The 55,481-nt window shown below is 71.4% G+C and carries 52 protein-coding genes and 2 tRNA genes (2 of these 54 running past the window's edge); 21 read left to right on the forward strand and 33 right to left on the reverse strand.

The window, feature by feature from the left end:
* Together PSEJ35_RS0107990 and PSEJ35_RS0107995 are read right to left on the reverse strand one after the other, a co-directional pair.
* A protein-coding gene (locus PSEJ35_RS0107990) for a PAS domain-containing hybrid sensor histidine kinase/response regulator (protein WP_028917329.1) crosses the window boundary here: on the reverse strand, positions 1-507 show its beginning. The gene continues 2,838 nt to the left of window position 1, outside the view; the window shows 507 of its 3,345 coding nt (coding positions 1-507); the start codon lies at positions 505-507; its stop codon lies beyond the left edge, outside the window.
* Positions 508-621: 114 nt separating this feature from the next.
* Positions 622-2,865: a TonB-dependent receptor gene (locus PSEJ35_RS0107995; protein WP_028917330.1), complete on the reverse strand. Its 2,244-nt coding sequence runs from the start codon at positions 2,863-2,865 to the stop codon at positions 622-624.
* Between the two features lie 167 nt (positions 2,866-3,032).
* Here PSEJ35_RS0107995 and PSEJ35_RS0108000 point away from each other — a divergent pair, with 167 nt between their 5' ends.
* Positions 3,033-4,436 carry a GntP family permease gene (locus PSEJ35_RS0108000; protein WP_028917331.1) on the forward strand — a complete coding sequence of 468 codons (1,404 nt, stop codon included), beginning with the start codon at positions 3,033-3,035 and terminating at the stop codon, positions 4,434-4,436.
* Between the two features lie 75 nt (positions 4,437-4,511).
* Here the strand turns inward: PSEJ35_RS0108000 and PSEJ35_RS0108005 are convergent, their stop codons facing one another.
* From PSEJ35_RS0108005 to PSEJ35_RS0108040, 7 genes are all read right to left on the reverse strand, one after another.
* Positions 4,512-5,261: a murein L,D-transpeptidase catalytic domain family protein gene (locus PSEJ35_RS0108005; RefSeq protein ID WP_028917332.1), complete on the reverse strand. Its 750-nt coding sequence runs from the start codon at positions 5,259-5,261 to the stop codon at positions 4,512-4,514.
* A 77-nt stretch (positions 5,262-5,338) separates the two neighbouring features.
* Complete coding sequence (locus PSEJ35_RS15765; RefSeq protein WP_232207614.1) at positions 5,339-6,358, reverse strand: L,D-transpeptidase; 1,020 nt, start codon at positions 6,356-6,358, stop codon at positions 5,339-5,341.
* Positions 6,359-6,567: 209 nt separating this feature from the next.
* On the reverse strand, positions 6,568-7,857 hold the full coding sequence (gene thrC, locus PSEJ35_RS0108015) for a threonine synthase (RefSeq protein ID WP_028917333.1): 1,290 nt from the start codon (positions 7,855-7,857) through the stop codon (positions 6,568-6,570).
* A 35-nt stretch (positions 7,858-7,892) separates the two neighbouring features.
* The gene (locus PSEJ35_RS0108020; protein WP_028917334.1) at positions 7,893-8,819 is read right to left on the reverse strand and encodes a homoserine kinase; all 927 of its coding nucleotides are present in this window, start codon (positions 8,817-8,819) and stop codon (positions 7,893-7,895) included.
* Positions 8,820-8,854: 35 nt separating this feature from the next.
* Positions 8,855-11,380: a bifunctional aspartate kinase/homoserine dehydrogenase I gene (gene thrA, locus PSEJ35_RS0108025; RefSeq protein ID WP_028917335.1), complete on the reverse strand. Its 2,526-nt coding sequence runs from the start codon at positions 11,378-11,380 to the stop codon at positions 8,855-8,857.
* A gap of 345 nt (positions 11,381-11,725) precedes the next feature.
* On the reverse strand, positions 11,726-12,073 hold the full coding sequence (locus PSEJ35_RS15770; RefSeq protein ID WP_156924769.1) for an MmcQ/YjbR family DNA-binding protein: 348 nt from the start codon (positions 12,071-12,073) through the stop codon (positions 11,726-11,728).
* Between the two features lie 87 nt (positions 12,074-12,160).
* A tRNA-Arg gene (locus tag PSEJ35_RS0108040) sits at positions 12,161-12,237 on the reverse strand.
* A gap of 246 nt (positions 12,238-12,483) precedes the next feature.
* On the opposite strand from PSEJ35_RS0108040, the gene PSEJ35_RS0108045 reads away from it, so the two are divergent.
* The 9 genes from PSEJ35_RS0108045 (at position 12,484) to PSEJ35_RS0108085 (ending at position 20,655) form a co-directional block, all read left to right on the forward strand.
* Positions 12,484-14,016, forward strand: coding sequence for an aldehyde dehydrogenase family protein (locus PSEJ35_RS0108045; protein ID WP_028917336.1), 1,533 nt, complete (start codon positions 12,484-12,486; stop codon positions 14,014-14,016).
* A gap of 126 nt (positions 14,017-14,142) precedes the next feature.
* Positions 14,143-14,910 (forward strand): class I SAM-dependent methyltransferase, encoded by a 768-nt coding sequence (locus tag PSEJ35_RS0108050; RefSeq protein WP_028917337.1) that lies wholly within the window; start codon positions 14,143-14,145, stop codon positions 14,908-14,910.
* Between the two features lie 5 nt (positions 14,911-14,915).
* Positions 14,916-15,656, forward strand: coding sequence for a metallophosphoesterase family protein (locus PSEJ35_RS0108055; RefSeq protein WP_028917338.1), 741 nt, complete (start codon positions 14,916-14,918; stop codon positions 15,654-15,656).
* Positions 15,657-15,788: 132 nt separating this feature from the next.
* Positions 15,789-16,070: a DUF4190 domain-containing protein gene (locus PSEJ35_RS0108060; RefSeq protein ID WP_028917339.1), complete on the forward strand. Its 282-nt coding sequence runs from the start codon at positions 15,789-15,791 to the stop codon at positions 16,068-16,070.
* A gap of 6 nt (positions 16,071-16,076) precedes the next feature.
* On the forward strand, positions 16,077-17,123 hold the full coding sequence (locus PSEJ35_RS0108065) for a quinone-dependent dihydroorotate dehydrogenase (RefSeq protein ID WP_028917340.1): 1,047 nt from the start codon (positions 16,077-16,079) through the stop codon (positions 17,121-17,123).
* Positions 17,120-18,175 (forward strand): UDP-N-acetylmuramate dehydrogenase, encoded by a 1,056-nt coding sequence (murB, locus tag PSEJ35_RS0108070; protein ID WP_028917341.1) that lies wholly within the window; start codon positions 17,120-17,122, stop codon positions 18,173-18,175. Before PSEJ35_RS0108065 ends, murB begins: the two co-directional genes overlap by 4 nt.
* Before the next feature lie 4 nt (positions 18,176-18,179).
* Positions 18,180-19,100, forward strand: a complete 921-nt coding sequence (locus PSEJ35_RS0108075) for a DMT family transporter (RefSeq protein ID WP_028917342.1) — start codon at positions 18,180-18,182, stop codon at positions 19,098-19,100.
* A gap of 127 nt (positions 19,101-19,227) precedes the next feature.
* A tRNA-Pro gene (locus tag PSEJ35_RS0108080) sits at positions 19,228-19,304 on the forward strand.
* Between the two features lie 94 nt (positions 19,305-19,398).
* Positions 19,399-20,655 carry an MFS transporter gene (locus PSEJ35_RS0108085; protein WP_028917343.1) on the forward strand — a complete coding sequence of 419 codons (1,257 nt, stop codon included), beginning with the start codon at positions 19,399-19,401 and terminating at the stop codon, positions 20,653-20,655.
* 857 nt (positions 20,656-21,512) lie between these two features.
* On the opposite strand, the gene PSEJ35_RS0108090 is transcribed toward PSEJ35_RS0108085, so the two are convergent.
* From PSEJ35_RS0108090 to PSEJ35_RS15775, 12 genes are all read right to left on the reverse strand, one after another.
* Complete coding sequence (locus PSEJ35_RS0108090; protein WP_028917344.1) at positions 21,513-22,781, reverse strand: glutamate-5-semialdehyde dehydrogenase; 1,269 nt, start codon at positions 22,779-22,781, stop codon at positions 21,513-21,515.
* A 37-nt stretch (positions 22,782-22,818) separates the two neighbouring features.
* Entirely contained in the window at positions 22,819-23,964 is a 1,146-nt protein-coding gene (gene proB, locus PSEJ35_RS0108095; RefSeq protein ID WP_028917345.1) for a glutamate 5-kinase, read from the reverse strand.
* 4 nt (positions 23,965-23,968) lie between these two features.
* Positions 23,969-24,241, reverse strand: a complete 273-nt coding sequence (locus tag PSEJ35_RS0108100; RefSeq protein WP_028917346.1) for a YciI family protein — start codon at positions 24,239-24,241, stop codon at positions 23,969-23,971.
* A gap of 102 nt (positions 24,242-24,343) precedes the next feature.
* Positions 24,344-25,639 carry an argininosuccinate lyase gene (gene argH / locus PSEJ35_RS0108105; protein ID WP_028917347.1) on the reverse strand — a complete coding sequence of 432 codons (1,296 nt, stop codon included), beginning with the start codon at positions 25,637-25,639 and terminating at the stop codon, positions 24,344-24,346.
* The gene (gene argC / locus PSEJ35_RS0108110) at positions 25,632-26,603 is read right to left on the reverse strand and encodes an N-acetyl-gamma-glutamyl-phosphate reductase (protein WP_028917348.1); all 972 of its coding nucleotides are present in this window, start codon (positions 26,601-26,603) and stop codon (positions 25,632-25,634) included. Before argC ends, argH begins: the two co-directional genes overlap by 8 nt.
* Positions 26,600-27,208, reverse strand: coding sequence for a GNAT family N-acetyltransferase (locus PSEJ35_RS0108115; protein WP_028917349.1), 609 nt, complete (start codon positions 27,206-27,208; stop codon positions 26,600-26,602). Before PSEJ35_RS0108115 ends, argC begins: the two co-directional genes overlap by 4 nt.
* 1 nt (position 27,209) lies before the next feature.
* Positions 27,210-28,541 carry an acetylglutamate kinase gene (locus tag PSEJ35_RS0108120; RefSeq protein ID WP_028917350.1) on the reverse strand — a complete coding sequence of 444 codons (1,332 nt, stop codon included), beginning with the start codon at positions 28,539-28,541 and terminating at the stop codon, positions 27,210-27,212.
* Positions 28,542-28,597: 56 nt separating this feature from the next.
* A complete protein-coding gene (locus tag PSEJ35_RS0108125) occupies positions 28,598-29,698 on the reverse strand; it encodes an acetylornithine deacetylase (protein WP_028917351.1) in 1,101 nt (366 codons plus the stop codon).
* A gap of 11 nt (positions 29,699-29,709) precedes the next feature.
* Entirely contained in the window at positions 29,710-30,153 is a 444-nt protein-coding gene (locus tag PSEJ35_RS0108130) for a GNAT family N-acetyltransferase (RefSeq protein ID WP_028917352.1), read from the reverse strand.
* A gap of 80 nt (positions 30,154-30,233) precedes the next feature.
* A complete protein-coding gene (locus tag PSEJ35_RS0108135) occupies positions 30,234-31,481 on the reverse strand; it encodes an argininosuccinate synthase (protein WP_028917353.1) in 1,248 nt (415 codons plus the stop codon).
* Between the two features lie 96 nt (positions 31,482-31,577).
* Positions 31,578-32,591, reverse strand: a complete 1,014-nt coding sequence (locus PSEJ35_RS0108140) for an N-acetylornithine carbamoyltransferase (protein ID WP_028917354.1) — start codon at positions 32,589-32,591, stop codon at positions 31,578-31,580.
* A gap of 279 nt (positions 32,592-32,870) precedes the next feature.
* Positions 32,871-33,407: a hypothetical protein gene (locus PSEJ35_RS15775; RefSeq protein ID WP_037082794.1), complete on the reverse strand. Its 537-nt coding sequence runs from the start codon at positions 33,405-33,407 to the stop codon at positions 32,871-32,873.
* Between the two features lie 183 nt (positions 33,408-33,590).
* Here PSEJ35_RS15775 and cysS point away from each other — a divergent pair, with 183 nt between their 5' ends.
* The 3 genes from cysS to PSEJ35_RS0108160 all read left to right on the forward strand — a co-directional run bounded on the left by cysS (position 33,591) and on the right by PSEJ35_RS0108160 (position 36,748).
* Positions 33,591-34,967 carry a cysteine--tRNA ligase gene (cysS, locus tag PSEJ35_RS0108150; protein ID WP_028917355.1) on the forward strand — a complete coding sequence of 459 codons (1,377 nt, stop codon included), beginning with the start codon at positions 33,591-33,593 and terminating at the stop codon, positions 34,965-34,967.
* A gap of 100 nt (positions 34,968-35,067) precedes the next feature.
* Positions 35,068-35,505, forward strand: a complete 438-nt coding sequence (locus PSEJ35_RS0108155; protein ID WP_028917356.1) for a SufE family protein — start codon at positions 35,068-35,070, stop codon at positions 35,503-35,505.
* 1 nt (position 35,506) lies between these two features.
* On the forward strand, positions 35,507-36,748 hold the full coding sequence (locus PSEJ35_RS0108160) for an MFS transporter (RefSeq protein ID WP_028917357.1): 1,242 nt from the start codon (positions 35,507-35,509) through the stop codon (positions 36,746-36,748).
* A 52-nt stretch (positions 36,749-36,800) separates the two neighbouring features.
* Here PSEJ35_RS0108160 and PSEJ35_RS0108165 read toward each other — a convergent pair whose 3' ends face one another.
* Positions 36,801-37,580: an IS1595 family transposase gene (locus PSEJ35_RS0108165; RefSeq protein ID WP_198014170.1), complete on the reverse strand. Its 780-nt coding sequence runs from the start codon at positions 37,578-37,580 to the stop codon at positions 36,801-36,803.
* Positions 37,581-37,676: 96 nt separating this feature from the next.
* Entirely contained in the window at positions 37,677-38,723 is a 1,047-nt protein-coding gene (dksA, locus tag PSEJ35_RS16950; protein WP_037082797.1) for an RNA polymerase-binding protein DksA, read from the reverse strand.
* Between the two features lie 105 nt (positions 38,724-38,828).
* Between dksA and yidD the strand changes: the two genes are divergently transcribed.
* Genes yidD through PSEJ35_RS0108190 form a run of 3 tightly spaced genes read left to right on the forward strand, consistent with a single transcriptional unit; the run spans position 38,829 to position 41,316 of the window.
* A complete protein-coding gene (gene yidD / locus PSEJ35_RS0108180) occupies positions 38,829-39,086 on the forward strand; it encodes a membrane protein insertion efficiency factor YidD (RefSeq protein WP_028917360.1) in 258 nt (85 codons plus the stop codon).
* Positions 39,083-40,432 carry a dihydroorotase gene (locus PSEJ35_RS0108185; RefSeq protein ID WP_028917361.1) on the forward strand — a complete coding sequence of 450 codons (1,350 nt, stop codon included), beginning with the start codon at positions 39,083-39,085 and terminating at the stop codon, positions 40,430-40,432. Before yidD ends, PSEJ35_RS0108185 begins: the two co-directional genes overlap by 4 nt.
* Before the next feature lie 26 nt (positions 40,433-40,458).
* Positions 40,459-41,316, forward strand: coding sequence for a M23 family metallopeptidase (locus PSEJ35_RS0108190; protein ID WP_051412589.1), 858 nt, complete (start codon positions 40,459-40,461; stop codon positions 41,314-41,316).
* A gap of 751 nt (positions 41,317-42,067) precedes the next feature.
* Here the strand turns inward: PSEJ35_RS0108190 and folE2 are convergent.
* The 6 genes from folE2 to efp all read right to left on the reverse strand — a co-directional run bounded on the left by folE2 (position 42,068) and on the right by efp (position 47,315).
* Positions 42,068-43,000: a GTP cyclohydrolase FolE2 gene (folE2, locus tag PSEJ35_RS0108195; RefSeq protein ID WP_028917363.1), complete on the reverse strand. Its 933-nt coding sequence runs from the start codon at positions 42,998-43,000 to the stop codon at positions 42,068-42,070.
* 208 nt (positions 43,001-43,208) lie between these two features.
* Entirely contained in the window at positions 43,209-43,928 is a 720-nt protein-coding gene (locus tag PSEJ35_RS0108200) for a phytoene synthase (protein WP_037082800.1), read from the reverse strand.
* Between the two features lie 8 nt (positions 43,929-43,936).
* Positions 43,937-44,635: a phosphoglycolate phosphatase gene (locus PSEJ35_RS0108205; RefSeq protein WP_028917365.1), complete on the reverse strand. Its 699-nt coding sequence runs from the start codon at positions 44,633-44,635 to the stop codon at positions 43,937-43,939.
* Between the two features lie 2 nt (positions 44,636-44,637).
* On the reverse strand, positions 44,638-45,372 hold the full coding sequence (gene ubiG, locus PSEJ35_RS0108210) for a bifunctional 2-polyprenyl-6-hydroxyphenol methylase/3-demethylubiquinol 3-O-methyltransferase UbiG (protein ID WP_051412590.1): 735 nt from the start codon (positions 45,370-45,372) through the stop codon (positions 44,638-44,640).
* Positions 45,373-45,388: 16 nt separating this feature from the next.
* The gene (locus tag PSEJ35_RS0108215) at positions 45,389-46,744 is read right to left on the reverse strand and encodes a TRZ/ATZ family hydrolase (RefSeq protein WP_037082803.1); all 1,356 of its coding nucleotides are present in this window, start codon (positions 46,742-46,744) and stop codon (positions 45,389-45,391) included.
* A gap of 4 nt (positions 46,745-46,748) precedes the next feature.
* Positions 46,749-47,315, reverse strand: coding sequence for an elongation factor P (efp, locus tag PSEJ35_RS0108220; RefSeq protein WP_028917368.1), 567 nt, complete (start codon positions 47,313-47,315; stop codon positions 46,749-46,751).
* Positions 47,316-47,422: 107 nt separating this feature from the next.
* Here efp and epmB point away from each other — a divergent pair, with 107 nt between their 5' ends.
* On the forward strand, positions 47,423-48,469 hold the full coding sequence (epmB, locus tag PSEJ35_RS0108225) for an EF-P beta-lysylation protein EpmB (RefSeq protein WP_028917369.1): 1,047 nt from the start codon (positions 47,423-47,425) through the stop codon (positions 48,467-48,469).
* A 320-nt stretch (positions 48,470-48,789) separates the two neighbouring features.
* Here the strand turns inward: epmB and rlmD are convergent, their stop codons facing one another.
* On the reverse strand, positions 48,790-50,112 hold the full coding sequence (rlmD, locus tag PSEJ35_RS0108230) for a 23S rRNA (uracil(1939)-C(5))-methyltransferase RlmD (protein WP_028917370.1): 1,323 nt from the start codon (positions 50,110-50,112) through the stop codon (positions 48,790-48,792).
* A gap of 131 nt (positions 50,113-50,243) precedes the next feature.
* Here rlmD and PSEJ35_RS0108235 point away from each other — a divergent pair, with 131 nt between their 5' ends.
* Positions 50,244-50,927, forward strand: coding sequence for a response regulator (locus PSEJ35_RS0108235; protein WP_028917371.1), 684 nt, complete (start codon positions 50,244-50,246; stop codon positions 50,925-50,927).
* Positions 50,928-50,957: 30 nt separating this feature from the next.
* The gene (gene rlmJ / locus PSEJ35_RS0108240; RefSeq protein ID WP_028917372.1) at positions 50,958-51,821 is read left to right on the forward strand and encodes a 23S rRNA (adenine(2030)-N(6))-methyltransferase RlmJ; all 864 of its coding nucleotides are present in this window, start codon (positions 50,958-50,960) and stop codon (positions 51,819-51,821) included.
* Between the two features lie 9 nt (positions 51,822-51,830).
* Here the strand turns inward: rlmJ and PSEJ35_RS0108245 are convergent, their stop codons facing one another.
* Genes PSEJ35_RS0108245 through PSEJ35_RS0108255 form a run of 3 tightly spaced genes read right to left on the reverse strand, consistent with a single transcriptional unit; the run spans position 51,831 to position 54,229 of the window.
* Positions 51,831-52,298 carry a carboxymuconolactone decarboxylase family protein gene (locus PSEJ35_RS0108245; protein ID WP_028917373.1) on the reverse strand — a complete coding sequence of 156 codons (468 nt, stop codon included), beginning with the start codon at positions 52,296-52,298 and terminating at the stop codon, positions 51,831-51,833.
* Between the two features lie 40 nt (positions 52,299-52,338).
* Entirely contained in the window at positions 52,339-53,259 is a 921-nt protein-coding gene (locus tag PSEJ35_RS0108250) for a TIR domain-containing protein (RefSeq protein WP_028917374.1), read from the reverse strand.
* A gap of 49 nt (positions 53,260-53,308) precedes the next feature.
* Positions 53,309-54,229 carry a cation diffusion facilitator family transporter gene (locus PSEJ35_RS0108255; protein ID WP_028917375.1) on the reverse strand — a complete coding sequence of 307 codons (921 nt, stop codon included), beginning with the start codon at positions 54,227-54,229 and terminating at the stop codon, positions 53,309-53,311.
* Between the two features lie 78 nt (positions 54,230-54,307).
* Here PSEJ35_RS0108255 and PSEJ35_RS0108260 point away from each other — a divergent pair, with 78 nt between their 5' ends.
* Complete coding sequence (locus PSEJ35_RS0108260) at positions 54,308-54,844, forward strand: GNAT family N-acetyltransferase (protein ID WP_028917376.1); 537 nt, start codon at positions 54,308-54,310, stop codon at positions 54,842-54,844.
* Positions 54,845-54,926: 82 nt separating this feature from the next.
* Positions 54,927-55,481: the start of a transcription-repair coupling factor gene (gene mfd, locus PSEJ35_RS0108265; RefSeq protein ID WP_037082808.1), read on the forward strand. It continues 2,928 nt past the right edge of the window; the window shows 555 of its 3,483 coding nt (coding positions 1-555); the start codon lies at positions 54,927-54,929; its stop codon lies beyond the right edge, outside the window.

Genomic DNA, 55,481 nt, shown 5'->3' on the forward strand with positions numbered 1-55,481 from the left:
GAACAGGGCCATGGCCAGGGCCACGTACAGCGCGCCATCGCGCCATATCGGACCACCCTCGGCCGCGCTGCGGGTCAGGGTGGCGAAGCTCATCGTCACCGCCTTCAGCTGCAGGGCGATGTACGGAATCAGCCCCAGCGCGGCTACCGCGGTGACCGTGGCCGCCAGCCACGCGTCCTTGCCCAGCCGGGTGGCGATCAGGTCGGCCAGCGAGGTGGCGTTGGTCTCGCGCGCCAGCCGCACCAGCCTGACCATGAAGCCCACGGCCAGCGCATAGAACAGGATCGCGCCGATGAAGGTCGGCGGCAGCGGCCAGCCGTAGCGGGCGGCCTGGGTGACGGTGCCGTAGAAGGTCCAGCTGGTGCAGTGCACCGCCAGCGACAGCGCGTAGACATGGCGCCAGCGGTCGGCCAGCAGCGCCGGCCGGCGTTCGCCGAACAGCGCGGTGCCGAACATCAGCGCCAGCCACAGCAGGGCGGCGGGCACCACCACCCAGATGCTCAGCATCGCCCCTGCCCCGTCACGCCTTCCGCCCCGTGCTGCTCCACAAGGCGGACAGCATAACGCGGCGGCGGGCACCGGCCCGCCGCCGCGTCGTTACCTGCCGATGGGCCGGCCCGGTCAGAAGTTGTAGCGGACCGAGACGTACCAGTTGCGCGGCAGGCCGTAGTACGCGGTCTGGATGTTGCCGACCGAGGCGAACTCCTGGCCTTCGATCATGTAGACCTCGTCGGTCAGGTTGCGCACGCCGGCGCGCACCTGCCAGTCCATCGACGGCGAGTCCCAGCTGCCGAACGCACCGACCACCGTGTACGCGCCCTGGCTGAGCACGTCGCGGTTGTCGACCGACAACCAGGTGCGGCTGCGGTAGGAAGCGTCGGCACCGAGGGTCAGCGCGCCGGCGGTGTCCAGGTTGAAGGTGTGCTGCAGCGACAGGCGGGCGGTGTACTCCGGCGAGAACGGCACGTGGTCGTGGTTCACGTTCGGGTCGAAGCCCGGGTACGACGGATCCAGGCGGAAGTCGTCGAAGCGGTCGTAGTCGGCGTCCAGCCAGCCGAACTGCGCGGCCAGGACGGTGGCTTCGCCGAGGATTGCGCTGCCCTCGAACTCGATGCCCTGGATGTTGAGCTCGGCGGCGTTGAGCACCGGGAAAGTGCCGACGTCCTGCGAGACGCGGGCCTGGAAGTCCTTGTAGTCGCTCTTGAACGCCGCGACGCTGCCGCGCAGGCGCTTGTCGTCCGAGGTCGCCTTCAGGCCCAGCTCGTAGGTCCAGACGTACTCGGGGTCGAACTTGGCGTGCTGGGTGTCGTACACGGTGTTGGCGCGGCCGTTGAAGCCGCCGGACTTGAAGCCGCGGTTGGCCGACACGTAGCCCATCACGTTGTCGCTGAAGGCCTTCTGCAGGCTCACCGACGGGGTGGTCGCGGTCCAGTCGGCCTTGGCCGAGAACGCGACGGTCGCGTTGAGGCTGGTGAACGGCGCGCCCCAGAAGGTGCTGGTGCTGCGGTCGTATTCCTTGGTGTCCTTGGTCCAGCGCACGCCGGCGGCCAGGGTCCAGGTCGGCGCGAACTCCCAGTTGAGGTGGGCGAAGGCGGCCTTGCTGGTGGTGGTCAGGTCGTCATCGATGGTGCGCAGGAACGGGATGCCGGCGCCGAGCATCGAGAACAGGTCGTCGGCATAGGCTTCCTGGTGCGACGGCACGTTCTCCTTCATGTAGTACGCGCCGAAGGTGGCGTGCAGGTTGCTGCCGTTGTCGTAGTGCAGCTGGAATTCCTGGCTCTTCTGGTCCTGGTCCAGGGCCACCAGCACGTCGCCGAGCTCGTACTCGGAGGCGTCGATGTCGATGAACGAGTGGGTCTTCAGCTTGCGGAAGGCGGTGATGCTCTTCAGCTGCCACTGCGCGTTGAGGTCCCAGTCCAGCGCCAGCGAGGCACCGGAGTGCTCCAGCTCCTGGCCCTGGTGGTCGGCGAAGGAGGTCCTGGCGGTGCGGTCCCACTTGCCGGTCTGGCCCGGCTGCAGGACGACCACGCCGGCCGGGGCCAGGCTGGTCTGCAGCAGCGGCGCCATCGGCCGGCCCATGGTCAGGGCGGCGTCCTGCTCGGTGTGGTCGACGGTCAGGGTGGCGCGGAAGCCGTCGGTCGGGGCCAGCGCCAGCTTGAAGCGCAGCGACCCGGTGTCGTCGTCGTTGAAGCGGCGGCCGGTGTCCGGATCCTTGACGTAGCCGTCGTTGGTGATCTTCGCGCCGGCCAGGCTCACCGCCACGGTGTCGCTGAGGCGGCCGCTGGCATAGAAGCGGCCTTCGAGGCGGCCGTAGTCGCCGGCGGTCACTTCGACTGCGCCGCCTTCGTTGTCGAAGGGGTTCTTGGTGGTCAGCTTGATCGCGCCGCCGGTGGAGTTCTTGCCGTACAGTGTGCCCTGCGGGCCGCGCAGGACTTCGACCTGCTGCACGTCGAACAGCGAGAACAGCGCGCCGTTGATGCGCGAGTAGTAGACGTCGTCGACGTACATGCCCACGCCCGGATCGAAGGTCTGCAGCGCGTCCGGCTGGCCGATGCCGCGGATGAAGACGTTGACGCTGTTGGCCGAACCGCGGCCCTGGACGATGTTCATGTTGGGCACGGCGCCCTGCAGGCCATCGATGTTGCTCGCCTGCAGGTCCTTCAGCTGTTCCTCGCCGAAGGCGCTGACCGCGACCGGCACGTCCAGGATGGACTCGCTGCGGCGGCGGGCGGTGACGGTGACTTCGTCCAGCGTGGTGGCGGTCGCCTGGGTGCCCTCGGCCTGCGCGGCCTCCTGCGACCAGGCCACCGGCGCGTTGGCGGCCAGCAGGCTGCCGATGACCAGGCTCAGATACGTTTGCTTCATTTCCCCTCCTCCCGGGTGCATAGCTAGGGCGGCGGGCACATGCCGCCGATGCTGCGCACCTTAGGCGGCCGGCAGGAAGGCGGGCATCGTCCGTTGGTACAGTGGGCCGCCTGCGGGGTGGTACCGATACTGCCGCGACCGCCATGGGAGGCGGGCGGAGTGTATTGATGTCGTTGCTGATCGTGCTGGCTGCGCTGGCGTTCCTGATGGTGGTCGCCTACCGCGGCTACAGCGTGATCCTGTTCGCGCCGGTCGCGGCCATGGGCGCGGTGCTGCTGACCGATCCTTCGCTGGTCGCGCCGATGTTCACCGGCCTGTTCATGGAGAAGATGGTCGGCTTCCTCAAGCTGTACTTCCCGGTGTTCCTGCTGGGCGCGGTGTTCGGCAAGCTGATCGAGATCTCCGGCTTCTCCAAGGCCATCGTCGCTGCGGCCATCCGCGTGGTCGGGGCCAGGCGGGCGATGCTGTCGATCGTGCTGGTCTGCGCCCTGCTCACCTACGGCGGCGTGTCGCTGTTCGTGGTGGTGTTCGCGGTCTATCCGTTCGCCGCCGAGCTGTTCCGCCAGAACGACATCCCCAAGCGGCTGATCCCCGGCACCATCGCCCTGGGCGCGTTCACCTTCACCATGGACGCGCTGCCGGGCACGCCGCAGATCCAGAACATCATCCCCACCGCGTTCTTCGGCACCACCGCCTGGGCGGCCCCGGTGCTGGGCATCCTCGGCGGCGTCTTCATCCTCGTGCTGGGCATGGTCTACCTGGAGTGGCGCCGCCGCGTGGCCGCGCGCAACGGCGAGGGCTACGCCAGCGGCATCGAGCTGCGCAACGAGCCGGAGCCGTTCCGCGGCGACCGCCTGGCCCATCCGCTGGTGGCGATCCTGCCGCTGGTCCTGGTCGGCGTGGCCAACTTCTTCCTGACCCGCTGGATCCCGCAGCTGTACGGCGCCAGCCACGAGTTCCTGCCTTCGGTGGTCGGCACCCCGGCGCCGGTGGTGCAGGACGTGGCCAAGGTCGCGGCGATCTGGGCGGTCCAGGGCGCACTGCTGGCCGGCATCCTCAGCGTGCTGGCCTTCGCCTGGAAGCCGGTCGTGGCCAGCTTCGCCGAGGGCACGAAGAACGCGGTCGGCGGCGCCCTGCTGGCCTCGATGAACACCGCCTCGGAGTACGGCTTCGGCGCGGTCATCGCCGCCCTGCCCGGCTTCCTCGTCGTGGCCCATGCGCTGGGCGCGATCCCCGATCCGCTGGTCAACCAGGCCGTGTCGGTGACCGCGCTGGCCGGCATCACCGGGTCGGCCTCCGGCGGCCTGAGCATCGCCCTGGCGGCGATGGGCGACACCTTCATCGCCAACGCCCAGGCCTACGGCATCCCGATGGACGTGCTGCACCGCGTGGCGGCGATGGCCTCCGGCGGCATGGACACCCTGCCGCACAACGGCGCGGTGATCACCCTGCTGGCGGTGACCGGCCTGACCCACCGCCAGTCCTACAAGGACATCTTCGCCATCACCATCATCAAGACCCTGGCGGTGTTCTTCATCATCGGTGTGTTCTACGCCACCGGCTGGGTCTGACGGCGTAGAGCGGGGCTTGCCCCGCTGCCCCGGTTTTCCCGGGCTACCCGACGTGGGAGCGGGGCAGGCCCCGCTCTACAGGTGGGCTACGGACGACGACGCAGCGCCGCAGTCGCCGCTGAGCAGGCGCGAACGCTGCAGCCATTCCTTGTCGGGGTAGTAGGCGAACAGGAAGGTGCCGTCGCGCAGGGTGTCGATCAGCTTGCGCGCCACCTGCGGGCGCACTGCCGGGCAGCCGAGGCTGCGCCCGAGCCGGCCCTGCAGCTTCGCCGCCACCGGATTCACGTATGGCGCGCCGTGGATGACGATGGCGCGCTCGCGGGCGCGGTCGTTGAAGCCCGGCTCCAGGCCGCGCAGGCGCAGCGAGTAGCCGTTGCCACCCATGTAGGTTTCCTGCGCGGTGAACGCGCCGAGGCTGGTCATGAAGCTGCCTTCGGCGTTGGAGAACTTCTTCGCCAGGTTCTCGCCGGTGTTGCGCCCGTGCGCGACCCACTCCTCGAACAGCAGCTGGCTGCGTGCCAGGTCGAACACCCACATCCGCGGCTCGGTGGAGGGCCGCGAGTAGTCGATCACGCCCAGCCGCCGCGGATCCACGCCCAGCGCCGGATCGCGCAGCGCGCAGGACATCGCCCGCGCGGCCAGCTCCAGGACTTCGGGGCTGGCGGCCGGCGCCACTTCGGCCAGCCGCGCGGCCAGTCCGGCCCCGGGCAGGCTCGCCACGGGCGTGGCGACCGGCTGCAGCGACGGGACCGGCTGGGACGCGGGAACCGCCGGCGCGGCCACGGCCAGCAGCGGGAGCAGGGCCAGCCGGCGGCCGGCGGATATCGGGAACGACTTCATCCGGTGCACTTCTGTGGGGGATGGGCCTGGCTTCCCCTGGCCCATGGTCCCAGGCTGGGGCCTCAATCGCCGGATTCCAACAGTGGCTGCGGCGTCTGTTCATCGCCGAGCGGACGGATCGCCGGCAGGTCGGTGACCAGGACCGTGGTGCCGGGGACCAGCACATCGTAAAGCCGCCGCGCGAATTCGGGCGGAAGCCGCAGCGGCTGGCTCGGACGGGCCAGCAGGTCCTGGGGCTGCGGCGGCGGCGCGGCGGCCGTCTCGTCGCCCGTTTCGCCGGCCGCTTCACCGCCTGCGGCCGGCGCCCGCACCGGATCGAGGATCGGGTACGCGGTCCAGCGGTGCGAAGGCCGCGTCGGGTCGAGCCGGCTGGCGCCCTCCCCGCTGCCCTCGCCCATCACGAACAGCGTCGTGCCGCGGAACGCCGTCTCCTCCGACAGCACCTCCATCGCCGCCTCGCCGATCGGCACGCCATCGCGCAGCACGTAGACGCGCCGGTCGGCCAGGCTCACCACCACGCCGGCCTGGCCTGCGGGCGAGGCCGAATCGTCCCAGCTGTAGCCGGGGCCGCCGGATTCGGGCACCGCCAGCGGCATGCCCTTGGCCGACACCGGCGCCAGCACCGCCGGATACACCAGGGTGGTCGGCGCCGCGCGCGCGTCGGACACGACCACGGTGTCGCCGTTGCGGGTGATCTCGAACAGCTTCGCGGCGAACGCGTTGGGCAGGCGTACGCAGCCGTGCGAGGCCGGATAGCCCGGCAGCGCGCCGCCGTGCAGGGCGATGCCATCCCAGGTCAGCCGCTGCATGTAGGGCATCGGCGCGTTGTTGTAGAGGTTGGAGCGGTGGTCCCGGTTCTTCTGCAGGATGGTGAAGACCCCGGTCGGCGTCTCCTTGCCCGGCTTGCCCGAACTGATCGTCGACACGCCGATCGCGATGCCGTTGCGGTAGACGTAGGCGCGCTGTTCGTCGAGGCTCACCACCAGCACCACCGGGCCGGCCGGCGCGATCTCCGGATGCCACAGGTACTCGCCAGGCTCCAGGTCCAGCGGTCCGCGCGGCGCGTCCTCGGCCAGGGCCATGCCGGTGGCCAGCAGCCCGACCAGCAGCAGGCCGGCCACGCGCCACATGCGATGCGGCGAGGACGTGCGTTCGGTTGCGGGCATGGGCACCCCGGATGCAGGAACGGCGCGCCGGCGGCGCGCAGGCGGCGCGCAGGCGCGGCCATGATAACGAGGCCGCCGCCGCATCGCCCGGCGCGGAGCGATGCGGGTCGCGGGCCGGGCGCGGCTCAGCCCAGCAGGTGCGCGCGCAGGGCTTCGTAGTCCGGCGGCACCGGTTCGGCGTGGGCCGGTCGCGCCAGCAGTTCCGCCAGCGCCGGCGGCACTTCCACTTCGTGCCCGACCAGCGGCTCGACCACCGACTCGAACTTGGCCGGGTGCGCGGTCGCGGCCACCGCCCAGTCCCCTTCCACCCCGTCAGCGCGCAGGCACTCGAGCACGTGCACCGCGGTGGCGGTATGCGGGCAGAACACCTCGCCATGCACTTCCCAGCGCTCGCGGATGGTCTCGCGGATGGTGTCGTCGTCCACCGACACCGCGTTGAACGCCTCGCGCAGGGTCGCGTCGTCGCCCCCGTAGAGCCAGCGCAGGCGCTCGAAGTTGCTCGGCGCGCCCACGTCCATGGCGTTGGCCAGGGTCGCCACGCTGGCGCGCGGCGCGTATTCGTCGCCGGCGAAATACTCCGGCAGCACGCGGTTGGCGTTGGTGGCCAGCACGATCTGCCCCACCGGCAGGCCCTGCGCGCGGGCGAGGATCGCCGCCAGCGCGTTGCCGAGGTTGCCGGTGGGGATGACGAAGTCCAGCTCGTGGCCGGTGGCGGCGAAGTGCAGCAGCGAGGCGTGCGCGTAATAGCTCATCTGCGGCAGCAGCCGGCCCAGGCTGATGCTGTTGGCCGAACTCAGCGGAACCTGCGCCAGCAGTTCGGCGTCGTTGAGCGCGCGCTTGACCAGGGCCTGGCAGTCGTCGAACGAACCGGCCACGCGCAGCGCCGAGACATTGCCGCCGAAGCAGCCGAGCTGGTGCGCCTGGCGCGGCGACACCCGCCCGTCCGGATACAGCACCACCACGCGCAACCCCGGCTGGCCGTGGAAGGCGGCGGCCACCGCCGCGCCGGTGTCGCCGGAGGTGGCCACCAGGATGGTCAGCGGACGGTCCTCGTCGCGGCGGATGCGCGCCAGGCAGGCGGCGAGGAAGCGCGCGCCGATGTCCTTGAACGCCGCGGTCGGGCCGTGGAACAGCTCCAGCACGTGGTCGCCGGGCGTGGCCAGCGGCCGCAGCGGCACCGGGAAGTCGAAGGCCTCGGCGCAGATCGCCGGCAGCTCCGGCGCCAGCGCGTCGCCTTCGAAGAACGGCGCCAGCAGGCGGGCGGTGGTCGCGGCCAGGCTGTCGCCAGGTTGCAGGTCGCGCCCGACCGGCAGCTTCGCCGGCACGTACAGGCCGCCGTCGGGGGCCAGGCCGGCGGCGATGGCCTGGCTGAGGCTGGCGGCCGGCGCGGCATTGCGGGTGGAGATGAATTCCATGCGTTCGGGTTCCGTGTGGGGGATGGCGCGGCCGCTCAGAGCAGCACCGCGCCCGGGCAGTCGACCGGCGAGACCCAGGCCTGGCTGTCGAAGCCTGCCGCGGCGAAGGCGGCCTGCACCAGCGGCGCGGCGGCCTCGGCGCGTTCGCGCGATTCGAACCAGGCGAACACACTGGGGCCGGCGCCGGAGATGCTGGCGCCCATCGCCCCGGCGTCCAGCGCCGCGGCCTTGGCCGCGTCGAAGCCGGCGATCAGCGGCGCGCGGCGCGGTTCGACCAGCACGTCGCGCAGGCCGGCGCGCACCAGCGAGGCGTCGCCGGCATGGCAGCCGGCCAGCACCAGGCCGAGGTTGGCGCTCTGCGCGACGAAGTCCTTCAGCGCGTAACTGCCGGCCAGCGCCTCGCGGGCGCGCCGCGTTTCCAGCACCGCGTCCGGATGCACCAGCAGGCTGTGCCATTCCTCCGGCACCGGGATCCGCACCAGCCGGTCGGCGGTGGCCAGCACCAGCCCGCCCAGCAGCATCGGGCCGAGGTTGTCGCCATGGCGGCCGCCGCTGGCCACGGCCTCGCCGGCCAGCGCGAACGGATACAGCGCCTGCCGGGTCAGCGGCGTGTCCAGCAGCGCGTTGGCCGCCACCAGCGCAGCCACGCACGACGCCGCCGAGCCGCCCATGCCCGAGCCCAGGGCGATGCCCTTGTCGATCTCGATCTCGAAGCCGAACGGCAGCGCCAGCGCCTCGCGCATCGCGACCAGGGCCGCGCCGGCGGTGTTGCGTTCGGCCTCCAGCGGCAGCGGGAACGGCGCGCCGCGGATCGCGGCGATCCGCACCTCCGGCTCCGGGATGCGCCGCGCGGTGACCGTGTCGCCGACCCCGGCCAGCGGATGGCCTAGGATGTCGAAGCCGACCGCGACGTTGCCCACCGACGCCGGCGAGAACGCCGACGCCTGCCGCGTCGCCTGCACGGCCGCAGCCGGCGTACTGCCCGCCGTCGCCACGCTCACAGGCGCGCCCCCTGCCCAGCCGCGACCCGCAGCACATCGGCGAACACGCCGGCGGCGGTCACCTCCGGCCCGGCGCCGGGGCCCTGCACGATCAGCGGATTGGCGCAGTAGCGGCGGGTGGTGAGCTGGACGATGTTGTCGGTCAGGCGCAGGTTGGCGAAGGGATGTCCGGCCGGCAGTTCGACCAGGCCGACGCTGGCGCGGCCGTCGCCGTCGAGGCGGGCCACGTAGCGCAGCACCTTGCCCGCGGCGCGCGCCGCCTGCAGCCGCGCGGCGAAGGCCGTGTCGACTTCCGGCAGCCGCGCCATGAAGTCCTCGACGCTGGACTGGCGCAGCGCCTCCGGTACCAGGCTTTCCACCTGCACGTCCTCCAGGCTCAGTTCGCAGCCGGCCTCGCGGGCCAGGATCACCAGCTTGCGCGCCACGTCGGTGCCGGACAGGTCGTCGCGCGGGTCCGGCTCGGTATAGCCCAGCGAGCGCGCCTCGGCCACCAGCGCCGAGAACGGCACGCTGCCGTCGTAGCGGTTGAAGAGCCAGGCCAGGGTGCCGGAGAGGATGCCTTCGATCGCGGTGACGCTGTCGCCGGTATCGAGCAGGTCGCGCAGCGTCGAGATCACCGGCAGGCCGGCGCCCACCGTGGCCTCGTAGCGGAAGCGCGCGCCGCTGGCCGCGGCGGCGGCGCGGATCTGGCGGTAGCGCGGCAGCGGGCCGGCGCCGGCCTGCTTGTTCGGGGTGACCACGTGGATGCCGGCGGCCAGCCACTGCGCGTAGCGGTCGGCGACCTCCGCGCTGCCGCTGCAGTCGACGATGACCACGTGCGGCAGGTGCGAATCGAGCAGGTGCGCGGCGAAGCGGTCCAGGTCGACCGGGCCGCTGGCCCCGGCGAAGCGTGCCCGCCAGTCGCCCTCGATCCCGCGCGGGTCCAGCAGCATCCGGCCGCGCGAGGCGACCGCGCGCAGACGCAGGTCCAGGTGGGCGCGTTCGAGCAGGCCCTCGCGCGCCGCGAGCAGCTGGTCCAGCAGCGTGCCACCGACGTTGCCCGGGCCGATCACGCCCACCGCGAAGGTCTGCGGCGACAGGTAGAAGCCGGCATGCGCGGCGCGCAACGCGCGGGTGGCGTGGTCGCTGTCGATCGCCACCGAGATGTTGCGCTCGGACGAGCCCTGGGCGATCGCGCGGATGTTGACCTGGGCGCGGCCCAGCGAGCCGAACAGGCGCGCGGCCACGCCCGGCTGCCCGGCCATGCCGTCGCCGACCGCCGCCAGCACGCTGATGTTCGGCACCAGCTGCACGCGCTGCACCTGGCCGACCGCCAGCTCGTGGGCGAAGGCGTTGACCAGCGCGGCCTGGGCGCGACCGGCGTCCTCCTGCCTGACCACGCAGCAGATCGAATGTTCGGACGAACCCTGCGAGATCATCACCACCGACACGCGCGCGTTGCGCAGCGCGGCGAACACGCGCTCGGCGGTGCCGGGCACGCCGATCAGGCCGGTGCCTTCCAGGTTCACCAGCGACAGGCCCGGGCTCAGGGTCAGGCCCTTCACCGGGCCGGTGAAGTCGCGCTCGGCGGTGATGCGGGTGCCGGGGTGCTCGGGGTGGAAGGTGTTGCGGATGATGATCGGCGTGCCCCGCTCCATCGCCGGGGCCATGGTCTGCGGATGCACGACCTTGGCGCCGAAGTAGGCCAGCTCGCAGGCCTCGTCGTAGCTGAGGCTGTCCAGCTGCACGGCCTCCGGCACCACCCGCGGGTCGGCCGAGAGCACGCCGTCGACGTCGGTCCAGATGTGCAGTTCGTCGGCCTCGAACAGGCGGGCGAAGATCGCGCCGGAATAGTCGCTGCCGTTGCGGCCGAGCGTGGTGATGCGGCCCTGCGGGTCGCGGGCGACGAAGCCGGTGACCACGACCCGCGGCTGCGGGTTGGCCGCACGCCAGGCCGCCAGCTTCTGCCCGCTCATCTCCCAGTCCACGTCCACGCCGAGGTCGCCGTGGCTGACCACCAGCACCTCGCGCGCGTCCAGCACCGCGCAGTCGGCGCCCAGCGCGCGCAGGTGCTCGCCCAGCAGGCGCGCCGAATACACCTCGCCCAGGCCCTGCACCCGCTGCAGCACTTCCTCCGGCAGGCCGCCGATCACCGACAGCGCCGCCAGCACCTGGGCCAGTTCGTCGAAGCGCTGGTCCAGCCACTCCACCGCCGGACCGGCGTGCTCGCCGAGCAGCGACACGGCCACGCCGCGGTGGCGCGCGCGCAGTTCGTGCCAGCGCTCGCGCCATTCGGGGGTGATCTCGTCGGCGCGGGTGGTGGCGGCGGCGCGGGCCAGTTCGATCAGCGCGTCGGTGACGCCCTTCATCGCCGAGACGACGGTGACCTGCACCGGCTCGTCGCGGGCCAGCAGCAGCTGGGCGACGTGGCGGTAGCGGTCGGCGTCGGCGACGGAGGTGCCACCGAACTTGTGCGCGACGGTGCGCGCGGAACGGGAGGGCGAAGCGGCGGCGGGACTTGCGGCTGCGGCAGGGAACGACATCGGAGACCTCGGTTGTGAGGCCCTGCGCGCGTATCCGGTGCGGGTCACCCCGCGCCTGATCCAGGTGCGGGGCCGTGGCTTTCGCGGGTTACACGAACACGACGGACCGCACCGGGCGGGTAATACCGGTGGTGGTAATCGTGGTAGTGGCGGTGCCGGTGGCCGCGGCATGGGCGCGCGCCTGCCTCGGGGGCAGGAAGTTGCGGGCGCTGGCGCAGTCCATCGACATGGGGACCAAGAGGACACGATCGCCACGGCCCGTGTCAAGTGCTGCAGCGCCGCATGCGGGGGAAAGTTTCCGTTGCAAAAGAAACAGTTAGCGGCACCGCATCACGCGCTTCGCCCTCAGCCGGCGGGGCCACCCATGCCCGCCGCCGCGGCCAGCCGCCTGGGCGCCTTGTTGCGCCAGGCCGCGCGGACCAGGTGCGCGACCGCGGCCGCCTCGATCCTCGCCAGGTCGATGCGTACACCCGGCACCTGCTTGCCCCAGTGCAGCGGTTCGATGGCCTCCGGATACATGGCCAGCGCCAGCAGCCGTTCCTGCTCGTCGACGAAGACGTGCAGGTGGCGGCCGTCGGGCGGCACGGTCACGAAGATCCGGCCGCGCACGCGGAAGGAGCCGTAGTCGAAATGCGGCGCCTCGGTGACCCCGGGCAGCGCCAGGGCGATCTCGCGGACCGACTGCACGTTCATCGCGGCTCCGTTCGGACGCAGCGGCCGGCACCGCCATGCGCGCGGCTGCGGGCCGGCGCCGTTGCGATCGACCACGCAACAGCGGAATGGCGGCCCCGACACGATTCGAACGTGCGACCTTCCCCTTAGGAGGGGGACGCTCTATCCAGCTGAGCTACGGGGCCAACGCGCCGGATTGTCGCACGCTGCCCGCGCGCGGCCAATGCCGGCCCGGCGACGTGCCCCGGGCCGAAACCTTGCGGCGGCTGCGTCCGCAGCGCATCCGCGGCGCCGTCCGGGCCCTCCTCCCTCGCTCCGCTGCTGCAGCCCAGCGGGCCTGGCGCAGCGCCGGTTGCTAGAATCCGTTCACGCTTCCGGCGCCCCGCGGCGAACACCACCGCCGGTGCCTGTTTCCACCTTCAGGAGATTCCATGTCCGCTTCGCTGCTCCAGGCCCTGGGCCTTGGCTCCACCAACTCCGGCACCTACCTCGGCGACGGCCGCTGGTCCGATGCCACGGGCGCCGGCGTGCTGCGCCCGGCCAACCCGACCACCGGCGAGGTGATCGCCGAAGTCCAGGCCACCACCGAAGCCGACTACGAGGCGGTCATCGCCCGCGCCCAGGAAGCCTTCAAGGTCTGGCGCACCACCCCGGCGCCGCGCCGCGGCGAGGCCATCCGCCTGTGCGGCGAAGCCCTGCGCCGCAACAAGGACAAGCTCGGCTCGCTGGTCGCGCTGGAAATGGGCAAGAGCAAGGCCGAAGGCGACGGCGAAGTGCAGGAGATGATCGACATCGCCGACTTCGCCGTGGGCCAGAGCCGCATGCTCTACGGCTACACCATGCATTCGGAGCGCCCGGGCCACCGCATGTACGAGCAGTACCACCCGCTGGGCCTGGTCGGCATCATCTCGGCGTTCAACTTCCCGGTCGCGGTGTGGAGCTGGAACTCGTTCCTGGCCGCGATCTGCGGCGACGTGTGCATCTGGAAGCCATCGAACAAGACCCCGCTGACCGCGATCGCCTCGATGAAGATCTGCAACGAGGCGCTGAAGACCGGCGGCTTCCCGGACATCTTCTTCCTGATCAACGACGCCGGCACCGCGCTGTCGGAGAAGCTGGTCGAGGACACCCGCGTCCCGCTGATCTCCTTCACCGGCTCGACCCAGGTCGGCCGCATCGTCAACGAGAAGGTCGCCCGCCGCCTGGGCCGCTGCCTGCTGGAGCTGGGCGGCAACAACGCCATCATCCTCGACGAGACCGCCGACCTGAAGCTGGCCGTCCCGGGCATCGTGTTCGGCGCGGTCGGCACCGCCGGCCAGCGCTGCACCACCACCCGCCGTCTGATCGTGCACGAGTCCATCTACGACACCGTGCTCGACACCCTGGTCAAGGCCTACAAGCAGGTCGAGGGCAAGATCGGCGACCCGCTGGACACCGCCAACCTGATGGGCCCGCTCAACAGCGCCAGCGCCGTGGAGCAGTACCTGGCCACCATCGAGAAGGCCAAGGCCGCCGGCGGCACCGTGGTCACCGGCGGCGCGAAGCTGGACCGTCCGGGCCACTTCGTCCTGCCGACCATCATCACCGGCCTGAAGAACAGCGACGAGGTCGTGCAGCACGAAACCTTCGCCCCGATCCTGTACGTGATGAAGTACTCGACCCTGGACGAGGCCATCGAGATGCAGAACGGCGTGCCGCAGGGCCTGTCCTCGGCGATCTTCACCCAGAACCTGAAGGCCGCCGAGAAGTTCCTGTCGGCCGCCGGCAGCGACTGCGGCATCGCCAACGTCAACATCGGCACCTCCGGCGCGGAGATCGGCGGCGCCTTCGGTGGCGAGAAGGACACCGGCGGCGGCCGCGAGTCCGGCTCGGATGCCTGGAAGGTCTACATGCGCCGCCAGACCAACACCATCAACTACTCCGATTCGCTGCCGCTGGCCCAGGGCATCAAGTTCGACCTGTGACACCTCCGGACGGGGCCGCGATGCGGCCCCGTCCTGCATCGGGACGCCACCGGTGGAAGGGACGTTGGCGCCCCGCCCCGCACCGGGCCATGATCGCCGGGCGCAGCCCCACGAGCGAGGCCACCGATGAGCGACCTCTCCCCCACCGCGCGCTTCACCGACCGCGTCGCCGACTACGTCCGCTACCGGCCCGACTACCCGCCGGCCCTGCTACGCTGGCTGCACGAGGTGCAGGGCGTGGCGCCGACGTGGACCGTCGCCGACATCGGCGCCGGCACCGGCATCTCCTCGAAGATGTTCCTCGACGCCGGCCACCCGGTGGTGGCGGTCGAACCCAACGCCGCCATGCGCCAGGCCGCGCAGGACCGGCTCGGTGCCGACCCGCGCTTCCGCGCCGTCGACGGCCGCGCCGAGGCCACCGGCCTGGCCGACGCCAGCGTCGATCTAGTCAGCGCCGCGCAGGCCTTCCACTGGTTCGACCAGCAGGCGGTGAAGCCGGAGTGGCGGCGGATCCTGCGCCGCGACGGCCTGGTCGCGGTGTACTGGAACACCCGCCGGCTGGCCGGCACGCCGTTCCTGGAAGGCTACGAACGGCTGCTTCTGGAATACGGCACCGACTACAGCAGCGTGGCCGAACGCTACGGCGACGACGCGCACATGCGCCGCTGGTTCGGCGCCGGCATGCGCGGGGTGGCCAGCTTCCCGCATGCGCAGCGGCTGGACTTCAACAGCCTCAAGGGCCGCCTGCTGTCCTCGTCCTACGCCCCGCGCGAAGGCCATCCGCGCCACGCGCCGATGCTGGAGGCGCTGCGCCGCCTGTTCGACGCCACCGCGGTCGACGGCACCGTCGACTTCGCCTACGACACCCGCGTCTTCGCCGGCGTGCCGGAGTGAGCCGGATGCGCCTGGCCGCGATCTCCGACATCCACGGCAACCTGCCGGCGCTGGACGCGGTACTGGCCGACATCGCCCGCCGCGGCTGCGACCTGGTGGTGAACCTGGGCGACATCGTCTCCGGCCCGCTGTGGCCGCGCGAGACCCTCGAGCGCCTGCTGCCGCTGCAGCTGCCGACCATCGCCGGCAACCACGAGCGCCAGCTGCCCGGCGAACCGGCGACGCTGGCCCCTTCCGACGCGCACGCGCGCCAGGCGCTGTCGCCGGCCCAGCTGGAGTGGATCGCCGCCCTGCCGCCGCTGCTGCGCATCGAGGACGTGCTGCTGTGCCACGGCACGCCCGGCAGCGACCTCGACTACCTGCTGGAAGACCTCGACCCGCCGTCCATCCGGCCCAGCGCGGCCACCGCCGTGGCGGCACGGCTGCAGCAGCCGCTGGCCGACGATGCCGGCCTGGTGCTGTGCGGCCATTCGCACACCCCGCGCCTGCTGCGCCTGGACGATGGGCGCCTGGCCTGCAATCCGGGCAGCGTGGGCCTGCCGGCGTTCACCACCGGTTATCCGGTCCCGCACCAGGTCGGGACCGGCACACCGGATGCGCGCTACGCGCTGCTGGAACGCCGCGGAGGCCGCTGGGAGGGCCAGCTGCTGGCCGTGCCCTACGACCACGCCACGGCGGCGGCACGCGCCGCCAGCCTGGGTCGCCCGGACTGGGACTTCGCCCTGCGCCACGGGCGGATGCCGTGAGCCACGACGCGGCCGCCTGGCCGCCATGGGCGACCCGGCCCGTGTTTCTGGAATAATCTGCGCGCACACCGCCCCCCCACGGTCGACTCCCCCGCAGGACACCCCCGTGTCCTGGCCTGCCCCGAGGCCTGCATGAACCAGATCCGCCGTACCAGCAACCTAGCCATCGTCAGCCTCGTCTGCGGGGTCCTGGGCTGGACGCTCGCCCCGTTCCTCGGTTCGATCATCGCCATCGTCACCGGCCACATGGCCCGCGCGGAGATCCGCAGGAGCGCCGGCGACCTCGACGGCGACGGCCTGGCCGTGGCCGGGCTGGTGCTGGGCTGGCTCGCGGTGGGGCTGACCCTGGTCGGCATCTTCATCGTGTTCGCGTTCCTGGGCGGGATCGCCTGGCTGGCCGCCCTCAACTCCTGACCGCCGATGTATTCGATCGCCCGACCGTTCCTGTTCGGCCTGGACGCCGAGCTCGCGCACAAGACCGCGCTCAAATCCCTGGACCTGGCCTGGCGCACCGGCACCATCGGCCTGGTCGCCGAACGCCGCCCGCCCCTGCCCACGCGGGTGTTCGGCCTCAAGTTCCCCAACCCGGTCGGCCTGGCCGCCGGCCTGGACAAGAACGGCGAACACATCGACGCGCTGCTGGCGCTGGGCTTCGGCTTCATCGAGATCGGCACGGTCACGCCGCGGCCGCAGCCGGGCAACCCGAAGCCGCGCCTGTTCCGGCTGGTCCGCGACCAGGCCCTGGTCAACCGCATGGGCTTCAACAACGCCGGCGTCGACGCGCTGGTGCGCAACGTCGAGCGTGCCCAGCGCAAGGGCGGCCTGCTCGGCATCAACATCGGCAAGAACAAGGACACCCCCAACGAGGACGCGGCGGTCGACTACGTGCACTGCCTGGAGCGGGTCTACCCGCTGGCCGACTACGTCACCGTCAACATCTCCTCGCCCAATACCGCCGGCCTGCGCGAGCTGCAGGAGGAGCAGGCGCTGCGCCGCCTGGTCGGCTCCCTGCGCGAGGCGCAGGAGCGGCTGGCCGTGCGCCACGACCGGCGCGTGCCGGTGCTGGTCAAGATCGCCCCGGACCTCAGCGACAGCGACATCGACGCGGCCGCGCGCGTGCTGTCGGACCTGGAAGTGGACGGCGTGATCGCCACCAACACCACCACCGCGCGCACCGCGGTGCAGGGCCACCGCCACGCCAACGAGGCCGGCGGGCTTTCCGGCGCGCCGCTGATGGGCCAGTCGACCCTGGTGCTGCGCCGCCTGCGTACGCGTCTGCCCGAGTCGATCCCGCTGGTCGGCGTGGGCGGGATCATGTCCGGCGCCGACGCGGTGGCGAAGATGGCCGCCGGCGCCAGCCTGGTGCAGTGCTACAGCGGCCTGATCTACCGCGGTCCGGCGCTGGTCGGCGAATGCGTGGAGGCGATGCGCCGGCGCAAGGAATCGCCGAGCGGCGGCACGGCATGACCGCGCTGTACCGACTGCAGCGCGACGCCGACCTGACCAAGCGCAATACCTTCGGGGTGCCCGCCCGGGCACCCTGGCTGCTGGAAGTCAACGACCTGTCGACCCTGGGCGAGGCGCTGGACCTGCCCCAGCTGCGCGGCCTGCCGCTGCTGATGCTCGGCGGCGGCAGCAACCTGCTGTTCGCCGGCGACGCGCCGGGCACCGTGGTGGCACTGGGCGCCTCGGCGCTGGCGGTGGTGGCCGACGATGGCGAACGCGTGCGCGTGCGCGCGGAGGCCGGTGCGAACTGGCATGCGCTGGTGATGTGGAGCCTCGACCAGGGCCTGTGCGGCCTTGAGAACCTGGCGCTGATCCCCGGCAGCGTCGGCGCCGCGCCGATCCAGAACATCGGCGCCTACGGCGTGGAAGTGGGCGACCGCATCGTCGCGGTCGAGGCCTGGGACCGCCAGATGGCGAGCCGCGTGCGCCTGGATCGCGAGGCCTGCGCGTTCGGCTATCGCGACAGCGCGTTCAAGCGCGATCCGGAACGCTGGATCGTCACCGCGGTGGAATTCGAGCTGCTGCGTCCGCGCACGCCCGTCGAGGCGCCGCTGCGCCTGGACTATGCCGGCATCGGCGAGGAACTGGCCGCCACCGGCGTGCAGGCGCCGACCGCCCGCGACGTGGCCGAGGCGGTGATCCGCATCCGCCGGCGCAAGCTTCCCGATCCGGCGCGGATCGGCAACGCCGGCAGTTTCTTCAAGAACCCGATCGTGCCGCTGGCGCAGGCCGAGACGCTGCGCGCCGAGCACCCTCGCCTGCCGGTGTTCCCCGGCGACGCCGGACCGAACCGCAAGCTGTCGGCGGCGTGGCTGATCGACGCCTGCGGCTGGAAGGGTGCGCGCCGCGGCGACGCCGGCGTGTCCGATGCGCATGCGCTGGTGCTGGTCAACCACGGCGCCGCCAGCGGCACGCAGCTGCTGGAACTGGCCCGCGCGATCGCGGCTTCGGTGCACGCACGCTTCGGCGTGGCACTGGAACCGGAACCGCGGGTGGTCGGGGATCGCTGGTAAGGCCATGGCCACCGCCGCGCCGTCCGCTTCCACGCACTGGCGCGCCGCCTGGCTGATGCTCGGCAGCACAGTGCTGTTCGGGATGATGGCGGTGGTGATCCGCCTGGCGTCCGCCAGCCTGCACACCTTCGAGATCGCCTTCTTCCGCAACTTCTTCGGCCTGGCGGTGGCGCTGCCGCTGCTGCTGCGTCACGGCCCGGGACTGCTGCGCACCCGCCAGTTCCCGCGCTACCTGTTCCGCTGCATGATCGGCATCGCCTCGATGCTGGCCGGCTTCTGGGCGATCGGCCACCTGCCGCTGGCGCAGGCGGTGTCGCTGTCGTATTCCACGCCGCTGTTCGTGACCATCGCCGCGGCGGCGCTGCTGGGCGAGCAGGTGCGCGCGCGGCGCTGGATCGCGGTGGCGCTGGGCTTCGCCGGCGTGCTGCTGATCGTGCGCCCCGGCTCGACGGACTTCAGCATGGGCACGCTGGTGGCGCTGCTGGCGGCACTGCTGTCGAGCATCGTCGCCATCCAGATCAAGCAACTGTCGGCCACCGAACCGGCCGACCGCATCGTGCTGTGGACCACCCTGCTGTGGGTGCCGATGTCGCTGGTGCCGGCGCTGGGCGTGTGGACCTGGCCGCAGGGCATCACCTGGCTGTGGGTGGTCGCGGCCGGCCTGTTCGGTACCGGCGGGCACATGCTGTGGACGCGCGCGCTCAAGCTCGGCGAAGTCTCGGCGCTGACCCCGATCAGCTTCATGCAGCTGCCGATCGTCGGCGCGATGGGCTGGCTGCTGTTCGACGAGACCTTCGACCGCTGGAACCTGGCCGGCGCGCTGGTGATCCTCGGCGCGAACGCGTACATCGCCCATCGCGAGGCCACGCTGGCCCGCCGCGCCGCGTCCGGCGCGGCGTCGGCGGCGGCCAAGCCGGGCGAGTAGTGGCCGGCCGCGGGCGCGCCGGCCGCGAACCGCCCACGTGGTGGCCGCCCGGACGGCCGGAAGACGAAAAATTTTCTCCGGAAAGCTTGCCGACCCGATCTTCGACCAGTACAATTTGCGGCCTTGTCGGGGTGTAGCTCAGGCTGGTAGAGCGCTACGTTCGGGACGTAGAGGTCGCAGGTTCGAATCCTGTCTCCCCGACCAATCCAAAAGCGGTAAGCGGAACCGGCCTTGCGCCGGTTTTTTGCTATCCGGGCCCCGCGCCCGCCGTCGTGCCGCTGCCCTTCCTCCGGAACCAATGAACAGCGCCACTCCTTCGCCGCGCGGCGACGCGGCCCACACTTCCGGCCGCCTGCTGGTCCTCGCGGGCATCCTGCTGTCGGCGTTCAACCTGCGTACCGCGGTGACCTCGCTGACGCCGCTGCTGGACGTGCTCGGCACGGAGTTCGGTTTCGGCCCGGCGATCGCCGGCGTGCTGGGCATGGTGCCGACCGCGGCGTTCGCCGTGGCCGGCGTCGGCACGCCGCGCCTGGCGCATCGGCTGGGGCTGGAACGCACCGCGGTGCTGTCGATGGCCCTGGCGGCCAGCGGTCTGCTGTGGCGTTCGCTCACCGGCGGCACCGGCGGACTGCTCGCGGCATCGGCGGTGGCGCTGGCCGGCATGGGCATCGGCAACGTGATCCTGCCGCCGCTGGTGAAGCGCTATTTCCCCGACCGCATCGGCCTGGTCAGTTCGCTGTACATCACCGTGCTGCAGGTCGGCACGATCCTGCCGGCGCTGCTGGCGGTGCCGATCGCGGAAGCCGCCGGCTGGCGCGTGTCGATGGGCGCGTGGATGCTGGTGGCCACGGTGGCGATGCTGCCGTGGCTGGGCGTGCTGCGTGCCGAACGGCGGCCCGACAGCGGGCTGGCGCGCGTGCATGACCACGCGGTGGTACCCGGCGACGCGGCACCGGAGTTGCCTGCCCCCGCGCGCGGTCGGGTCTGGCGCACGGCGCTGGGCTGGGGCATGGCGCTGATGTTCGGCATGACCTCGCTGGTGAGCTACGCGATGTTCACCTGGCTGCCGAAGCTGATGGTGGACGCCGGCGGCAGTGCGGCGTTCGGCGGGGTGATGGTGGCGCTGTTCTCCGGGCTCGGCCTGGTCGCGGCGCTGGGCGTGCCGGCGCTGGCGTCGCGCCTGCGCAATCCGTTCCCGCTGGCCCTGGCCGGCGGCATCCTCAACCTGGTCTCGTTCGTGGGGCTGCTGTGGGCGCCGATGGCGGCGCCGGTGCTGTGGGTGGTCCTGCTCGGGCTGGCCCCGCTCACCTTCCCGCTGTCGCTGACGCTGGTGAACCTGCGCACGCGCAGTCCCGCCGGGTCGGCGGCACTGTCGGGCTTCATGCAGGGCGCGGGCTATGGCTTCAGCTGCCTGGGCCCGCTGCTGTTCGGGCTGCTGCACGAGTACAGCGGCGGCTGGACGCTGCCGTTCGCGTTCCTGGCGCTGTGCGTGGTCGTGATGCTCGCCGGTGCCTGGCAGGCCTGCCGGCCGGGCGTGCTCGAGGAGCGCTGGTAAAGCTCGCGATCCATGCGTGGTCGCAGGTCGTGAGCCGCGTCCGCTGCCGTCCTGCTTGATGGCACCCCGAGCAACGACAACGGCAACGCGCGGACTTCGGATGGAGCCACGGCAGCGCGGGGGTATGGCGCATCGCGCGGTTCCACGTCCTGCTCCAACGCGCGACCGCGGCACATCCATGTGCCGCTTGCGCCGCGCCGGGAATGAGCCCGGGCGCTGGCGACGTCTGGCGCGTCGCCACGCACCAGCTTTCCAACCGCATCATCCAGCGAGACGCTTCGCCATGCCCGCGCTACCGCGTCTTCGGGTGTGTTCCGGTCGCGGCTTCGTTCCTGTCTCCCTTCTCTTCCGGAGGGCCATGACACGGCGCGCTTCTTGCAGAGCGGGGCTTGCCCCGCTGCTTTTCATGCGCGCTGGAACATCAGGCGGGGGAGTCGGGCAAGCCCGACTCTACAGGGGCAGCTCGCTCCCGGCCCTGCGAGCGGTGGGATGACGGGCTTTCCTCGACGTCGATAGAAGCCATGGCCGCAAAGCGCCCGGAGGACGTCGCCCCAAGGGGGCGGGCGCAAGCAGGCCATGGATGGCCTGCGGTCGCGCGTTGGAGCCATGGACGGCGGAACCGCGCGATGCGCCAGCCCCCTTGGGGCGGCGGCCCCGCCCGGAACCAACCACCCCAATGCTGTTGCTGTTGCGGTCGCTTTGCGCTGTCGCGCCTACGCGGGCGTCACGGTTGCCGGCGGCTGTCGTTGCCGGACGCCGGCCACGGGGCGGGTCCGTTCGACAGATGGAAGAGCAGCGGGGCGAGCCCCGCTCTACAGGGGCACCAACCGCGGGCGGCCGGCCAGGGCGCAGCGCCGTTACGTCGATCCGAGCAGGTCCGGGTGCCTCACCTGCCCCTCGCCGCGGACGACGAAGCGCTCGACGGTGAGGGCTTCCAGGCCCATCGGGCCGTAGGAATGCAGGCGCGTGGTGGAGATGCCGATCTCGGCGCCCAGACCGAGCTCGCCGCCGTCGGAGAAGCGCGAGGAAGCGTTGACCATGATCACCGCCGAGCGCAGCGCCTGGACGAAGCGCTCGGCGTGGCTGGCGTCGGCGGTGACGATCACCTCGGTGTGGTCGGAGGTGTAGCGCTGGATGTGTTCGATGGCCTGCTCGAGGTCGTCGACCACGCGCACCGCCAGGATCAGGTCCAGGTACTCGGCGGCATAGTCGTCCTCGGTCGCCTCGACCAGGTCCGGGACGATCGCGCGGCTGCGCTCGCAGCCGCGCAGTTCGACGCCGCGTTCGCGCAGCTCGCGCGCCGCGCGCGGCAGGAACGAGGCAGCCACGTCGGCATGGACCAGCAGGGTTTCCAGCGAATTGCACGCGGCCGGGCGCGAGACCTTGCCGTCGACCAGCAGGTCCATCGCCAGGCCGAGGTCGGCGGGCGCGTCGACGTACTGGTGGCACACGCCCTTGTAGTGCTTGATCACCGGCACGCGCGCGTGTTCGGCGACGAAGCGGATCAGGCCCTCGCCGCCGCGCGGGATCACCAGGTCGACGATCCCGTTGAGCTGGACCAGCTCCAGGATGGTTTCGCGGCGCAGGTCCTCGACCAGGGTGACCACCGCTTCCGGCAGGCCGGCTTCGCGCAGGGCGCGCTTGAGCGCGGCGGCGATGGCGGTGTTGGAATGGATCGCCTCCGAGCCGCCGCGCAGGATCACCGCGTTGCCGGCCTTCAGGCACAGCGCGGCGGCGTCGGCGGTCACGTTCGGGCGCGCTTCGTAGATCATCGCGATCACGCCCAGCGGCACGCGCACGCGTTCGACATGGATGCCATTGGGACGCTCGTAGGCACGGGTCACCTGACCGACCGGGTCCTGCAGCGCAGCGACCTCGCGCAGCGCATCGGCGACGCCCTGCAGGCGCTTTTCGTCCAGGCGCAGGCGGTCCTGCATGGCGCTGCCGACGCCCTTCGCCGCGGCGGCCTCGATGTCGCGCGCGTTAGCCGCGAGGATGGCCGCGGCGTCGGCCTCCAGCGCGTCGGCCATCGCCCGCAGCAGTGCGTTCTTCCCGTCCGTGCCCAGCGCAGCGATGGCCAGCGCCGCGTCGCGTGCCTGCAAGGCCTGGGTCCTGATGTCGGTCATGGTGGCGCCCGTTCCTGTGGGGTGGAATCGCGACAGCCTAGAGCAGCACCAGGTCGTCGCGGTGGATCACGTTGCCGCCATAGTTGTAGCCGAGGACGGCCTCGATGTCGCGCGAGTGGCGGCCGGCGATGCGGCGCACGTCCACCGCGGAGTACTGGCTGAGGCCGCGGGCGATGCGGCGCTCGCCGGCGCCATCGCGCAGCACCACCTCGACCATGTCGCCGCGGCGGAACTCGCCCTCGGCGCCGAGCACCCCGCCCGGCAGCAGCGAAGCCCCCTTCCCCGCCAGCGCGGCGGCGGCGCCGGCGTCGACCAGGATCGCGCCCGGCTCCACCGGTGCGTGGCGCAGCCAGTACTTGCGCGCGGCGATGCGGCTGCGCGCGGCGCGGATGCGGGTGCCGTGCAGGCGGTCGTGGGCCAGTTCGCGCACGACCTCGGCGCGGCGGCCGTTGAACAGCACCGTGTCGATGCCGGCCGCGCCGGCCTTGGCCGCCGCTTCCAGCTTGGTGCGCATGCCGCCGGTGCCGACCGCGCTGCCGCTTCCACCGGCCATGGCGAAGACCTCGGCGCCCAGTTCGGCCACCACCGGCACCAGCTTCGCCGCCGGATGGGTGCGCGGGTTGGCCTCGTACAGGCCGTCGATGTCGGTGGCGATGAACAGCACGTCGGCATCGATCAGCGCGGCCACGATCGCGGCGAGGTTGTCGTTGTCGCCGAGCTTGAGCTCGTCCACCGAGACGGTGTCGTTCTCGTTGACCACCGGCAGCGTACCCAGCGCCAGCAGCTCGTTGAGGGTGGCGCGGGCGTTGAGGTAGCGGCGGCGGTTGCGCAGGTCGTCGTGGGTCAGCAGCACCTGCGCCACCGGGCGCTCGAAGAAGCGCTGCCACAACCCGATCAGCTGCGCCTGGCCAAGCGCGGCCAGGGCCTGGCGCGCCGCCATCGTGGCGCCTGCCTCGGCCGCCTTCGGCAGGATCGCGCGGCCGGCGGCGACCGCGCCGGAAGACACGATCACCACCTCGCGTCCGGCGAGGATGCTGGAGGAGACGAACTGGGCCAGGCCCAGGGCGAAACGCGGCGACAGCCCACCGCCGTCGGCGGCGAGCAGGCTGCTGCCGACCTTGAGCACGGCGCGGCGCCAGGCCGGCAGGGATTGCAGGTTCTCGAGCGGGGACGCGGTGTTCATGCGCTCAGCGGCCGCTCCGGTCGGCGAGCTTCCATTCGTGTACGGCGAGGTCCGAGTTTCCTGCCAGCGCCAGCGGATCGGCGTCGACGATGGCCTGCGCCTCGGCCAGGCTGGCCACGCCCTGCAGCACGTAGGCGCCGCTGGTGCCGTCGGCGAAGCCGCCGGCACTGCCCAGCAGGCCGCGCGCGTGCAGCTCGTCCAGGTACGCCAGGTGCGGCGCGACCACCGCCGGATCGAAGTCCGGGCGACGCGTGGCGATGACGAGGTAGTGCTTCATGGTGCTCCTTCCTGTCGGCGATCCCTGGTGCACTGCCGCGGGCAGCGTGCTGCCCGCGTTACCGCGGTACCTGCCGGCGTCGGGCGCCGGCCGGCCGATGCTTCAGGCCAGCGCGGCCCAGCGCGACTCGAGCTCCGCCAGGCGCAGGTCGGCCGCCGCGCCCGGCGAGGTGCGCGCGGCCAGGCTGCCTTCCGGGGTCCTGCCCTGCCCGGCCGAATCGGCCGAAGCCGCGGCCGCCTTGTAGGCTTCGCGGAACGGCACGCCGGCGATGGCCGCTTCGACCGCGACGTCGGTGGCGTACATTCCGGAGTCGATCGCCGCGCGCAGTCTTTCCTCGCGCCATTCCAGGTTGGCCAGCAGCGCCGGCAGCAGCTCGAGCGCGGCCAGGCCGCGGCTGAAGCCGTGGAAGATCGCGCCCTTGGAAGCCTGCAGATCGCGCTGGTAACCCGAAGGCAGCGACAGCAGCTGCTCGATCTCGGTGCGCGCGGCGGCCACGCTGGCGTGGGTGGCGCGCATCAGCTCGATCACATCCGGGTTGCGCTTGTTCGGCATGATCGAGCTGCCGGTGGTGTACTGCGCCGGCAGCGATACGAAGCCGAACTCGGCGGTGGTGTACAGCGACAGGTCCCAGGCCAGGCGGCGCAGGTCCAGGGTGGCGCTGCCGAGGGCTTCCAGCGCGGCCAGCTCGAACTTGCCACGCGAAAGCTGGGCATAGACCGGGCTGACCTGCATGCGCGCGAAGCCCAGCGCCTGCGTGGTGTGTTCGCGGTCCAGTCTGAGGTTCACGCCATAGCCGGCGGCGGTGCCCAGCGGGTTGCAATCGACCAGCTTGAAGGTGTCGCTGGCGCGGATCGCGTCGTCGATGAAGGCCTCGGCCCAGCCGGCCCACCACATGCCCGCCGAGGACACCACGGCGCGCTGGATATGGGTGTAACCGGGGATCGGCAGGTCCTTCTCGGCGGCGGCGCGGTCCAGCGCCACCCGCGCGACCTCGCGCGACAGCTGGGCGACGCGGCCCAGCTTCTCCTTCAGCCACAGCCGGGTCGCGACCAGGATCTGGTCGTTGCGGCTGCGGCCGGTATGGATCTTGCGGCCGGCGTCGCCCAGGCGCTCGGTCAGTCGCGCCTCGATCGCCGAATGGCAGTCCTCGTAACGCTCGTCCAGCACGAAGGCGCCGCTGCGGAAGTCGTCGGCGAGGACCGCCAGCTCGCGCTTGAGCCCCTCGAGCTCGTCGGCCGAGAGGATGCCGATGCGCTGCAGGCCTTCGGCGTGCGCGGTGCTGGCGGCGATGTCGTGCAGGAAGAACTCGCGGTCCAGGATCACGTCGTCGCCGGCGAGGAAGCGCTGGATCTGCGCGTCCACCGCCACGCCGGGCTTCTGCCACAGCAGCTCAGACATGGGCACTCTCCTTGAACGCCGGGATCGAGGCCAGCTCGGGCAGCCCCAGCGCGATGTTGATGTTCTGCATGGCCTGGGTGGCCGCGCCCTTGAGCAGGTTGTCGAGGGTGGCCACCACCACCAGGCGCTTGCCGCCCGGGGCCACGGTGAAGCCGCCGATCTCCACGCCATGGCGCCCGGCGATGCGGCTGACCCACGGCGCCTGCTCGACCACGTCCACCAGCGGCTCGCCGGCGTAGCGCTGCTCGTAGCGCGCCCTCACCCAATCGGCCTTCAGCGGTTCGCGCAGCCACATGTTCACGGTCATGGTGATGCCGCGGAAATGCGGCGCCACGTGCGGCATGAACTCCACCGGCACGCGCAGCTGCGAGGACACCTCGCGCTCGTGGATGTGGTCGGCCAGCGCGTACGGCATCAGGTTGTCGCGCAGCAGCCCGGGATTGTTGCGGTCCGAGGGCGTGGTGCCGGCGCCGGAATAGCCGGACACGCCGAAGCACTGCGGCGGGCCGGCCAGGTACTCGAGCATCGGCCAGATCGCCAGCTGCATCGCCGTGGCGTAGCAGCCCGGGTTGCTGATCCGCTTCTGCCCGGCGTAGCTGCCGCGGGTGATCTCCGGCAGGCCGTAGTACCAGGCCGGGTCGAAGCGGTGGTCGGCGGACAGGTCGACGACGATGGTGTCCGGGGCGTTGGCATCGATGCCGGCGACGATCTCGCCGGACTTGCCGTTGGGCAGCGCCAGGACCACCACGTCCGCGCCCTTCGCCGCGATCTGGTCGTGGGCCAGGTTCTCGAAGCGCAGTTCGCCCTGGTAGGCGTCGTTGTGCCCGGCCACGCGCTGGCCGTCCAGCTCGCGCGAGGACACGAACGCCAGTTCCAGCTCCGGGTGCGCCGCCACCAGGCGGATCAGCTCGGCGCCGGTATGCCCGCGCGCGCCGACGATGCCGATGGAATATTTCCTGCTCATGCGTGTGAATCCAGTCGGAAGCGGAGGTGGCTGCGCACCCCCGGCCATTCGGTGTCGAGGATGGAGAACACGACGGTATCGCGCAGCGTCCCGTCGGCGTGCCGCTTGTGGTTGCGCAGGACGCCGTCCTGCTTCGCGCCGAGGCGCGCGATCGCCTGGCGCGACTGCTGGTTGAACCAGCTGGTCTCGAAACAGACCGAAGCGCAGCCCAGGTTCTCGAACGCGTGGCGCAGCAGCATCAGCTTGCACTCGGTGTTCAGCCCGGTGCGCTGCACGCGCGGCGCGTACCAGGTGTAGCCGATGGACAGCCGCGGCACCTCCGGCTCGAGCCCGTACAGGCGCGTGGTGCCGACCACCTCGCCGCTGGCGTCGCGGACCGCGAAGGCCAGCACGCGACCTTCGGCCTGCGCCTCCAGCGCCGCCTCGATGTAGGCGTCGACCCGCCCTGTCGCCGGTACGTTGGTGTACCAGAGCCGGTGCAGCCCGCCCTGCGCGGAGACGGCGCGCAAGGCGTCGGCATGGCTCGCGGCCAGGGGTTCGAGCACGGCGTGCCGCCCCACCAGGGTGGGCACCTCGCGCCAGAGGTTCGCCGATGCGCCGTCCATGTCAGCCGACCAGGGTGGGCAGGCGGGTGCCGCAGTGGGCGACGCAGCGGCCGATGCGGTCCAGGCCGTCGATGCCGTACCAGAACACCTTCCACTTCTCCTGCTTGATGCAGCCGTCGGACTCGGCGTAGTAGAAGATGTTCACCTGGTTGTTGTGGCGCGAGCGCCAGAACAGCTCCGGGGTCTCCTCGCGCATCACGTTCCACACCGCGCGGCCCAGGCCTTCGCCCTGCGCCTCGTCCAGCACCGCGAACTTGTCCAGGTACACGCCCTCGGGGGTGCGCACCAGCACCACCGCGGCGCGGTAGTTCTCGCTGACGTAGGCGCGCAGCAGGTCGGTGCGCTCGAAGTAGTCCGGCACCAGCTCGCGGCCGAAGCTGGACTCGATCAGCGCCTTCATCCGGCCCAGGTCCAGTTCCGCCCACGAAGTGGCGCGCAGCACCCGCTCGCCGCGGCGCACCAGGGTGCCCGAACCGCGGTGGGTGAACAGTTCCTTGGCCAGGTCCGCCGGGCGGGTGATCGAGACCGACGACTCCAGCGGCAGCTTGTCCAGCAGGTCCTTGATCTGCTCGATCTTCACCTTCATGCCGCCGTGGATCCACGGCTGCTGCATCAGATGCTCGTACTCGGTGGACAGGTTGATCGAGTCGATCACCTTGCCCTGCTCGTCCAGCAGGCCGCCGGTGCCGGTGAGGAAGATGATCTTGTACGGCTGCAGCTCGCGGACCAGCTCGTTGGCGGCGAAGTCGGCATTGACGTTGAGGATCTGGCCGCCGGCGGTCTCGCCCAGGCTGGTGATCACCGGGATCGAGCCAGCGCGCAGGCTGGCCTCGATCGGCGCCAGGTTCACGCGCCTGACTTCGCCCACCAGGCCGTAGGTCGCCTGGTCCAGGTACTCGGCCTCGAACACGCCGCCCGTAATGGAGGTGGCGCGCGCGCCGTTGCGCTGCAGCGCCTCGACCAGCTCGAGGTTGGCCGACTGGAACACGCGGCGCACGATCGCCAGCGCCTCGGGCGTGGTCACGCGCAGGCCATTGACCGTCTTCTTCTCGATGCCCGCGGCCGACAGTTCGGCATCCAGCTGCGGACCGGCCCCGTGCAGCACGATCGGGGTCAGGCCCACCTCCTGCAGGAACGACAGCGAGGAGGTCAGGTCGTCCAGCTCGTCGCGCAGCACCGCGCCGCCGACCTTGACCACGGCGAAGCGCTTGGCGTCGACCTGGGAGAAGCGCTTCAGGTACTGGCTGATCTCCTTGGCGCTGGCCATGCTCGACAGCAGGCGCACGATGGTCTGGCGGGTCTGGATCTGGTTGGGGGTGGCGGCAACGTTCACGGGAGGGTTTCGGTTTCGGAAGGAGGCCGGCCTGCGCCGGCGGGTCGGAAGGAGGTTCAGCGCGGGCCGTTGATGATGCGGTCCACCGACGCGGCGTAGCCCTGCAGCTGCGCCAGGGTCACGAACTCGTCGGCGGTGTGCGCCTGGGCGATGTCGCCGGGGCCGTAGACCAGCGCGGTGTAGCCGCCGGCGGAGAACAGCGAGGCCTCGGTCCAGAAGTCCACGGCGTTGCCGATCGGCAGGCCCAGGGCGTCGGCGACGTCGCGGGCGGCCAGCCGGCGTTCCTCGGCGCGGGCGATGTCGCCCGAGGGCAGGCTCGGCCCACGGAAGGTTTCCTCGAAGTGCGCGGCGGCCGGCTCGGCGAATCCGGCGAAGGTGGCCAGCAGCTGGTCCACGTCCATCGACGGCAGCGGACGGAAGCCGAAGCGCAGCTCCGCCTCCGGCGCGATCATGTTGGCCTTGATCCCGCCCTCGATGCGGCCGATGTTGAAGCGCAGGCCGGTGAGGCCGCCGAAGCGCGCATGCGCCAGCGACTGCACGTGGTCCAGCGCGCGGCCGCCCCAGCGCACCGCCTGGTGCAGCGCGCTGGCGGCCGCATCCTGCTGCCCGGAGGCATGGCCGGCGCGACCCTTGAAGCGCATCAGCACCGAGGAGATGCCACGGTGCGCCAGCACCGCCTCGCCCATGGTCGGTTCGGCCACCAGCACCGCCTCGTACGGCACGCCACGCTGGAGGAAGGCGGCGATGCAGCGCGGGTCGTTGGCTTCCTCGTCGGAGGAGAACAGGAAGGCCGCGTCGCCGTCGCCGGCATTGGCGGCGGCCACCAGCGCCGCCGCCGCGCCCTTGATGTCGCACACGCCCAGGCCGACCACGCGGTCATCCAGGCGGCGCATCATGTGCGGGTCGGCGCTCCAGTGCGGCGAATCGGGCACCGTGTCCAGGTGCACGTTGAACAGGTACTTCGGCTTGCCACGCACCGCATACAGGCTGACCGCGCCGGCGCCGTGGTCGACGACCTGCACCTCGAAGCCCGGGAGGTTCGCGCGCAGGTAACCGAAGATCCCGCCCTCGGCGGCGATCGCACGCGGCGGGTTGCGGGTGTCGAAGGACACCAGCCGTTCGAGGTGCGCCAGGGTGGATTGCAGCAGGTCGGTCATGTGCGTCTGTATCAGGAGTGGGAGGCCTGCGCCTGGTAGATGTCCGGGCGCACGATTTCCATCAGGGTCTGTGGCCGGGCCGGCGCCTGGAAGCCGAACTGCGCGTACAGCCCGCGGGTGTCCGAGGTGGCCGGCATGAACCGGCGCAGGCCCTGCAAGCGGGGATGGGCCAGCACCGCGGCCACCAGCTGCTTGCTGTAGCCGCGACCGCGCCAGGCCGGCAGCACGAACACGTCGGCCAGGTAGCCGAAGGTCGCGCCGTCGGTGGTCACCCGGGCGAAGGCCACCTGGCCTTCGCCGTCGAGGTAACCGCCGAAGCACAACGAACCGGCGATCGCCCGCTCCAGCGTCTCCCGCGGAATGCCGCGGCTCCAGTACGCCTCCTGCGAGAGGAAGCGGTGGATCATGTCCACGTCCAGCTCGTCGCGGTCGGTACTGATGCGCAGGCGGTCCATGCTCACGGATTCCTCAGGAGTCGGCCGTGCGGCCGCGCCGGCAGGTCAGCCCCGCCGGCGCCGGCAGCCATGCCGCGTCGTCAGTGGTTGACCTCGGCCCACAGGGTGCTGCTCATGCCGAACAGCTTGATGAAGCCTTCGGCCTCCTCCACGCCCCAGTCGGCCGACTGCGCGTAGGTGGCGCCCTTGGCGTTGAGGATGTGCGGCGAACGGATCGCCACCGCGTCCACGCGACCGCCGCGGGTCTCCAGCACCACCTCGCCGTTCACCTTGGCCTGCGAGGAGGCCAGGAACGCCTCCAGGTCGGTCTTCAGGGGATCGTGGTAGAAGCCTTCGTAGACCAGCTCCACCCACTTGCGCGCCACGTCCGGCTTGAAGCGGTTCTGCTGCTTGCTCAGCACTGCCTCCTCCAGCGCGCGGTGCGCGGCCAGCAGCGCGGTCAGGCCCGGGGCCTCGAACACGATGCGGCCCTTCAGGCCGATCACGGTGTCGCCGGTGTACATGCCGCGGCCGACGCCGTACTGGGCGAACATGGTGTTCAGGCGCGCCAGGATCTTCGCGCCCTCCATCGGCTTGCCGTCCAGCTCGACCGCTTCGCCGTTGACGAACTTCAGGGTCACGCTCAGCGGCTCGGCCGGCCAGGCCGCGCGCGGCGCGCACCAGCCGCGGGCGCCCTCGCCCGGGGCTTCCCACTTGTCGATCTCGCCGCCGGACATGGTCACGCCCAGCAGGTTCTCGTTGATGGTGTAGTTCTTCTGCTTGGCGCGCACCTCGAAGCCGCGCTCCTCGAGGTACTTCTGCTCGTAGGCCCGGGTCTGGGTGTGCTCCTTCTGGATTTCGCGGATCGGGGCGACGATGCGGTAGTCGCCCTGCGCCTTGACCGCCAGGTCGAAGCGGACCTGGTCGTTGCCCATGCCGGTGCAGCCGTGGGCGATGGCATTGGTGCCCAGCTCGGCGGCGCGCTTGAGCGCGGCGTCGACGATCAGGTAACGGTCGGAGACCAGCAGCGGATACTGGCCCTGGTAGCCCTCGCCCGCCCACACGAACGGCTTGACGAAGCCGTCCCAGATCGCGCCGCCGCCGTCGACGGTGACGTGGCTGGCCACGCCCAGCTCCGCGGCGCGCTGCTCGATATACGCGCGCTCCTCGGCGTCCACGCCGCCGGTGTCGGCGAACACGGTGTGCACGTTCCAGCCCTGCTCCTTCAGGTAGGGCACGCAGAAGCTGGTGTCCAAGCCACCGGAGAAGGCCAGGACGATGTCGCGGCTGGTGGCGGCGTTATTGGTGATTGGTGATTGGTGATTGGAAGAAGCGGGCTGCTGCGACATGGGGGACGATCTCTCTCGGAAACCAGTAGAAGGCGATGGAACAGGGGATTCGTGGCTGCTCTTTCAAATCACGAATCACCAGTGACGAATCACGAATCACCGGCCGCGCACCAGCGCGGCCATGACCGCCTTCTGCACATGCAGGCGGTTCTCGGCCTCTTCGATGGCGATGCAGTTGGGCGAGTCCATGACCGCGTCGGTGGCCTTGACGTTGCGGCGCAGCGGCAGGCAGTGGCTGAACACGCCGTTGTTGGTCAGGGCCATCTTGGCCTCGTCGACGATGAAGTGCTTGTACTGGTCGCGGATCGGCTTCTCCGGCTCCCAGTTGCCGAAGTACGGCAGCGCGCCCCAGCTCTTGGCGTAGACCACGTCGGCTCCGCGGTAGGCGTCCTCGATGTCGTGGCTGACCTGGAACGAGCCGCCGCTCTCGGCCACGTTCTGCTGCGCCCAGCCGATGTAGCGTTCGTCGAGGATGTACTCCGGCGTCGGACACAGCAGGGTCACGTCCATGCCCAGGCGGGTGGCGATGGTCAGGGCCGAGTTGGCCACCGCGGTGTTCAGCGGCTTGGGGTGGTAGGTCCAGGTCAGCACGTACTTCCTGCCGCGCAGGTCGCTGGTGCCGAAGTGCTCCTGCAGGGCCAGCGCATGGGCCAGCTCCTGGCAGGGATGGGTGATCGTCTCCATGTTGATCACCGGCACCGTCGAATACCTGGCGAAGGCCTTGAGCACGCGATCCTCGCGGTCGTAGCTCCAGTCCTTGAACTTCGGGAAGGCGCGCACGCCGATCAGGTCGACGTAGCGGGCCAGCACCCGCGCCACCTCGGCGATGTGCTCCTCGGTGTCGCCGTCCATCACCGTGCCCAGGTCGAATTCGATCGGCCACGCGTCCTTGCCCGGCTGCAGGACGATGGCGTGGCCGCCCAGCTGGAACGCGCCCAGCTCGAAGCTGGTGCGGGTACGCATGGACGGGTTGAAGAACACCAGCGCGATCGAGCGCCCCTTGAGCTCGCTGCCCAGCTTGTTGCGCTTGAACAGCGCCGCCTGGGTCAGCAACGCGTCCAGGTCCGGGCGGCTCCAGTCCTGGGTATTGAGGAAGTGCTTGAGCGACATCGATCGTTCCTTGCGGTGGTGACGTTCCGGCGGTGCCGGGGTGTTTTCTTGCGGTTGAAACTTTCCGCGGGGGCCGGAAACGAAAAAACCCAGCCTGGGGCTGGGTTTTCGAACGGACAGCACGACGCTCCGGTCACCCAGCGGAAGTGCGGGATTCCGGTCGGCGCGCACGCGAGGTCATCCCGGAGGCCATCCGGGCGGCGCTGGCGGCGTGCGGCTGCAGGTCGGTGTTCATGAGCCCGCGATGTTCTCACGCACCCGCGGCGGGTGCAAGCGGCATCAGGGCGTCGGGGCCGCCGGCAGGGCCGGTTCCTCTTCCCACGGGGTCACCGAAACCCGGACCCTCAGGCGGTTGCCCGGGTCCTCGGCGAGGCGGGAACGGTACTTGGTGCCCTTGTAGACGTAGTCGACGTCATAGGCGATCGGGCGCTGGAACTGGCGGTCGACCTGGACCAGGCGGCAGTTCTGCCGCGTCGCCGGGGCGTGCACCGGGGCCGGTGCCGGCGCGGGCCGCTGTTCGCCCGAGAAGAAATCCTTGACCGAGTCGACCATGCGGCTGAAGACGCCGGGCTCCTCGCGCTGCGCCGGGCGCTCCACCGGGGCCGGCACCGGGTCGCACTGCTCCTCGGTGCGGGTCGCGCGCAGGGTCTGGTAGACCGGCTCGACGCGCAGCACGTGGGCGTAATCGACCTTGACGTTCTCCACCGGCGACACGCGGAGGCGCTCGGGCGGCGGCTGGGCTGGCTCCTGGGCAGCCATCGCCTGCGGCGAACAGCAGGCCATGCCCAGCAATGACAGTTCCAGCAGACGGCGCATCGGGTCCGGTGACGTCGGTACGGAGGCGCCAGTTTAGGCGGGGCGGCTTGCAGCCCGCTGAACCGCTCCACTCCGGCCGGACCGGGCACGGGCGTCCCGGTCGCGCCGCCGCCCGCGCCGGCGGTCGATGCCGCACTGCGGCACGCTAGAATTCCAGGCTTCCGTCCCCGCCGCCCCGTGCCGATGTCCCTGCGCCTGTACAACAGCCTCACGCGCCAGGTCGAACCGTTCCAGCCGCTCGATCCCGCCGCCCCGACCATGTACGTCTGCGGGCCCACGGTCTACAACTACGTGCACATCGGCAACGCCCGCGGGCCGGTGGTGTTCGGCGTGCTGGCGGCGCTGCTGCGGCGCCGCTACGGCGCGCTGAAGTACGCCCGCAACATCACCGACGTGGACGACAAGATCAACGCCGCCGCGCTCGAGCAGGGCGTGCCGATCTCGGCGATCACCGACCGCTTCGCCGCCGCCTACCGCGAGGACATGGCCGCGCTGGGCGTGGCAGGCGAGTTCGCCCCGGACATCGAGCCCACCGCCACCGGCCATATCGCGCAGATGGTGGAAATGATCCAGGGCCTGGTCGACAGCGGCCATGCCTACGCGGCCGAGGGCCACGTGCTGTTCGCGGTGGCCAGCTTCCCCGGCTACGGCAAGCTGTCCCGCCGCGACACCGAGGAGATGCTGGCCGGCGCCCGCGTCGAGGTCGCCCCGTACAAGCGCGACCCGGGCGACTTCGTGCTGTGGAAGCCCTCCACCCCGGAACTGCCGGGCTGGGACTCGCCCTGGGGCCGCGGCCGCCCGGGCTGGCACATCGAATGCTCGGCGATGGCCGGCACCCACCTGGGCCGCACCATCGACATCCACGCCGGCGGCATCGACCTGCAGTTCCCGCACCACGAGAATGAGATCGCGCAGAGCGAATGCGCCCACGGCGGCGCCGTCTTCGCCCGCTACTGGCTGCACAACGGCATGCTCAACCTCGGCGGCGCCAAGATGAGCAAGTCGCTGGGCAACATCGAGAAGGTCCACGACCTGGTCCGCCGGCACCCGCCGGAGGCGCTGCGCTACGCCCTGCTCTCGGCCCATTACCGGCAGCCGCTGGACTGGACCGATGCGCTGATCGAGCAGTCCGTGCGTACGCTCGACCGCCTCTACGGCACCCTGCGCGACCTGGCCGCCATCGAAGCCGCCCCGGCGATCCCGCAGGCGGTGGAGGACGCGCTCGACGACGACCTCAACACCCCGCTGGCGCTGGCCGAAATCGCACGCATCGCCGGCGAGGCGCGCAAGGCCACCGATCCTTCGGGGCAGGCGCGGCTGAAGGCCGAACTGCTCGGCGCCGGCCTGGCCCTGGGCCTGCTGCAGCAGGCACCGGAAGCCTGGTTCAACCGCGGCGCCTCCGGCGACGACGACGCCCGCATCCAGGCCCTGGTCGACGAGCGCGCCGCGGCCAAGAAGGCGCGCGATTTCGCCCGTGCCGACGCGATCCGCGACCAGCTCGCCGGCGAAGGCATCCTGCTGGAGGACACGCCGCAGGGCGTCCGCTGGAAGCGGGCCTGACCCAGGCACCGCTTCCCCATGCCCGGCCGGAATGCCGGGCCAGGCGGTGCGGAACCGCCCGTCCGCGCCAGGGATGGCCGCCAACCACCACGAGAACCCCGTGACCGATACCCCCTTCCCCCTCGAACCCACCGCCGCCGAGGCCCAGGCCGCGATCCGCGAGGAGTTCGCCTTCTTCGGCGACTGGTCCGAGCGCTACCAGTACCTGATCGATCTCGGCCGCAAGCTGCCGCCCTTCCCCGAGGAGTGGAAGACCGAGGAGCACCGCCTGCACGGCTGCCAGTCGATGGTCTGGATCGTGCCGCAGGGCAACCGCCAGCGCCTGGACTTCCATGCCACCAGCGACTCGGCGATCGTCTCCGGGCTGATCTTCCTGGCCCTGCGCGTGTACTCGGGGCGTCCGGCCGGGGAGATCCTCGCCACCGACCCGTCCTACATTGCCGACATCGGCCTGGCCAAACACCTGTCGCCGACCCGCAGCAACGGCCTGGCCGCGCTGCTGGCCTTCATCCGCGACACCGCGCAGGCCCAGGCCTGAGGTGGCGGCGGACGCAGCGACCACCGCGGCGCGTTCGCCCCTGCACGAACCGGGCTACCGGGTCCTGCTCGGCTACCGGCTGTGCGCGATCCTGTCCTACCAGGTGGTCGCGGTCACCGTCGGCTGGCACGTCTACGAACTGACCCGCAATCCCTTCGCCCTGGGCCTGGTCGGCCTGGCAGAGGTCCTGCCGTACATCGGCACGGCGCTGTTCGCCGGCTACCTGGTCGACCACCTGCCGAAGCGGCGCCTGGGCGCGCTGGCCTGCGCCGGCCTGGCGGCCACCGCCCTGCTCCTGGTCCTGGCGGCCTCGGGCCACCTGGCGCCGGGGCGGACCTGGCCGATCTACGGCGCGATCGTGCTGACCGGCCTGGTGCGCTCGTTCCTGACCCCGGTCTACACCGCGCTGTTCGCCCAGGTGCTGCGCCGCGAACAGTTCGCGCGCGGCGCCAGCCTCGGCAGCATCGCCTTCCAGGCGGCGATGGTCTGCGGCCCGGCGCTCGGTGGCGTGCTGGTCGGCTGGGCCGGCAAGACCGCCGCCTACGGCACGGCCGCGGCGCTGGCCATCGCCGCCGGCGCGGTGCTGCTGGCGCTGCGGGTGGAGGAGCCGCGCCCCGAGGGGCCGCGCGCGCCGGTGTTCCGCAGCATCCGGGAAGGCCTCCGCTTCGTGTTCAACACCCAGGTCATGCTCGCCGCGCAGGCGCTGGACCTGTTCGCGGTGCTGTTCGGCGGCGCGATCTCGCTGGCCCCGGCCTTCATCGCCGAGATCCTGCACTACGGCCCGGAGGGCCTGGGCATCCTGCGCGGCGCGCCGGCGCTGGGCGCGGTGGCGGTCGGCCTGGTGATGGCGCGGCGTCCGCCGGGGCGCCACGCCGGGCGCCTGCTGCTGTGGGCGGTGGCCGGCTTCGGCCTGTGCATCATCGGCTTCGGCCTGTCCCGGCACTTCTGGCTGTCGGCCTTCTTCCTGCTGCTGTCGGGGGTGTGCGACGGCGTGTCGGTGGTCCTGCGCAGCACGATCATGCAGCTGGTCACCCCCGACGGCATGCGCGGGCGGGTCGCTTCGATCAACGGCATCTTCATCGGCTCGTCCAACGAGCTGGGCGCGTTCTACGCCGGTTCGATGGCGCGGCTGCTGGGCCTGGTGCCGGCGGTGGTACTGGGTGGCTGCGTGACCCTCGGCGTGGTCGCCACCACCGCGGTCAAGGCACCGAAGCTGCGGCGGCTGGACCTGCGGGAGCTGTGACCCGGCCCCCTCTCCCCGGGAGAAGGGCCCTGGGGAAAAAACAAGGTAATTCCTAACCTTTCCGGACCAGAATTGGGCGTATCTCCTGGATCGAGATCTGCTTGAGAAGCTTGTACAGCAAGGGTTGCAGGTTCTCGTGCCGGTGATTGAACCGGTAGCAAACTTCGGCCAAGTACAGGTGGAAGTATTGCCGGGGCACGCCACGGTACATGTAGAGCCAGTTCTTGGCGTAGCTCCAGAAGCCCTCGATGCCGTTGATGTGATCCCGCCCGGCAGGCCGACCCTTCTCCTTGCGGATCATCACGTGCTCGCCGCGCAGCTTCAGCGTGGCATAGGCCTGCCACTCGTCGGTGTAGTAGAGCGCGCCTTCCCGGGTGTGCGCCTCGATCTCCCGCATGACCGATACCCGGTCATGGGCCGGGATCGGCATCGCCTTGACGCAGCCGTTGCGCTTGACCAGCCCGAACACGATCACCTTGCCCGCCGCGCCCCAGCCCCGTTTGCCCTTACGGGCGCCGCCAAAGGTGGTCTCGTCGCACTCGATGGCGCCTTCGAACGGCTCGCGCAGTTGCTCCACCAGCGCACAGCAGCCACGCACCAGCCGGTAAAACCGCTCCCGCGAGACCGCGCTGGTATCGGATAGGAACCGCTGCCGGTACGACGGCACGCCCAGCACGAACAACTCCAGCAGGCGTGCCTTCGTCGCTGTGGGCAGTCGTACCGAGTCCCACACCGACGTCCACGTGAAACGCAGCCCGCAGGCGCGGCACTTCAGACGTCCGTCCCCCAGGCGATAGTGCCGACAACCTGCACATCCGGGACATCGCTTCATGACCAAATCCTCTCAGATTTGGTCCGGTTTGCTTAGGAATTACCAAAAACAAAGCCCGCCGTGAGGCGGGCTTCGTCGTCATGCTGGCGGCGGGGCTTACTCGCCCTGCTGCTTCTGCATGTGCTCCCAGCGTTCCTGGGCGTCGAGGGTGCGCTCGGCGGTCAGGCGCGCCTCCAGGCGCTCCAGGCCGATTTCCTCGCCGGTGTCGACGCAGTAGCCGTAGTCGCCGGCTTCCAGGCGCTTGAGCGTGCTGTCGATCTTGCCGATCAGCTTGCGGTAGCGGTCGCGGGTACGCAGTTCCAGCGAGTTCTCGGTCTCGCGGGTGGCACGCTCGGCCTCGTCGCCGATGTCGCGCACTTCGTCCTTGAGGTTCTCGATGGTCTGCTTCGATTCCTCGACCAGGTCCGCACGCCACTGCAGCAGCCGCTGGCGGAAGTACTCCTGCTGCAGCGGGTTCATGTACTCCTCGTCCGGCGAGGGACGGTAGCCCTTGGGCAGCAGCGGACGGCCGGTGGCCTCGTCGATCTGGTACTCGACCACGCGGGTCGGAGCACGCGGCGCCGGCGCGTCGGGCTTTTTGGTAACGACGGCGACGGCGACCTTGCCCTTCGGCGGCGGGGCGGTCGTGGTGTTGCTGGACTTCACGGGGGATTTCTGGGGCACGGGGGGCTTGCTTGCTGCTGGAGCGGGCGCCGGCGCCGGCTTGGCGGGAGTGGGCTTCGGGGAAGCTTTTCCTGCGGGGGCCGGTTCGGCGGGCGTCTGCTTGATGGGGGCCTGTTTGGCTGGGGACGGCTTGGTGGCGACCTGCTTGGGTGCCGGCTTCGCCGCGGATTTGACTGGAACCTTCTTCGCCGGTGCCGCCTTCCTGGCGGGAGCGGCCTTGCTGGCTGGAGCAGCCTTCCTGGCCGGTGCCTTGGCGGGAGCCGCCTTCTTCGCCGCCGGCTTGGCGGCCTTGGCCGGGGCCTTCTTGGCCGGGGCCTTGGCCACCTTCTTGGCAGCGGGCTTGGCGGTCTTGGCCGGGGCGGGTTTCTTGGCAACCGCCTTCTTCGTCGCAGTCTTCTTGGCGACGACCGTCTTCCTGGCGGGAGCGGCGGGCTTCTTGGCCGGCTTGGCGGACTTCTTCACGGGTTTCTTGGCAGCCACGTACGAAGGTTCCTCTCTGGTTTTTCCCGTTGCCGGGAAAGCGCGCCTTTATAGCTCACCCCACCCGGGGGGGCAACCTTGTATTACGGACGGTATGATGGCGAAGTGATCGATCGCCTGCTCATCCTGGCACTGCGTGGCTACAAGCGTTTCGTGAGCCCGCTGCTGGGCCCGCGTTGCCGCTTCGTGCCCAGCTGTTCCGAATACGCGATGCAGGCGATCCAGCGCCATGGCGCACTGCGCGGCAGCTGGCTCGCCGCGCGCCGCCTCGCGCGCTGCCATCCCCTCCATCCTGGCGGCTTCGATCCGGTCCCCGAACGCACCGGCGAACCGCCCTGCTCCTGCACAGGAAACCACCGATGAGCACCCTGATCGTCAACGCCCGCCTGGTCAACGAAGGACGCGAACAGGAAGGCGACCTGCGCATCGAGCATGGCCGCATCGCCGCGATCGGCCAGGGCCTGCAGGCCCGCGCCGGCGAGGAAGTCGTGGACGCGCGCGGCCGCTGGCTGCTGCCGGGGATGATCGACGACCAGGTCCACTTCCGCGAGCCCGGCCTGACCCACAAGGGCGACATCGCCACCGAATCGGCCGCGGCCGTGGCCGGCGGGCTGACCAGCTTCATGGACATGCCCAACACCAACCCGCCCACCCTCGACGCGGCCGCGCTGGAAGCCAAGTACGCGGCGGCGAAGGGCCGCGCCTGGGGCAACCACGGCTTCTACCTGGGCGCCAGCAACGACAACCTCGAGGCGGTGCGCTCGCTGGACCCGAAGACGGCGCCGGGCATCAAGGTGTTCATGGGCGCGTCCACCGGCAACATGCTGGTCGACAACCCGGAGACCCTGGACGGGATCTTCCGCGAGGCCCCGACCCCGATCATCACCCACTGCGAGGACACCCCGACCATCGACCGCACCCTGGCCGAATTCAAGGCCCGGTACGGCGAGGAGAACCTCACCCCGGACATGCATCCGGACATCCGCTCGCGCGAAGCCTGCATCAAGTCGACCCGCCTGGCCCTGGAGCTGGCGCGCCGCCACGGCACCCGCCTGCACGTGCTGCACATCTCCACCGCCGACGAGCTGGCCCTGTTCGAGCGCGGCCCGCTGGTGGGCGCCGACGGCAAGGTGCGCAAGAAGATCACCGCCGAGACCTGCATCCACTTCCTGCGCTTCGACCGCGCCGACTACGCGCGGCTGGGCAACTTCATCAAGTGCAATCCGGCGATCAAGGACGCCTCCGACCGCCAGGCCATCACCCAGGCCCTGGTCGACGACGTGATCGACGTGCTGGCCACCGACCACGCCCCGCACACCCTCGAGGAGAAGCAGAAGCCCTACCTGCAGGCGCCTTCGGGCCTGCCGCTGGTGCAGTACGCGCTGCTGGCGGCGATCGAACTGGTCCACGAGGGCAAGCTGGACATCGCCCGCGTGGTGCAGAAGGCCAGCCACGCCCCGGCGCAGCTGTTCGACGTGGCCGAACGCGGCTTCCTCCGCGAGGGCTATTGGGCCGACCTGGTGCTGGTCGACGACCAGCCGCTGACCGTGCGCCGCGAGGACGTGCTGAGCAAGTGCGGCTGGTCGCCGTTCGAGGGCACCACCTTCCGCTCGCGCATCGCTTCGACCTGGGTGAATGGCCAGCTGGCCTGGAACGGCCGCGAACTGGTCGGCGCGCCGCAGGGGCGGCGCCTGGAGTTCGCGCGCTGATGCGGGGTATCGGCGCCGCGTGGCGCATGCTGTCGGTCGCGGCCGGTTCGCTGGCCCGGTCCACGGGTTCACGGCTGGCGCTGGCCGCGTTGCTGGCGGCCGCGGTCGCAGCGCCGGCCTCCGCTGCTGGTGACGACCGGGTGGTGTTCCCGCCCAGCGTGCAGCAAGGCGCGATGGTGATCGGCAAGGTGCCGCCGGGCAGCCGCGTCGAGTACGCCGGCCGCAGCCTGCGCAGCAGCGGCTACGGCACGGTGGTGTTCGGCGTGGGCCGCGACCAGGCCGGGCCGGTGCAGGTGGCCGTGGTGCGCCCGGACGGCAGCCGGGTCGATGCGCGGATCGCGGTGACCCCACGCGACTGGCCGGTGCAGCGCGTAGACGGCGTGCCGCCGAAGACCGTCGATCCGCCGCCGGAGATCGCCGAGCGGATCCGCCGCGAACAGGCCCAGGTCAGCGCCGCGCGCGAACGCGACGACGACCGCACCGACTTCGCCCGCCCGTTCGTGTGGCCGGTCGAAGGCCGGATCAGCGGCCGCTTCGGCAACCAGCGCGTGTACAACGGCAAGCCCGGCTCGCCGCACTCCGGCATGGACATCGCCGCGCCCACCGGCACGCCGATCAAGGCCCCGGCCGCCGGCGTGGTCACCTTCGCCGCCCCGGACCTTTACCTTACCGGCGGCACCGTGCTGCTGGACCACGGCTTCGGCATCAGCTCCAACTTCCTGCACCTGTCGCGGATCGACGTGAAGGTCGGCGACCGCGTCGAACAGGGCCAGGTGATCGGCGCCGTCGGCGCCACCGGCCGGGCGACGGGGCCGCACCTGCATTGGGGGATGAGCTGGTTCGACACGCGCATCGACCCGCTGCTGGTACTGGAGCGCAGGTAACGCGGTCGTTCCCCGCGCGCCGCACGCGGCGGCGCTTTCCCCCAGATCGCCGGCGCCATGACATCGGGGCGCGGCTCCGGACGCGGCCGCCGCACCCGGGTATCGGGTCACCGCCCGGAATAACGTCCATGTCCATGTCCGCGGACCATCCATGGGCCACTTGCCCCGGACACCCGGGGTCCGGCGTCCTCTATGGCGTCCAGCTCCTTGGCTTCGACCGGCAACCCGACGAAGCGATCGCGTAGCCCGGATAAGGCCGCAGGCCGCATCCGGGGATAATTGCCCGCCACTTCGACCCGACGCCTGCCGCGCTCCGGGCCCCGGATGCGCTTCGCTTATCCGGGCTACACGAGCCCCTCTTCGTCCGGGGTGAGGCGCCAGAGGCGCGCGCCGCCGGGGCGCAGAGCAGAGTCGGGAGAGGGAAACAACGACCGAAGCCAGGACCCGGGAGCGCCGGAAGACGCGGCAGTGCGGGGGTATCCCGCAAGCAGGCCATGGATGGCCTGCGCTCGCGTGTTGGAGCCATTGACGGCGGAACCGCGCGATGCGGGATACCCCCGCACTGCCGCGGCTCCTTCAGAAACCTGCATCCCCACCACTGCTGCTGTTGCTTGCAGTAGCAATGCTCCCGCCACACCTGATCCAACGCCTGCCCGAGCCGGTTCCCGGATGCGCTTCGCTTATCCGGGCTACCGCGACGAATGGATGCCGGCGCCTTCAGGTCCCTCTCCCACCGGGAGAGGGGAGCGAATCAGGCCGCCGGGCCGGCGCCGCTGACGGTGGCGACGGCGTCGTGCGGGTGCAGGCTCTCGAAGTGCGAGACCGTGGCCTCGTAGCGCTCCACGTGCGGATCGGACGACAGCACCGAAGCGACCCGGCGCGCCGCATCCTCGCAGAACATCAGGTTGGCCGCGTTGAGCTCGGCGAAGGCCTGCTCGTCCTCGCGCTTGACCGCGGTCTGCACCGGCGTGCCCAGCGAGGTTTCCAGCGCATCGATCAGCGCCACCAGCGGCAGCTCGTCGAACTGCGGGCGCAGCTCCACCCGCACCCGCGCCTCGCTGCGCTGCGCGTGCGGGGTCGCCGCCATGCCGCGGTCCGAGGCCAGCCAGGCGGCGACCTCTTCGACCTTCAGCGTCGGCACGCCCTCAAAATCGGCCAGCAGCCGCGCCGCGTTGGCCTGGCGCGACAGCGCCGCCGAGCACGGGCAGGTACTGGAGTATTCCAGGCCGAAGCCCAGCACCAGCTTCAGGTGGCCATCGGCGAGGATCGCCTCGATCTCCACCGGATAGCTCTTCCAGCCGGCGTTGTCGCTGCGCAGCGCGCCGCGCAGCAGCAGCGCCTCATAGCGCAGGCGCAGGCGCGCGCGGGTGGCCAGGCCGGACTGCGAGTCGATGCTTTCCTGCAGGAAGCGGCGCAGCCCGCCGGGGGTGATCTCTTGGCGGGCCAGCCCCTGCTGCAGGCGCAGGTACAGGCGCGACATGTGGATGCCACGCTCGCCTTCGCGGGCCAGGTTCACCGAGATGTCCGCCTGCGCGGCGACCTGGACCTGGCCGCCCTGCCCGTCCGCGACCCGGATCGGCACGGCGATGCCGTCCATGCCCACCCAGTCCAGCGGGCGCGCGAGCGCCGGCGCCTGGAGGGCGACGTCAGGCAGGGAAGCAGGAGCGATGGCGGGAACGGACATGGCGGCGATCTGGGGGAGCGGGCGGCCCGGCTTCCTGGCGGAAGCGTCGGAGGGGCTGCCGGGAGGGGAAGGTGGCGTGGGACCAGGCAGGTCCGGATGGGCGCCATTGTAGCCGCTGGGGTCGGCACTGCCGGCCGGATCGCTGCAACGGACTGTCGCGTGCCGTTCAGCCGCAACAGCACATCCCGCCGATGCGCGGCCGCCGGACTCAATCCCCGGCCGCGGCCCGCCAGGCATTCCAGAGCACGCGCAGCGGCTGCCGGCCCGGCCGCGGGACACGCCCGGCGGCGACCGGGGCCAGGCGCTGGCGGGCCAGGCTGGCCCAGACCCGGCGCGGACGCGGCCCCGCCCCGCGCGCGGGCCAGGCACGCAGCAGCTCGGCGGCCCAGGCACGCTGGGCCTGCTCGCTGGCAGCCGCCGGGCCGGAGGTGGACTGCAGCGCCAACGGCACTGCTTCCAGCCCCGCCTCGGCCAGGCGCTGGGCCAGGACCTGGGCGATCACCGCCCGCGGCGTGGCCGACTGCCCTTCCAGCACCGCCGCCTCGACCGCGGCCACCGCCGCGCCGAATCCGGCCAGCGCCGCGAACGCGGCCTCGCCGTCCTGGGGGCGCGCCCGCGCCCCAGTCAGTTCCGGCAGCGCCCCGGCCAGCTCGGCCCAGGGCGCGCGCACCGGTTCCAGCACCCGGCCGAGCGGATGGCGCGAGCGCTGCGCCGCCCAGTCGCGCAGCTCGGTGGCCCACCAGCCGAGCTTGGCGTCGGCCGGCAACGGGTCGCCGCCGATGTTGAGGATGTCGTCGAATTCCTGCAGCAGCGCGAACCAGACCAGCGTGCGCTGGCGCTGCGCCGGAGGCACGAACACCTCGGCCACCGTCCATTCCGGCCAGCGGGTGCGCCACTTCTCGATGAAGCTGTCGTAGGCCTGCGACATGTCGGACCTCAACCGCGGCCGCGCGGCCAGGCCTGTGGCTGCAGCAGCTCGGCCGGCTGCTGCGCCAGCACGTCGGCGCGCCAGCTCCACGGGTCCTCGTGGTCCAGCCGGTAGCCCCAGGTGACCGCCACCGAAGGTATGCCCGCGGCGCGCGCGGCGGCCACGTCGCGCTCGTCGTCGCCGACGTAGACGCAGGCCTCCGGCGCCACGCCCAGCCGGCGCGCCGCTTCCAGCAGCGGCATCGGGTGCGGCTTCTTCTCCGGACAGGTGTCGCCGCCGACCAGCACTGCGCAGCGCTGCTGCCAGCCCAGCCCGGCGACCACGTCGCGGGCCAGGTACTCGGGCTTGTTGGTGACGATGCCCCAGCGCGCGCCGGACGCTTCCAGCACCTGCAGCATCGCCTCGATGCCGTCGAACAGCACGCTGTGCCGACCCAGCTCCTCGCGGTAGACGGCGAGGAACTCGGGAACCATGGCCTCGCGCTCGCCCGCGTCCAGGTCCGGGAAGCTGGCGGCGATCATCGCCCGCGCACCCTTGGACACGTGCTGGCGCAGTGCGGCCAGGGTGGTCGGCGCGCGGCCGCGGGCGGCGAGCATGCGGTTGGCGGTCGCCAGCATGTCCGGGGCGCTGTCCAGCAACGTCCCGTCCAGGTCGAACAGGGCCACCGCCGGGAAGCCGGCGCGCGCGGCCTGGCTGAAACCGTCCATGCTCAGGCGCCGGCCTTGACCGCGCAGGCCAGGTAGTTCACTTCGGTGCGCCGCGACAGGCTGGCGCGCTGGCGCAGCGGGTCGTAGAACAGGCCGCTCACGTCCTCCAGCTGCAACTCGGCGGCGCGCAGCCACGCGGCCAGTTCCGAAGGCCTGATGAAGTCGGCGTAGCGGTGCGTGCCCTTGGGCAGCAGCCGGGCCACGTACTCGGCGCCGACGATGGCCAGCGCGAACGCTGCCGGGGTGCGGTTGAGCGTGGACAGGAACAGGCGCCCGCCCGGGCGCAGCAGCTTCGCGCAGCCGGCGATGATCGACGCCGGGTCGGGCACGTGCTCGAGCATTTCCATGCAGGTGATCGCACCGAAGCTGCCCGGCCGCTCTTCGGCCAGCTCTTCGATCGCCTTGACCTGGTAGTCGACCTGCACGCCCGATTCCAGGCCGTGCAGGCGCGCGACCTTGACCAGATCCGGGGCCAGATCGATCGCGGTGACCTGGGCGCCGGCGCGGGCCAGCGCCTCGCTCAGCAGGCCGCCGCCGCAACCGACGTCCAGCACCGGCAGGTCGGCCAGCGCCACGCGCTGCCTCACGTAGTCCAGGCGCACCGGATTGAGCACGTGCAGCGCCTTCTGCGGACCATCCGGGTCCCACCAGCGGTTGGCCAGGGCGGCGAACTTGTCCAGCTCGGCCTGGTGGTAGTTGTGCGGCGCCGTAGCGCCGGCGTGGATCTGTTCGCTCATGGGAACTCCTGTGGCCTCAACGGCCCAGTGCGGCGATGCGCGCGCGCCACTGGCGGGCGTTGGCGATCAGCGCCGCGGTGTCGATGTCGACCAGCTCGCGCTGGTCGAGCTTGCGCTGGCCGGCGATCCACACGTCGCTGACCTGCTGGCGGCCGCAGGCGTAGACCAGCTGCGACAGCACGTGGTGCAGCGGCTGGGTCTCCAGTTCGGACAGGTCCACGCATACCAGGTCGGCGTCCTTGCCCGGCTCGATCGAGCCGATGCGGTCGCCGAAGCCCAGCGCGCGCGCGCCGCCCAGGGTAGCCGCACGCAGCGTGGTGGCCGCGTCGAGCGCGGTGGCGTCGTTGGCCACGGCCTTGGCCAGCAGCGCGGCGGTGCGCAGCTCGCCGAACATGTCCAGGTCGTTGTTGCTGGCGCAGCCGTCGGTGCCGATGGCCAGGTTCACGCCGGCGCGCTGCAGGGCGCAGGCCGGGCAGAAACCGGAGGCCAGCTTCAGGTTGGACTCGGGGCAGTGCGCCACGTGCACGCCACGCGCGGCGCACAGGTGGATCTCGCCTTCCGTCAGCTGGGTCATGTGCACCGCGATCAGGCGGTCGTTGACCAGGCCCAGCCGGTCCAGCCGGGCCAGCGGGCGCTGGCCGAATTCCTTCAGCGAATCGGCGATTTCCTGCGCGGTCTCGTGGGTGTGCAGGTGGACCTGCATGTCCAGCTGGTCCGAGAGCATGCGCACGCGCTCGAAGTTCGCGTCGCTGACCGTGTACGGTGCGTGCGGGGCGAACGCGGTGGCGACCAGCGGATCGTCGCGCCACTGGTCGTGCACCTCGCCGGCCTTGTCGAAGTACTCGTCGTCGCTGCGCGCCCAGGCCGTCGGGAAGTTGATCACCGGCAGGCCGACCAGCGCGCGGAAGCCATGCTTCTTGTAGACCGCCGCCTGCACGTCCGGGAAGAAGTAATTCTCGTTGGCGCAGGTGGTGCCGCCGCGGAGCATCTCGGCGATCGCCAGGCGCATGCCGTCGGCGACGAAGTCCGGGCCGATCACCGCCGCTTCCACCGGCCAGATGTGCTGCTGCAGCCAGGTCATCAGCGGCAGGTCGTCGGCGATGCCGCGCAGCAGGGTCATCGGGTTGTGGGTATGGGCGTTGACCAGGCCCGGGATCAGCACCGCGTCCGGGCGCTGCACCACTTCGGCGGCGGCAAAGCGCGCGCGCGCCTCCGCCACCGGCAGCAGCGCGACGATGCGGCCGCCGGAAACGGCGACGGCGTGGTCCTCCAGGACCACGCCGTGCGGTTCGACCGGAACCACCCAGCCGGCTTCGATCAGCAGGTCGCAGGCCTGCGGCTGGCTGTTCTCGTACAGGCCGGCTTGGGTCATCGGCTTACTTCACGCGCGAGACGTACTCGCCCGAGCGGGTGTCGACGCGGATGACTTCGTCCTGGGCGACGAACAGCGGCACGCGGACCACGGCGCCGGTCTCCAGGGTGGCCGGCTTGCCGCCGGTGCCGGCGGTGTCGCCCTTCACGCCGGGGTCGGTCTCGACGATGCGGAGCTCGACGAAGTTCGGCGGGGTGACCTGGATCGGGTTGCCGTTCCACAGCGTGACCACGCAGTCCTCCTCGCCCTTGAGCCACTTGGCGGCGTCGCCGACGCCGGCCTTGTCGGCCTGGACCTGCTCGAAGGTCTCCTTCTGCATGAAGTGCCAGTACTCGCCGTCGCTGTACAGGTACTGCATGTCGGTATCGACGACGTCGGCGGCCTCGACCGAGTCGGTCGACTTCATGGTGATTTCCTGCACGCGGCCGGTGCGGATCTGGCGGTACTTCACCCGGGTGAAGGCCTGGCCCTTGCCCGGCTTGACGTACTCGGTATCGGTGATGATCGCGGGCTCGTTGTTGACCAGGATCTTCATCCCGTTCTTGACGTCGTTCATGCCGTAAGAGGCCATGGGAACTCCTTGGGTATGGCAGGGACCGCCGCGGAAGACGGCGGCCGGGGCAGTTAGAATGTGGGGAGCCCGCCGGAACCCGGCGGGCGCGTCTTCTCAGGCCCCACATGATACCTGCAGCCCCCCTGCCCCTGCAGCCGGCCCCCGCTCCGGCGCCCCCCCACGACCCTGCCGCCGCCACGCCGCGCTGGCAGCGGCTATGGCGCGAGGGCGTGCGCGACCCGCGGGAACTGCTGCGCCTGCTGGGCCTGGACGAGGCCGCCGCCGGCATTTCCGACGCCGCCGCGGCGCAGTTCCCGCTGCGGGTGCCGCGCGGCTTCATCGCCCGCATGCGCCCCGGCGACCTGCACGACCCGCTGCTGCGCCAGGTCCTGCCGGTGCCCGACGAGGCGCGGATCGTGCCCGGCTTCAGCCTGGACGCGGTCGGCGACGCCGCGGCGAAGAAGGCCGACGGCGTAATCCAGAAGTACCGCGGCCGCGCCCTGCTGGTGGCCACCGGCAGCTGCGCGATCAACTGCCGCTACTGCTTCCGCCGCCATTTCCCCTACGCCGACGAAACCGCCGCACGTGACGGCTGGGCCGGCGCGGTGGCCGCGATCGCCGCCGACACGGGAATCGACGAGGTCATCCTGTCCGGCGGCGACCCGCTGTCGCTGGCCACGCCCAAGCTGGCCGAGCTGACCGCCCGCCTGGCCGCGATCCCGCACATCAGGCGCCTGCGCATCCACAGCCGCCTGCCGGTGGTCCTGCCGGAGCGGGTCGACGACGCCCTGGTGGAGTGGCTGTCGGCCCTGCCCTGGCCGGTGGCCTTCGTCATCCACGCCAACCACGCCAACGAGTTCGACGCCGCCGTCGACGCCGCCCTCGCCCGCCTGCGCCGCGCCGGCGCCCAGCTGCTCAACCAGGCCGTGCTCCTGCGCGGCGTCAACGACAGCGTCGACGCCCTGGCCGACCTGTGCGAACGCGGCTACGCGGCCGGCGTCCTGCCGTACTACCTGCACCAGCTCGACCGCGTGCAGGGTGTGGCCCACTTCGAGGTCGAAGACGAACGCGCGCGCGAACTGCATCGCCAGCTGGCGGGGCGGCTGTCCGGCTACCTCGTGCCGAAGCTGGTCCGCGAAGTCGCCGGCGATCCGGGCAAGCGCCCGCTCTAGCTAGCGCCCTCGCCCACCTGTAGAGCGGGGCTCGCCCCGCTGCTTTTCCTACGGGCGCCGGGACATCCGGCGTGGGAGTCGGGCAAGCCCGACTCTACAGAGGCGTCTGGATTGAGGTGCCTGCGGCGCAGGCGGTAGCCGCCCCGGGGGAAGATGGAGAACGAAGCCGCGGCATCAAAGCGCCTGAAGACGTGGTGCTCCGCGGCTCCGTCCGGAGCTGGCCACCAGAACCCGACGCCCCCACCACCGGGCAGATCGCAGGGTGATGCGGCGAGGCAGATGGCGCGTGGCGACGCGCCACATGTCGCCAGCGCCCTTGCTCAGTCCCGGCGCCGCTCGAACAGCGCGATGCTTTCCACGTGCGCCGTGTGCGGAAACATGTCCATCACCCCCGCCGCCACCAGCCGGTAGCCGCGCTCGTGGACCAGGAAGCCCGCGTCGCGCGCGAGCGAACCCGGATGGCAGCTCACGTAGACGATCCGGTCGATGCCCTGCAGCGGCAGCTGCTTGAGCACCTCGTCCGCGCCCGAGCGCGGCGGGTCCAGCAGCAGCTTGTCGAAGCCGCGGCGCATCCACGGCGTGCCGCGCTGGTCCTGGGTCAGGTCGGCGGCGAAGAATTCCGCGTTGGCCAGCCCGTTGCGCTGCGCGTTCGCACGCGCCCGCGCCACCAGCCCCGCATCGCCTTCCACGCCCACCACCTCAGCCACCCCGCGCGCCAGCGGCAAGGTGAAGTTGCCCAGCCCGCAGAACAGGTCCAGCACCCGCTCGCCCGGCTGCGCGTCCAGCAGCTCCAGCGCCCGCGCGATCATCTTCTCGTTGAGCCGCGCGTTCACCTGGATGAAGTCCAGCGGCCGGAACGCCAGTTCCACGTCCCACTGCGGCAGCCGGAACGCCAGCTGCGGCGCCTCGCCTTCCAGCGGATGCACGCTGTCGATCCCCTTCGGCTGCAGGAAGATCGCGAAACCGTGCTCGCGCCCGAACGCCACCAGCGCCGCCTTGTCGGACTCGACCAGCGGCACCAGGTGGCGCACCGTCAGCGCGATCGCGCCGTCGCCGGCGATGAACTCGATCTGCGGGATCGAATCGCGCGCCTGCAGGCTGTCGACCAGCGCCGCCAGCGCCTGCACCTTCAGGCCGATCTCCGGGATCGTCGTGTAGCAGACCGACAGGTCGGCGACGAAGCGCGGATCCTGTTCGCGGAAGCCGACCAAGGTCTTGTCTTTCTTGTTGACCCGGCGCACCGAGAACCGGCCCTTGCGGCGGTAACCCCAGCTGTCGGCGGTCAGCGGTTCCAGCACCCGGCCCGGCTGGACCTTGCCGATCCGCTCCAGGTTCTCCAGCAGCACCCGCTGCTTGGCCAGGATCTGCTTGGTCTCGTCCAGATGCTGCAGCACGCAGCCGCCACAGGTGCCGAAATGCGGGCAGCGCGGCTGGACCCGGTCCGGCGAGGCCTGCAGCACCTCCAGCGTGCGCGCCTCGTCGAAGCTGCGGCTGCGCGCGGTCTGCTCGGCCATCACCACCTCGCCCGGCAGTGCGCCGGCGACGAACACGGTCTTGCCGTCGTCGCGGCGGGCGACGCCGCGGCCATCGTGGCTCAGATCAAGGATTTCAACGCGGAAGGGGGTGCGATCGAGTCGGGCCACGGAGACGGCTGGGGGAAGCAACAAGGCCGTACATTGTCCCAGATGACATCGGTCGCAGCCATGACTTCCCGGGGATTGCCCCCCGCGGGGCCAGCGCTAACATGGCCCCAGCCGACAGGGAGTCAGCCCGCATGGAATCGCGAGACCCGCTTCCCCGCATCCTGCTGGTCGAGGACGATGCGATCAGCCAGGCCTACTTCACCGCGGTGCTTGAGGCGCTTCCGGCCACCATCGAAGTGGCCGCCACCCGCGCCGCCGCGCTGGACCGCGCCCGCGCCCTCCGCCACGACCTGTGGCTGATCGACCTTACCCTCCCCGACGGCTCCGGCAACGAACTGCTGGCCCAGCTGCAGCGGCAGTGGCCGCATCCGCCGCTGGCGCTGGCGCACACCGCCGATGCCGACCGCAGCGTGCGCAGCCAGGCCCTGCAGGCCGGCTTCCGCGACGTGCTGGTCAAGCCGCTGGCCGCGCGCGAGCTGGTCACTGCGGTGCGCGATGCGCTGGCCGAGGGCATGGACCTGCCCGACTGGGACAACGACGCCGCCGCGCGGGCCCTCAACGGCGACCCGGCCAACGTGAAGGCCCTGCGCGAGCTGTTCCTGGCCGAGCTGCCGGAGGCGCGCCGCGAGGTGGTCGAGGGCGTGGACCGCGGCGACAGCGGCGCGGTGCGCGCGCGCCTGCACCGCCTGCAGGCCGGCTGTGGCCTGGTCGGCGCCAGCCGGCTGGGCGCGGCGGTGGAACACCTGCGCCGCAGCCCTGGTTCGCGCGACGCGCTGGAGCGTTTCGTCGACGCCGCCCGCGCCCTGCTCGGCTGAAACGCGGCGCCGCGCCTTACACTGGCGGGCATGAACTACCGCCACGCCTTCCATGCCGGCAACCACGCCGACGTGCTCAAGCATGTCGTCCTGCTGGCCATGCTCGACGCGCTGCTGCGCAAGGACGCCCCGTTCTTCGTCCTCGACACCCACGCCGGCCGCGGCCGCTACCTGCTGCAGGGCGACGAGGCCCATCGCACCAGCGAGGCCACCACCGGCATCCTGCAGCTGGCCCGGCGCAAGGGCCTGCCGCCGGCGCTGGAGCGCTACCTGCAGGCCGTGGCCGCCGACAATCCGGTCGACAGCCTGGTCGCCTACCCCGGCTCGCCGCTGCTCACCGCCCGCGCCATGCGCGCGCAGGACCGCCTGGCCGCCTGCGAACTGCAGGCGGAGGAAGCGGCCGCGCTGAAGGCCCTGTTCGCCGGCGACGCACGCGTGGCCGTGCACGCCCGCGACGGCTACGCCGCGGTGCGCGCCCTGCTGCCGCCACGCGTGGACGGGGTCCGCTTCGCCCGCGGCCTGGTCCTGGTCGACCCGCCCTACGAGGCCCAGGAGGCCGAGTACCCGCGCGTGGTCGAGGCGGTCGGCGAGGCCCTGCAACGCTGGCCGCAGGCGGTCTGCGCGATCTGGTACCCGATCAAACGCCGCCGCAGCCTGCAGCCGTTCTTCCGCAACCTCGCCAGGCTGCCTGGGGCGCGCGCGGTGCTGCTGGCCGAGCTGCTGGTGCGCCCGGACGACTCGCCGCTGCGTCTCAACGGCAGTGGCATGGCCGTGCTCAACCCGCCATGGAAGCTGGACGAGGCGCTGGCCCCGGTGCTGCCGGTGCTGCAGGACACCCTGGGCGAAGCCGGCGCCTCGACCCGGCTGGAGTGGATCAAGCGCGAGGACGGCTGACCGGCAGGTTCAGCTGCCCGCGTGGCTGCGTACCCGGTACGACCCGGCCACCGAACGCATCGCGATCGCCACCCGGTTCCAGGCGTTGATCGCGGCCACCGCCCAGGTGATGTCGACCAGCTCGCGCTCGCTGGAATGCGGGCGCACCGCTTCGAAGACCTCGTCCGGCACGTGGCCGTCGGTGATCCGGGTCAGCGCCTCGGTCCATTCCAGCGCCGCGCGCTCGCGCTCGTCGTAGTACGGCGCCTCGCGCCAGGCATCCAGGCCGTACAGGCGCTGATCGCTCTCGCCGGCCGCGCGCGCTTCCTTCCAGTGCATGTCGATGCAGTAGGCGCAGCCGTTGATCTGCGAGGCGCGCAGCTTGACCAGTTCCAGCAGCGACGCTGCCAGTCCCGACCCGTGCAGGTAGCCGTCCAGCCCCAGCATCGCCTTGTAGGCATCAGGCGCGATCTTCCAGAACTCCATGCGTGGCTTCATATCGCCTCCTCCGGTACGTCGGCACACCCCTCGGGGGGACTCAGGTGCGCCGGATCACCTGCCTGTGCGTCAGCCGCTCGCCGATCAACGCGGCGCGCCGCTGGTCATCAGGACCGTCCATGACCGCCACCTCTTCCTCGTCGGCGCGCAGGTATCCGCCGGAGGTGCGGGTGTCGACGCCCTCGCCCCGCGTCGTGAACCAGCCCGAGGCGCGCCCGGGCGCCGGTTCCAGCCGGATCTCGGCCGCGCCTTCCAGCTGTGGCGCGTCCGGATGCAGCGGGCGCTCGCCGCGCCAGTAGTAGAAGACCGCTGAGCCGTCGTCCTTTTCGCGGGTCGCCTCGCTCCAGTGGCGGGCCGACAGGCTGCCATCCTCCTGCCAGGCGCGGCCACCGATCTCCAGCGCGCCGGCGCGGTTGCGCGCGACCCGCAGCAGGCTCAGCGCGGACGGTTCCTGCTCGCTGCGCCGGGTCAGCGAGAACTGCCACCACGCGCCTTCGAGCCGGCCACGCTGTCCTTCGACCCCGATGGCGTGGCGCAGCTTGGCGCAGATCGCCTTGACCTCCGCGGCGCTGGCCGCCGGGTCGTAGCGCACGCAGGTCAGGCCGAGCAGGTCGGTCGGCAGCTTGGCGCCGGACGCGTGCAGGATGAAGGTGCGGCGCATGCCCAGCACGCCGCCGAACAGGCCGGCCTCGAACACCACGTTGTCGCGCGGCGAGGCCTGGCCGGCGGACCCGGCCGCGGCCGCCGCCGGATTGCTGGTCCAGTCGTCCTGGGCGAACACGAAGGCGGCGAAGTCGACCTGGCCGGTCAGCTCCAGCAGCCGTTCGAGGGTGGTGGTGCCGGGGTTGAACGAGGTCGTCCACGGCTCGACCCGGGCGACGTCCTCCAGCCCGCGCGCCAGCGCCTGCAGCAGCTTCGCCTGCGCGCCGGACGACCCGAGGAAAATGCGTGGCTTGCCCATCGGAACCTCCGTGCGTCTGCAATGCGGCGACCGACGGGACGGCGGCGGCTCAGGCCGGCGCCGGGTCGTCGCCTTCCGGTTCGAAGAAGCTCCAGCGCACCACCGGGAACTGCTGCTTGAGCGCCCGCTCGACCTGGTCGATGTCGCGCAGCATGGCCTGGCCATCGTGGACCCTGCGCATGCGCGCATGCACCGACACCAGCACCTCGTTGCCCTGCTGCAGGGTGATCAGGTGCAGCACCTGGGCGATCTCCGGCCGCGCGGCGAGGAACTCGCCGATCTGGGTCTGCAGGAACGGGGCCACGCTCTGCCCGATCAGCATCGCCTTCACCTCGACCGCCACCAGCACTGCGATCACGATCAGCAGCACGCCGATGCCGATGGTGCCGATCGCGTCCCACAGCGGGTTGCCGGTCACCACCGCCAGCACGATCGCCACCAGCGCGAACACCAGGCCCAGCAGCGCGGCCAGGTCCTCGCCGAAGATCACCACCAGCTCGGCCTGGCGGCTCTCTCGGAACCACTGCCAGATGCCGCGGCTGCCGCGGGCCTTGTCCACTTCCTGCAGGCAGGCGCGCATCGATATCGCTTCGGCGACGATCGCGAACACCAGCACGCCCACCGCCCACCACCACTGCTGCAGGGGCTCGGGGTGCCGCAGCTTGTGCACGCCCTCGTACACCGAGAACATGCCGCCGACGCTGAACAGCATCACCGCCACCAGGAACGACCAGAAGTAGATCGCGCGGCCGTAGCCGAGCGGGTGTTCGGGCGTCACCGGGCGCCGTGCCTGGCGCAGGCCCAGCAGCAGGAGCAGCTGGTTGCCGCAGTCGGCCAGCGAGTGCACGGTCTCGGCCAGCATCGCCCCGGAACCGGTGACGAAGGCGGCCACGCCCTTGGCCACGGCGATGGCGAAGTTGGCGCCCAGGGCGAAGAAGATCGCGCGTACCGAATCGCCGTTGCCTGCCATCCCGGGCTCCCTCGGGCCGATGTACGGCCGAGTCAAGGGCCGCTACCGCGGGCGCCCGAATATGGGAAACTGCCAGCCATGCCCCGGAACCGCCTACCCCCCTGGCACGAAGAATTCGTCCTCCCCAACCGGCGGGCGATCCTGATCCGCCCGATCCGCCCGGAGGACGCACCGCCCCTGCAAGGCGTGTTCGGCCTGCTCGGCCCGGCCGAACTGCGCGGCCGCTTCGCGCAGGGCCAGGACGTGCTGGACGATGCCGCCGCCGCCCGCCTGTGCCGGCCCGACCCGAAGACCGAGCTGGTCCTGGTCGGCGCCGAGCCGCTGCCGCCGGGCGAGGCCATGATCGAGTCGCTGGCCCGGGCGCGGATCGTCCCGCATACCCGCGAGGCGGAGTACGCCATCCTGCTCGGCAGCCACGTCTCCGGGCTGGGTCTGGGCCGGCACATGATGCAGAAGCTGGTGAAGTGGTCGCGTGGCCGCTTCCTCGACCGGCTCTACGGCGACACCCCGTCCAACAACGCGCCGATGCTCGACCTGGCCGCGTCGATGGGCTTCCGCCGCAGCGACGAACCGGGCATCGCCCCGGGCTTCACCCGCCTGGTGCTGGAGCTCTAGCCGCGCCGCGCTGAACAGGCCCTGCGCGCCGGCCCGCGGCCGCTGCGGGCCGCTCACGGCCGCGGGCTACAATGGAATCCCGATGTCTTCCGCTTCGCCTCCCCTGCCGCGGCGCGGCCAGGCCCGTGCCTGGTGGCGCGCACCCGCATCTCCTTCGGCCCTGGCCTGGCATCTGGCCCAGGCCGCGCGCGCGCATGCCGGGCCGGTGCTGTTCGTGGCCCGGGACAACCAGTCCGCCCACCAGGTCGAGGCCGACCTGCTGACCCTGCTGGGCGCCGACCCGGCGTTACCGGTGGTGCCGTTCCCGGACTGGGAGACCCTGCCCTACGACCGCTTCAGCCCGCACCCGGACATCGTCAGCCAACGCCTGGCGGCGCTGCAGCGGCTGCCGCAGCTGCAGCGCGGCATCGTGGTGGTGCCGGTGCAGACCCTGCTGCAGCGCCTGCCGCCGTTGCGCTACATCACCGGCGGCAGCTTCGACCTGGCCACCGGCCAGCGCCTGGACCTGGACGCGGAGAAGCGCCGGCTGGAGTCGGCCGGCTACCGCAACGTGCCGCAGGTGCTGGATCCGGGCGACTTCGCCGTGCGCGGCGGCCTCCTCGACGTGTACCCGATGGGCGCCGAGGCGCCGCTGCGC

Origin of the sequence: Pseudoxanthomonas sp. J35 (genome assembly GCF_000513995.1) — a bacterium.
Lineage (GTDB): Bacteria > Pseudomonadota > Gammaproteobacteria > Xanthomonadales > Xanthomonadaceae > Pseudoxanthomonas.

Bases quoted from the DNA above. Each gene is read 5' to 3' on its own strand.
- PSEJ35_RS0107995 (WP_028917330.1), bottom strand. From the start codon at position 2,865: ATGAAGCAAACGTATCTGAGCCTGGTCATCGGCAGCCTGCTGGCCGCC.
- PSEJ35_RS0108000 (WP_028917331.1), top strand. From the start codon at position 3,033: ATGTCGTTGCTGATCGTGCTGGCTGCGCTGGCGTTCCTGATGGTGGTC.
- PSEJ35_RS15765 (WP_232207614.1), bottom strand. From the start codon at position 6,358: ATGGCCCTGGCCGAGGACGCGCCGCGCGGACCGCTGGACCTGGAGCCT.
- thrC (WP_028917333.1), bottom strand. From the start codon at position 7,857: ATGGAATTCATCTCCACCCGCAATGCCGCGCCGGCCGCCAGCCTCAGC.
- thrA (WP_028917335.1), bottom strand. From the start codon at position 11,380: ATGTCGTTCCCTGCCGCAGCCGCAAGTCCCGCCGCCGCTTCGCCCTCC.
- PSEJ35_RS15770 (WP_156924769.1), bottom strand. From the start codon at position 12,073: ATGAACGTGCAGTCGGTCCGCGAGATCGCCCTGGCGCTGCCCGGGGTC.
- PSEJ35_RS0108045 (WP_028917336.1), top strand. From the start codon at position 12,484: ATGTCCGCTTCGCTGCTCCAGGCCCTGGGCCTTGGCTCCACCAACTCC.
- PSEJ35_RS0108050 (WP_028917337.1), top strand. From the start codon at position 14,143: ATGAGCGACCTCTCCCCCACCGCGCGCTTCACCGACCGCGTCGCCGAC.
- PSEJ35_RS0108055 (WP_028917338.1), top strand. From the start codon at position 14,916: ATGCGCCTGGCCGCGATCTCCGACATCCACGGCAACCTGCCGGCGCTG.
- PSEJ35_RS0108060 (WP_028917339.1), top strand. From the start codon at position 15,789: ATGAACCAGATCCGCCGTACCAGCAACCTAGCCATCGTCAGCCTCGTC.
- PSEJ35_RS0108065 (WP_028917340.1), top strand. From the start codon at position 16,077: ATGTATTCGATCGCCCGACCGTTCCTGTTCGGCCTGGACGCCGAGCTC.
- murB (WP_028917341.1), top strand. From the start codon at position 17,120: ATGACCGCGCTGTACCGACTGCAGCGCGACGCCGACCTGACCAAGCGC.
- PSEJ35_RS0108075 (WP_028917342.1), top strand. From the start codon at position 18,180: ATGGCCACCGCCGCGCCGTCCGCTTCCACGCACTGGCGCGCCGCCTGG.
- PSEJ35_RS0108085 (WP_028917343.1), top strand. From the start codon at position 19,399: ATGAACAGCGCCACTCCTTCGCCGCGCGGCGACGCGGCCCACACTTCC.
- PSEJ35_RS0108090 (WP_028917344.1), bottom strand. From the start codon at position 22,781: ATGACCGACATCAGGACCCAGGCCTTGCAGGCACGCGACGCGGCGCTG.
- proB (WP_028917345.1), bottom strand. From the start codon at position 23,964: ATGAACACCGCGTCCCCGCTCGAGAACCTGCAATCCCTGCCGGCCTGG.
- PSEJ35_RS0108100 (WP_028917346.1), bottom strand. From the start codon at position 24,241: ATGAAGCACTACCTCGTCATCGCCACGCGTCGCCCGGACTTCGATCCG.
- argH (WP_028917347.1), bottom strand. From the start codon at position 25,639: ATGTCTGAGCTGCTGTGGCAGAAGCCCGGCGTGGCGGTGGACGCGCAG.
- argC (WP_028917348.1), bottom strand. From the start codon at position 26,603: ATGAGCAGGAAATATTCCATCGGCATCGTCGGCGCGCGCGGGCATACC.
- PSEJ35_RS0108115 (WP_028917349.1), bottom strand. From the start codon at position 27,208: ATGGACGGCGCATCGGCGAACCTCTGGCGCGAGGTGCCCACCCTGGTG.
- PSEJ35_RS0108125 (WP_028917351.1), bottom strand. From the start codon at position 29,698: ATGACCGACCTGCTGCAATCCACCCTGGCGCACCTCGAACGGCTGGTG.
- PSEJ35_RS0108130 (WP_028917352.1), bottom strand. From the start codon at position 30,153: ATGGACCGCCTGCGCATCAGTACCGACCGCGACGAGCTGGACGTGGAC.
- PSEJ35_RS0108135 (WP_028917353.1), bottom strand. From the start codon at position 31,481: ATGTCGCAGCAGCCCGCTTCTTCCAATCACCAATCACCAATCACCAAT.
- PSEJ35_RS0108140 (WP_028917354.1), bottom strand. From the start codon at position 32,591: ATGTCGCTCAAGCACTTCCTCAATACCCAGGACTGGAGCCGCCCGGAC.
- PSEJ35_RS15775 (WP_037082794.1), bottom strand. From the start codon at position 33,407: ATGCGCCGTCTGCTGGAACTGTCATTGCTGGGCATGGCCTGCTGTTCG.
- cysS (WP_028917355.1), top strand. From the start codon at position 33,591: ATGTCCCTGCGCCTGTACAACAGCCTCACGCGCCAGGTCGAACCGTTC.
- PSEJ35_RS0108165 (WP_198014170.1), bottom strand. From the start codon at position 37,580: ATGAAGCGATGTCCCGGATGTGCAGGTTGTCGGCACTATCGCCTGGGG.
- PSEJ35_RS0108185 (WP_028917361.1), top strand. From the start codon at position 39,083: ATGAGCACCCTGATCGTCAACGCCCGCCTGGTCAACGAAGGACGCGAA.
- PSEJ35_RS0108190 (WP_051412589.1), top strand. From the start codon at position 40,459: ATGCTGTCGGTCGCGGCCGGTTCGCTGGCCCGGTCCACGGGTTCACGG.
- folE2 (WP_028917363.1), bottom strand. From the start codon at position 43,000: ATGTCCGTTCCCGCCATCGCTCCTGCTTCCCTGCCTGACGTCGCCCTC.
- PSEJ35_RS0108200 (WP_037082800.1), bottom strand. From the start codon at position 43,928: ATGTCGCAGGCCTACGACAGCTTCATCGAGAAGTGGCGCACCCGCTGG.
- PSEJ35_RS0108205 (WP_028917365.1), bottom strand. From the start codon at position 44,635: ATGGACGGTTTCAGCCAGGCCGCGCGCGCCGGCTTCCCGGCGGTGGCC.
- ubiG (WP_051412590.1), bottom strand. From the start codon at position 45,372: ATGAGCGAACAGATCCACGCCGGCGCTACGGCGCCGCACAACTACCAC.
- PSEJ35_RS0108215 (WP_037082803.1), bottom strand. From the start codon at position 46,744: ATGACCCAAGCCGGCCTGTACGAGAACAGCCAGCCGCAGGCCTGCGAC.
- efp (WP_028917368.1), bottom strand. From the start codon at position 47,315: ATGGCCTCTTACGGCATGAACGACGTCAAGAACGGGATGAAGATCCTG.
- epmB (WP_028917369.1), top strand. From the start codon at position 47,423: ATGATACCTGCAGCCCCCCTGCCCCTGCAGCCGGCCCCCGCTCCGGCG.
- PSEJ35_RS0108235 (WP_028917371.1), top strand. From the start codon at position 50,244: ATGGAATCGCGAGACCCGCTTCCCCGCATCCTGCTGGTCGAGGACGAT.
- rlmJ (WP_028917372.1), top strand. From the start codon at position 50,958: ATGAACTACCGCCACGCCTTCCATGCCGGCAACCACGCCGACGTGCTC.
- PSEJ35_RS0108245 (WP_028917373.1), bottom strand. From the start codon at position 52,298: ATGAAGCCACGCATGGAGTTCTGGAAGATCGCGCCTGATGCCTACAAG.
- PSEJ35_RS0108250 (WP_028917374.1), bottom strand. From the start codon at position 53,259: ATGGGCAAGCCACGCATTTTCCTCGGGTCGTCCGGCGCGCAGGCGAAG.
- PSEJ35_RS0108255 (WP_028917375.1), bottom strand. From the start codon at position 54,229: ATGGCAGGCAACGGCGATTCGGTACGCGCGATCTTCTTCGCCCTGGGC.
- PSEJ35_RS0108260 (WP_028917376.1), top strand. From the start codon at position 54,308: ATGCCCCGGAACCGCCTACCCCCCTGGCACGAAGAATTCGTCCTCCCC.